This window comes from Phocaeicola dorei (genome assembly GCF_013009555.1).
GTDB lineage: Bacteria > Bacteroidota > Bacteroidia > Bacteroidales > Bacteroidaceae > Phocaeicola > Phocaeicola dorei.
Genome location: NZ_CP046176.1, coordinates 527501 through 585171, shown reverse-complemented (window position 1 = coordinate 585171; position 57671 = coordinate 527501). Strand labels below are relative to the sequence as shown.

At 40.0% G+C, this 57671-nt stretch carries 40 protein-coding genes and 1 other RNA gene (2 of these 41 running past the window's edge); 27 read left to right on the top strand and 14 right to left on the bottom strand.

Features of this window, described 5'->3' with window-relative positions; translation table 11 throughout:
* Together GKD17_RS02405 and GKD17_RS02400 are read left to right on the top strand one after the other, a co-directional pair.
* Positions 1–353: the final stretch of a RagB/SusD family nutrient uptake outer membrane protein gene (locus tag GKD17_RS02405; protein WP_007836590.1), read on the top strand. Its footprint begins 1450 nt before the window's first position; only the last 353 of its 1803 coding nucleotides appear in the window; the start codon falls outside the window, past its left edge; it ends in the stop codon at positions 351–353.
* A 4-nt stretch (positions 354–357) separates the two neighbouring features.
* The gene (locus GKD17_RS02400) at positions 358–1791 is read left to right on the top strand and encodes a sulfatase (RefSeq protein WP_007840500.1); all 1434 of its coding nucleotides are present in this window, start codon (positions 358–360) and stop codon (positions 1789–1791) included.
* Between the two features lie 203 nt (positions 1792–1994).
* Here the strand turns inward: GKD17_RS02400 and GKD17_RS02395 are convergent, their stop codons facing one another.
* Positions 1995–2690 (bottom strand): SGNH/GDSL hydrolase family protein, encoded by a 696-nt coding sequence (locus GKD17_RS02395; RefSeq protein ID WP_007836595.1) that lies wholly within the window; start codon positions 2688–2690, stop codon positions 1995–1997.
* 210 nt (positions 2691–2900) lie between these two features.
* Here GKD17_RS02395 and GKD17_RS02390 point away from each other — a divergent pair, with 210 nt between their 5' ends.
* The 3 genes from GKD17_RS02390 (at position 2901) to GKD17_RS02380 (ending at position 10009) form a co-directional block, all read left to right on the top strand.
* Positions 2901–5660 (top strand): glycosyl hydrolase family 28 protein, encoded by a 2760-nt coding sequence (locus GKD17_RS02390; RefSeq protein WP_007836597.1) that lies wholly within the window; start codon positions 2901–2903, stop codon positions 5658–5660.
* A 121-nt stretch (positions 5661–5781) separates the two neighbouring features.
* Positions 5782–8670: an exo-beta-1,4-galactosidase gene (locus tag GKD17_RS02385; RefSeq protein ID WP_032936407.1), complete on the top strand. Its 2889-nt coding sequence runs from the start codon at positions 5782–5784 to the stop codon at positions 8668–8670.
* A 34-nt stretch (positions 8671–8704) separates the two neighbouring features.
* Complete coding sequence (locus GKD17_RS02380; RefSeq protein WP_007836600.1) at positions 8705–10009, top strand: rhamnogalacturonidase; 1305 nt, start codon at positions 8705–8707, stop codon at positions 10007–10009.
* Between the two features lie 151 nt (positions 10010–10160).
* On the opposite strand, the gene GKD17_RS02375 is transcribed toward GKD17_RS02380, so the two are convergent.
* The 3 genes from GKD17_RS02375 to GKD17_RS02365 form a co-directional block, all read right to left on the bottom strand.
* On the bottom strand, positions 10161–10724 hold the full coding sequence (locus tag GKD17_RS02375) for a DUF4858 domain-containing protein (RefSeq protein ID WP_007851038.1): 564 nt from the start codon (positions 10722–10724) through the stop codon (positions 10161–10163).
* An 89-nt stretch (positions 10725–10813) separates the two neighbouring features.
* Positions 10814–13279: a bifunctional UDP-N-acetylmuramoyl-tripeptide:D-alanyl-D-alanine ligase/alanine racemase gene (locus GKD17_RS02370; RefSeq protein ID WP_007836602.1), complete on the bottom strand. Its 2466-nt coding sequence runs from the start codon at positions 13277–13279 to the stop codon at positions 10814–10816.
* Positions 13255–14241: a GSCFA domain-containing protein gene (locus tag GKD17_RS02365; RefSeq protein ID WP_007836603.1), complete on the bottom strand. Its 987-nt coding sequence runs from the start codon at positions 14239–14241 to the stop codon at positions 13255–13257. The genes GKD17_RS02370 and GKD17_RS02365 overlap by 25 nt, the downstream gene beginning before the upstream one ends.
* A gap of 92 nt (positions 14242–14333) precedes the next feature.
* Between GKD17_RS02365 and dxs the strand changes: the two genes are divergently transcribed.
* The 15 genes from dxs (at position 14334) to GKD17_RS02295 (ending at position 30891) form a co-directional block, all read left to right on the top strand.
* Positions 14334–16232, top strand: a complete 1899-nt coding sequence (gene dxs / locus GKD17_RS02360) for a 1-deoxy-D-xylulose-5-phosphate synthase (protein WP_008655745.1) — start codon at positions 14334–14336, stop codon at positions 16230–16232.
* Between the two features lie 12 nt (positions 16233–16244).
* Positions 16245–17585 (top strand): Trk system potassium transporter TrkA, encoded by a 1341-nt coding sequence (trkA, locus tag GKD17_RS02355; protein ID WP_007836605.1) that lies wholly within the window; start codon positions 16245–16247, stop codon positions 17583–17585.
* Entirely contained in the window at positions 17585–19039 is a 1455-nt protein-coding gene (locus GKD17_RS02350) for a TrkH family potassium uptake protein (protein WP_007836606.1), read from the top strand. Before trkA ends, GKD17_RS02350 begins: the two co-directional genes overlap by 1 nt.
* Before the next feature lie 103 nt (positions 19040–19142).
* Positions 19143–19520, top strand: a complete 378-nt coding sequence (locus GKD17_RS23690; protein ID WP_007836608.1) for a hypothetical protein — start codon at positions 19143–19145, stop codon at positions 19518–19520.
* A gap of 103 nt (positions 19521–19623) precedes the next feature.
* Complete coding sequence (locus tag GKD17_RS02345; RefSeq protein WP_005842860.1) at positions 19624–19974, top strand: NADH-quinone oxidoreductase subunit A; 351 nt, start codon at positions 19624–19626, stop codon at positions 19972–19974.
* Complete coding sequence (locus GKD17_RS02340) at positions 19965–20561, top strand: NADH-quinone oxidoreductase subunit B (protein ID WP_007836610.1); 597 nt, start codon at positions 19965–19967, stop codon at positions 20559–20561. The genes GKD17_RS02345 and GKD17_RS02340 overlap by 10 nt, the downstream gene beginning before the upstream one ends.
* The gene (locus tag GKD17_RS02335; RefSeq protein ID WP_007836612.1) at positions 20558–22117 is read left to right on the top strand and encodes an NADH-quinone oxidoreductase subunit D; all 1560 of its coding nucleotides are present in this window, start codon (positions 20558–20560) and stop codon (positions 22115–22117) included. The genes GKD17_RS02340 and GKD17_RS02335 overlap by 4 nt, the downstream gene beginning before the upstream one ends.
* 123 nt (positions 22118–22240) lie before the next feature.
* Positions 22241–23317: an NADH-quinone oxidoreductase subunit NuoH gene (gene nuoH, locus GKD17_RS02330; protein ID WP_005849254.1), complete on the top strand. Its 1077-nt coding sequence runs from the start codon at positions 22241–22243 to the stop codon at positions 23315–23317.
* Positions 23317–23769, top strand: coding sequence for a NuoI/complex I 23 kDa subunit family protein (locus GKD17_RS02325; RefSeq protein WP_005842869.1), 453 nt, complete (start codon positions 23317–23319; stop codon positions 23767–23769). The genes nuoH and GKD17_RS02325 overlap by 1 nt, the downstream gene beginning before the upstream one ends.
* Before the next feature lie 15 nt (positions 23770–23784).
* A complete protein-coding gene (locus tag GKD17_RS02320; RefSeq protein ID WP_007836614.1) occupies positions 23785–24288 on the top strand; it encodes an NADH-quinone oxidoreductase subunit J family protein in 504 nt (167 codons plus the stop codon).
* A gap of 5 nt (positions 24289–24293) precedes the next feature.
* A complete protein-coding gene (gene nuoK / locus GKD17_RS02315) occupies positions 24294–24602 on the top strand; it encodes an NADH-quinone oxidoreductase subunit NuoK (protein WP_005842874.1) in 309 nt (102 codons plus the stop codon).
* 2 nt (positions 24603–24604) lie between these two features.
* The gene (gene nuoL / locus GKD17_RS02310; RefSeq protein ID WP_007836615.1) at positions 24605–26506 is read left to right on the top strand and encodes an NADH-quinone oxidoreductase subunit L; all 1902 of its coding nucleotides are present in this window, start codon (positions 24605–24607) and stop codon (positions 26504–26506) included.
* A gap of 53 nt (positions 26507–26559) precedes the next feature.
* Positions 26560–28041, top strand: coding sequence for a complex I subunit 4 family protein (locus GKD17_RS02305; RefSeq protein ID WP_007836616.1), 1482 nt, complete (start codon positions 26560–26562; stop codon positions 28039–28041).
* A gap of 30 nt (positions 28042–28071) precedes the next feature.
* The gene (locus GKD17_RS02300) at positions 28072–29493 is read left to right on the top strand and encodes an NADH-quinone oxidoreductase subunit N (protein WP_007836617.1); all 1422 of its coding nucleotides are present in this window, start codon (positions 28072–28074) and stop codon (positions 29491–29493) included.
* Positions 29494–29664: 171 nt separating this feature from the next.
* On the top strand, positions 29665–30891 hold the full coding sequence (locus GKD17_RS02295; protein ID WP_007836618.1) for a glycoside hydrolase family 88 protein: 1227 nt from the start codon (positions 29665–29667) through the stop codon (positions 30889–30891).
* On the opposite strand, the gene GKD17_RS02290 is transcribed toward GKD17_RS02295, so the two are convergent.
* The 4 genes from GKD17_RS02290 to GKD17_RS02275 form a co-directional block, all read right to left on the bottom strand.
* A complete protein-coding gene (locus GKD17_RS02290; protein ID WP_007836622.1) occupies positions 30892–31296 on the bottom strand; it encodes a sensor histidine kinase in 405 nt (134 codons plus the stop codon).
* Between the two features lie 20 nt (positions 31297–31316).
* Positions 31317–31550, bottom strand: coding sequence for a histidine kinase dimerization/phospho-acceptor domain-containing protein (locus GKD17_RS02285; protein WP_007836624.1), 234 nt, complete (start codon positions 31548–31550; stop codon positions 31317–31319).
* On the bottom strand, positions 31535–31936 hold the full coding sequence (locus GKD17_RS02280) for a hypothetical protein (RefSeq protein WP_007836626.1): 402 nt from the start codon (positions 31934–31936) through the stop codon (positions 31535–31537). The genes GKD17_RS02285 and GKD17_RS02280 overlap by 16 nt, the downstream gene beginning before the upstream one ends.
* A gap of 215 nt (positions 31937–32151) precedes the next feature.
* On the bottom strand, positions 32152–32823 hold the full coding sequence (locus GKD17_RS02275; RefSeq protein ID WP_032936411.1) for a hypothetical protein: 672 nt from the start codon (positions 32821–32823) through the stop codon (positions 32152–32154).
* 200 nt (positions 32824–33023) lie between these two features.
* Here GKD17_RS02275 and GKD17_RS02270 point away from each other — a divergent pair, with 200 nt between their 5' ends.
* Positions 33024–34430, top strand: a complete 1407-nt coding sequence (locus GKD17_RS02270; RefSeq protein WP_007836630.1) for a glycoside hydrolase family 28 protein — start codon at positions 33024–33026, stop codon at positions 34428–34430.
* Positions 34431–34507: 77 nt separating this feature from the next.
* Here the strand turns inward: GKD17_RS02270 and GKD17_RS02265 are convergent, their stop codons facing one another.
* Positions 34508–38863, bottom strand: coding sequence for a hybrid sensor histidine kinase/response regulator transcription factor (locus tag GKD17_RS02265; protein ID WP_234237531.1), 4356 nt, complete (start codon positions 38861–38863; stop codon positions 34508–34510).
* A 214-nt stretch (positions 38864–39077) separates the two neighbouring features.
* Between GKD17_RS02265 and GKD17_RS02260 the strand changes: the two genes are divergently transcribed.
* From GKD17_RS02260 to GKD17_RS02250, 3 genes are read left to right on the top strand one after another with little or no spacing between them, the layout of a single operon-like run.
* On the top strand, positions 39078–42326 hold the full coding sequence (locus tag GKD17_RS02260) for a SusC/RagA family TonB-linked outer membrane protein (protein ID WP_032936430.1): 3249 nt from the start codon (positions 39078–39080) through the stop codon (positions 42324–42326).
* A 12-nt stretch (positions 42327–42338) separates the two neighbouring features.
* Positions 42339–44057: a RagB/SusD family nutrient uptake outer membrane protein gene (locus tag GKD17_RS02255; RefSeq protein WP_007840466.1), complete on the top strand. Its 1719-nt coding sequence runs from the start codon at positions 42339–42341 to the stop codon at positions 44055–44057.
* Between the two features lie 16 nt (positions 44058–44073).
* Complete coding sequence (locus tag GKD17_RS02250; RefSeq protein WP_007840465.1) at positions 44074–46941, top strand: family 43 glycosylhydrolase; 2868 nt, start codon at positions 44074–44076, stop codon at positions 46939–46941.
* Between the two features lie 71 nt (positions 46942–47012).
* On the opposite strand, the gene GKD17_RS02245 is transcribed toward GKD17_RS02250, so the two are convergent.
* The gene (locus tag GKD17_RS02245) at positions 47013–48173 is read right to left on the bottom strand and encodes a GTP-binding protein (RefSeq protein WP_008655779.1); all 1161 of its coding nucleotides are present in this window, start codon (positions 48171–48173) and stop codon (positions 47013–47015) included.
* A 212-nt stretch (positions 48174–48385) separates the two neighbouring features.
* Here GKD17_RS02245 and GKD17_RS02240 point away from each other — a divergent pair, with 212 nt between their 5' ends.
* On the top strand, positions 48386–49711 hold the full coding sequence (locus tag GKD17_RS02240; RefSeq protein ID WP_007836642.1) for an alpha-L-fucosidase: 1326 nt from the start codon (positions 48386–48388) through the stop codon (positions 49709–49711).
* Between the two features lie 176 nt (positions 49712–49887).
* Here the strand turns inward: GKD17_RS02240 and ssrA are convergent.
* Positions 49888–50284, bottom strand: a transfer-messenger RNA (tmRNA) gene (gene ssrA / locus GKD17_RS02235).
* A gap of 140 nt (positions 50285–50424) precedes the next feature.
* Between ssrA and GKD17_RS02230 the strand changes: the two genes are divergently transcribed.
* Complete coding sequence (locus GKD17_RS02230; protein ID WP_007836653.1) at positions 50425–51591, top strand: lactonase family protein; 1167 nt, start codon at positions 50425–50427, stop codon at positions 51589–51591.
* A 90-nt stretch (positions 51592–51681) separates the two neighbouring features.
* Here GKD17_RS02230 and GKD17_RS02225 read toward each other — a convergent pair whose 3' ends face one another.
* From GKD17_RS02225 to GKD17_RS02215, 3 genes are all read right to left on the bottom strand, one after another.
* On the bottom strand, positions 51682–52653 hold the full coding sequence (locus GKD17_RS02225) for a type I phosphomannose isomerase catalytic subunit (RefSeq protein ID WP_007836655.1): 972 nt from the start codon (positions 52651–52653) through the stop codon (positions 51682–51684).
* Positions 52654–52768: 115 nt separating this feature from the next.
* Entirely contained in the window at positions 52769–54346 is a 1578-nt protein-coding gene (locus GKD17_RS02220) for a hypothetical protein (protein ID WP_007840446.1), read from the bottom strand.
* Positions 54347–54382: 36 nt separating this feature from the next.
* Positions 54383–57148, bottom strand: coding sequence for a TonB-dependent receptor (locus tag GKD17_RS02215; protein ID WP_007836659.1), 2766 nt, complete (start codon positions 57146–57148; stop codon positions 54383–54385).
* A 165-nt stretch (positions 57149–57313) separates the two neighbouring features.
* On the opposite strand from GKD17_RS02215, the gene GKD17_RS02210 reads away from it, so the two are divergent.
* Positions 57314–57671 carry the 5' portion of a threonine aldolase family protein gene (locus GKD17_RS02210; RefSeq protein WP_007851069.1) on the top strand. Its footprint extends 659 nt past the window's final position, so 358 of the gene's 1017 nt are visible here — the first part of the coding sequence; the start codon lies at positions 57314–57316; its stop codon lies off the right edge, out of view.

Sequence of the window (57671 nt, the reverse complement as noted above, 5' to 3'; positions counted from 1 at the left end):
ATATTACCACAGATTTTGATCCTGACAGAGATCAAGATGTAAATCCGTTACTATGGGAAATCCGCCGTGAACGCCGCGTTGAATTAATGGGTGAAGGAACTCGTCTGGACGATTTACGCCGCTGGAAAAAAGGACATTACGTAGACAAACAACCTACTGGGGTCTATTTAAAAAATGCAAGTGAATTTAATGTAAAAGTTATGAATGGTCCCTCCAACAATGAAGGATATGTATATTATTTTGAGAAACCCCTAGGATGGTTGGAACATTACTATCTAAATCCAATTCCTCTAAATCAATTGGCACTCAATCCTGCTCTAGAACAAAATCCTGGATGGGAAAACAATAAATAAAATTATGCAGTTAAAATATACTTTGTTTTCAAGCATTTCAATGCTTGCCTTCTCTTCTCTGTCTGTATTTTCACAGACAGAGAAAATGAACGTTCTATTCTTGATGGCAGACGATATGCGCCCTGAGTTAGGATGCTATGGAGTAAAAGAAGTAAAGACCCCCAATATCGATCGTTTTGCCGCCAGCGGGTTATTATTTCAGAACGCTTACTGTAATATCCCAGTAAGTGGAGCTTCACGCGCCAGTTTATTGACAGGAGTGTATCCACACTATCCAGATCGCTTTGTCAACTATTCCGCTTATGCCAGCAAAGATTGCCCAACCGCAATTCCGATATCAAGATGGTTTACATCACATGGCTATTACACAATCTCAAACGGCAAGGTTTTCCACCATCTTTCAGATCATGCTAATTCATGGAGTGAACCTCCTTACCGTAAACATCCCGACGGATATGATGTATATTGGGCAGAATACAATAAATGGGAATTATGGATGAATGAAGTCTCCGCACGAACTATCAATCCCAAAACAATGCGAGGGCCTTTTTGTGAGTGGGCTGAAGTACCTGACACCGCTTATGATGACGGAAAACTGGCATTAAAAGCCATTGCAGACTTAAAACGTTTAAAAGAACAAGGAAAACCTTTCTTTATGGCATGTGGATTTTGGAAGCCACATTTACCTTTTAATGCCCCTAAAAAATATTGGGATTTATATGACCGAGAGAAAATTCCAGTTGCCAATAATCGTTTTCGCCCTGCAGGCTTGCCGGATGAAGTTAAAAACTCTGGAGAAATCTATGCTTACGCACGTACTACCACAGCAGATGATATCTATTTTCAGAAAGAAGCCAAACACGGATATTATGCCTGTTTAAGCTATGTTGACGCCCAAATAGGAAAAGTGCTGGATGCCCTGGATGAGCTAGGTTTAGCAAATAATACCATCGTTGTATTACTAGGAGACCATGGCTGGCATCTAGGGGAACACAACTTTCTCGGTAAGCATAATTTAATGGATCGTTCTACTCACGTTCCTTTAATTGTACGTGTTCCCGGATTGAAAAAAGGAAAAACTAAGTCCATGGTAGAATTCGTAGATTTATATCCAACACTATGTGAACTTTGTCATTTGCCCATACCAAAGAATCAATTAAATGGCACTAGTTTTGTTCCTATTTTAACAAATTTAAAAGCAAAAATAAAAGACCAAGTATATATCCAATGGGAAGGGGGAGACAATGCTGTTAGCAATAGATACAACTATGCGGAATGGAAACAAAAAGAAAAGATTCATTCCCGAATGTTGTTTGACCATCACATAGATCCAGAAGAAAATAAGAACAGGGTCAACGAACGAAAGTATAGAAGCGAAATAAATAAGCTCTCTTCATTTTTAAAGGCTAAAAAAGAAACTTTAATGAAATCACAATGAAAAAACTTTCTGGTTTACCTGCTCTAACCACCGAGATTAGATTATAACTGAAAGACATTTGACGATTGTTTTTTGTAAAATAAGAAGTGATAGGCATATTTTAGTGAGAGAATATACTTCAACCAGTATATCTTTCACTAAAATATCATCGGAAACTGTTTATCATTATTCCTCTAAAATAATCACTACATAAACCGTCATACTCAATTATGCCGGGAATTCATATACGCCTTCACCTGCTCACTAATCTGCTTCATCCCTTTCACCGAAGGATGTCCGCTCATTTTATCAAGCCCTTTCAGTTCAATGCAATCTATCTGATAATGTTTGCAAATCGTTCTGACCGATTCACTGATTTCCTCTCCCAAACCATCATTCAATAGAAAATAAATCTCCACATTAGGATAATAATCAATCATTGTATCCAGCATATAAGCCATAGCAGGGCGGAAAGAATATAAATCTTTTTTGGACCAATCCGCATACAGATACTCTCCTAAAGGTGATTTCGCCCAATAATCATTAGTCGCGCCAAAAATAAAAATAATATCAGGACAGCCCAACGCCTTCATCCGGGTGATAAAAGAACGGTCGCTATAATCCTCCGAACGATAACCGGTATGGCAAATAGTAGCACCGGAAAACGAATTATTCACACAAAGACGGTAGTTGTTCTCCTTAATAAACTGATGCCACCAAGTATTACGTACAGAAACCATATCCGTCTTTCTCCCTTCAGGAGGTGTCTTCAGATACCATACAAAATTAGTATCGGGTTGAACATATCCTTCGAAAGTGGAATAAGAATCTCCCAAGATAGAAACTGATTTCAAACCTTGAGCAATGCCTAAATGACAAAATAACGTACAAAACAGCAGAGTTATAATATACTTCTTCATAGGTATTTGATTATTTCGCTTTCAAATATACATCATATTTTGATTTAACACCTATAAAAATAACCTTTTTCTTCTATTTACAGACAAACAAGAAAACATCGATCTGCTTCATAAAAATAAGAACAAATCCGATGGTTACAAATCCTATCTACAAACGTCATTACTTATAAGCCGTAAAATGGAGGCCATTTAACTTTTAAAAGACTAAGTATGACAAGAAACGCTTTTTGGGGACTGTGTATCGGATTATGTCTGGCGGGTACGCAAGCCATCGCTCAAAAGATGGAAAGCAAAAGTACCAAAACGACTGATAAAACAGATAGTATATCATTCCATATCGATGGAATCACCGAAGGAGAAACTTTATTTACTGTTATCGGAGGACCTGAAGCCCCCGTTATCAACGCAGGAATGCCAGGTACAGAAGGGATTCAAGGAGGATTTGAAGGAGGCTCTATCGTAAAAATAAAAGGTACTTATCACATGTTTCCTACCGAACGCGCCGGTGTGAAAGGGATGCCTGCCTATCACGACAGAGTAAAGACACGTATAGGACACTGGACCAGCACTGATGGTGTTCACTGGACACGCCAATCCACTATATTGGAATCAAGCGGTGTCTATGCATTGGTACATGAAGACAATCCCATGAATGACCGCCGTTCCGCCATCTGGTCTTATATGCCTGTATTCAGCGAGGAAAACAACCGATGGTACGGATTTTATCTGGCCTACACCACAGATAAAGAAATTGCACCCAATCATTCTTTCGGCCGCATCTGGAGATGTGAATCCGAAAAGGAAGGTCTAGAAGGAATAGGCGGTCCTTACCGAGATATGGGAATCATTATAGAACCGGGACTGGACTCCCAACTTTGGGAAGGACGGCAAGGGGTCGCTTCTTTCTTCCCATATAAAGTGGATAAAGGCTGGAATGCGTTTATCAGTGGAGCTTATCCTTACGAAACCCGTGCAGATTATCCCTTGAAAGGAGGGGAAAAGCGCAAGGTATGGGCTGTGGGACTGGCCGAATCAGAAACGTTGGAAGGACCATGGAAACGTATGGGTGAGGAAATCAATCCGATAACTTCCATTCACCCACAGTTTGTAGAGAATCCTATCGTATCCAAATTACCCAACGGAACCTACATAGCGATGTTTGACGGCGGGCCGAACTATTTAAACTTACCCAACAGAATGGGATACACTTTATCCATAGACGGAAAAAACTGGAGCAAAGCACGTTATATCGCCATAGATACCAAAGTTAAAAAATGGTGGACTGTCATGAGGACTCCGCTTTGCCTGATACCCGAAGGAGATAATGTATATACCATTGTTTATACAGCTTGGGATGATACGCGCTTCCACCCCATCGGAATGGTAAAAGTAAAATTAAATCCGGAAGTATTGGATAAGCTGACAGCAGAACTGAAACCAGCTATCCCCTATTTAAATGAAGTCGGTGCACAAGCAATGCCCCGGAATATCGTTCCGATCAAGAATGCATATTTCAATATGCCTCAGCCGAAGCGTCCCGTTTTTCCCGATTTCATCGTCAATATGAAAGACAAAGGAATGACAGAAGATGCCCCTATTACAGATTTAGTGAACCGGACGATTGCTGAAGTCAGCAAACAAGGAGGAGGAACAGTCGTCATTCCTGAGGGAAAATGGAAATCGGCCCGTATTGTACTGAAAAGTAATGTTAATCTACATTTAGCCAAAGGAGCCGAAATAGAGTTTTCCGGTCGTGCGGAAGATTATCTACCGGCGGTTTTCACACGCCATGAAGGGGTAGAAATAATGGGGCCGGCCGCCTTTATTTACGCCAATGGGGAAAACAACATCGCCATTACAGGAGAAGGAACCATTTACGGACCATCTATGGATGCTGAAATCAGAAAACGTCCTAACGGTGCTTCAGTGGTAGAAAAAGATGTCCCGTGGGACATGCCTATAGAACAACGTATCTATGACGGTATGGAAGGCAGGACTTTCTATCGTCCTAAAACAATCTCTCCTATCAACTGTACCAATGTATTAATAGAAGGGATCACGATGGAACGAAGCACCTTATGGAATGTGGTACCCATTTATTGCGAGAATGTAATTATAAGAGGCATTACCGTTAATTCCACCAAGGTGCCCAGCGGAGACGGTATTGATATAGAATCTTGTAAAAATGTATTAATTGAATACTGCACGCTGAACTGCGGTGATGATTGCTTTACCCTGAAAGCCGGTAGAGCAGAAGACGGATTACGTGTAGGTAAACCTACAGAAAACGTAATTATCCGCTACTCGCTGGCCCAGCATGGACATGGCGGGATTACTTGTGGTAGTGAAACAGCCGGAGTGATCAAGAATCTGTATGTACACGATTGTGTATTTGACGGCACTCGTACCGGCATCCGTTTCAAAACGCGACGCAACCGTGGAGGAGGCAGTGACAACACTTACTATGAGAGACTGCGCATGATCAATGTAGGAAAAGCCTTTACTTGGGATTTGTTGGGCAGTGCTTATTATATGGGCGAACTGGCCGCACGCTATCCGGCAAGAAAAGTAAACCGGCTGACACCTGATGTAAAGAATATCCTGATCAAAGATTTCATTGTAGAATCAGCCGACCAGTTCTTTACCGCCAATGGTATTCCTGAAATACCTTTCAACCAGGTAGTGATAGAAAATGGAGAGATCAAATGCAAGAAATTAATCGGCGCCCTGAATGATGCCGCCGGATTTACGATGCGGAAGCTGACGATAGAATCGCTGCATAATGACATTCACATATTGGATGGAAAAGACATCCTGTTCGAGGATATACATTTCAAACTCCCTAGTGAAGAAATTAGGGTGAATGTAGAAGGTAAGAAATCCAAAAACATTATTTTCAAGAACATAAATGCCAATCAGGAAAAGGTTGAATATAAAAAGGAATCTCCCATGAGAATAGAAATAAAATAATTCTATCGGCATATTAATTCCCTATAACTGTATCATTTTTCATCATAATGTATGATTTTCCATTGTAAGGCGGGTTATCCCGCCTTATTTTTGTATCATGAAAACAGTATTCAATGGTATTATGAAAAACAAATGGACCAAACTGACAGCTTTAGTAATAGCTGCCCTGTGGAGTGGACCAACTGTGCAGGCACAAGCTCCGCACCCCGAACGTATCTATTTATCGGGAACCGGTATTGACGACACCAGGACTTGGGAGTTCTTTTGTTCGGGAGGACAAAACAGTGGAAAATGGAAAAAGATCGAAGTACCCTGCAACTGGGAACTGCAAGGATTCGGAGAATATACTTACGGTCGTTGGTACACTATAAAAGGTGAAAGGCCAAGCGACGAAACGGGCATTTATCGATATAAATTTGAATCCCCGGCAACAACTTCCGGTGAGCGGATAAAAATATTCTTTAACGGAGTGATGACCGACACGGAAGTTTTCATCAATGGAAAACCCGCAGGCGAGATGCATCAGGGAGGATTCTACCGCTTCAGTTATGATATCACCGATTTATTGAAGCCCGGCAAAAAGAACCTGCTTGAAGTAAAGATAGCTAAAGAATCAGCCAACAAATCCATCAATGCAGCCGAACGTAAAGCCGACTGGTGGCTGTATGGTGGTATTTACAGACCTGTATGGCTGGAAGTTGTCCCGGCAGTCCACATGCGACATTTTATTCTGAACGCCGATCAGCATGGAAAATTGCAAGCGGCAATAGAAATGGAAGGAGATGCCAAAGGATATGAATTGTCTGTTTCCGTCCGTTCATTAAAGGATGGAAAAGACATATACACTCAAGAAAACAAATCTAGCATTTCTCATCAGATTAAGGATTCGAACAAGGAACAGTTGGTGGAAGGGAACTGGATGAACATCCAACCTTGGTCTACAGAGGACCCCAATCTGTACGTAGCCAGATTGGAACTGAAAGACCCCGAAGGGAAAACGGTGCAAAGCCGTGAAACGCGGATAGGTTTCCGCACCATTGAATTCTTTCCACAAGACGGAGTTTATCTGAATGGCACCAAACTCGTGGTGAAAGGTGTCAACCGCCATTCTTTTTCCGTAGATGGAGGTCGTGCTACCAGTGCAGCTATGAGCCGTCAGGATGCCTTGCTGGTAAAAGAGATGAATATGAATGCAGTCCGTTCACATTATCCGCCTGATGAACATTTCCTGGATATGTGTGATTCATTAGGAATTGTCTATATGGATGAACTGGCAGGATGGCAAAACGGATACGATTCAAAAGTAGGTCCTAAATTAGTCAAAGAAATGATAGAACGCGATGTGAATCATCCTTCCATCATTATTTGGAGTAATGGCAACGAAGGAGGATGGAATTATAATCTTGATCCTTTATTCGCCAAATACGATAAATTACAGAAACGCCACATGGTACATCCTTGGGCCGATTTCAATGATCTGGACACCCACCATTATCCCACTTATCTGACCGGAGTGGCACGTTTTACCAACGGCTATAAAGTATTTATGCCTACCGAATTCATGCATGCCATGTATGATCAGGGAGGTGGTGCCGGACTACGTGACTTTTGGGATCGTTGGTGCACGAACCCCATGTTTGCCGGAGGCTTTATCTGGGTATTCTGTGACGAAGCTCCCAAACGTTCTGATAAAGGAGGCATATTGGATTCAGATAAATCCAATGCTCCTGACGGGGTAGTAGGTCCGCGTAGAGAAAAAGAAGGAAGTTACTATGCTATCCGCGCACAATGGTCGCCCATCCAGTTAAAACCGCTGCTGATTACTGACCACTTTGACGGCAGCTTCCTGGTTACTAATGAATATACTTATACTAACTTGGACAAATGTCGCATGACTTACAAAATACGTACTTGCGAAACACCTTTGAAAGATGCAATGGAAAGCGGTAAAGTTATCGCAGAAGGCCATGTACAACTGCCTGCCATCACACCGGGTGAAACTGGAAAAGCCCGCTTCACTCTTCCTGCTTCTTTCCGGGAAGGTGATGTACTGGAGTTAGAGGCTTTTGACAAAGAGGGGAAAAGTATCTGTAACTGGACCTATCCTATCCGACTGGCAAAACAATACTTTGATCATAAAATGGCACAGACTCCGATGACCCTGGAAATGGTACAGCCGGCAACCGCCACTCAAACCGCTACCACCATCGAACTGAAAAGCGACCGTGTAACCGTCACTTTTAACCCGGCTACCGGCATGATCAGCCGTATCACATCAGGAGGAACAGAAGTTCCATTCAAAGACGGTCCTGTGGCAGTGGGCATGAAAATGCGCTACGAACCAACATTGAGCTATGTCCGCAACAGCAACGAGGGGGCTGTTTACTGTGCCAAATACAAAGGTGCCGCCGACTCCATCGTATGGCGTCTTACGGACAAAGGACTACTCTATATGGATGCCATTCTGCTGAACCGGGCTTCCGGCGGAGGTGGATTTGATGATGCTTTCATGGACTCCAAAGTATTCAATCTCGGTCTGACTTTCTCTTATCCTGAAAAGAATTGCTCCGGCATGAAATGGATGGGCCGCGGTCCATACCGTGTCTGGAAAAACCGGATTCCGGGAACGAATTATGGAGTATGGCACAAAGAGTATAACAATACCATTACCGGAGAAAGTTTTGAAAATCTGGTTTATCCGGAATTTAAAGGATATCATGCCAATATGTATTGGGCCACTTTGGAAAGTGACACAACACCGTTCACCATTTATTCCCGGAATGACGGTATCTTCTTCCATGTGTTCACTCCCGAAGAACCGAAAGGACGCGTAAAAGACACCATGCCCAAATTCCCTGAAGGGGATATATCCTTCCTGCTGGACATCCCGGCTATTTGCTCCTTTAAACCAATTGAGCAACAAGGGCCGAACAGCCAGCCGGGTAATATCCGTATCAAATCGGGGGATGAAGGACTACACCTTAATTTGATGTTTGATTTCCGACAATAAACAAGTGAATAGTGATTAATTTAATAACAGAATCATGAAATTAATAACTTTTGTATGTGCCGTCTTTCTATGCCTTCCGTCTTTGGCACAAGAAAAATTTCCGGACGGCACACCTGTATCCGATTGGTTTAAGGACAGTAAAATAGTAGATATAAACACATTAGGTAAAAAATACATTCTGACAGATTACGGCGTCATCAATGACAGTACCCTGTTACAAACAGAGAAAATACAATCTGCCATCGATGCTGCCGCACAAAATGGTGGCGGAGTTATCGTTATTCCCAAAGGAACCTATTTAAGCGGAGCGCTGTTCTTCAAACCCAAAACACACCTGCATCTGGAGGAAGGAGCTGTGTTGAAGGGAAGTGATGATATCAGCAACTTCCCCATCATAGACACCCGCATGGAAGGGCAAAGCTTGAAATATTTCGCGGCGTTGGTCAATGCCGACAAAGTGGATGGCTTTACGTTATCTGGAAAAGGAACTATTGATGGTAACGGATTAAGATATTGGAAATCATTTTGGCTTCGTCGAAAAGTCAATCCCCAATGTACCAATATGGATGAATTACGTCCCCGGCTGGTTCATATTTCCCATAGCAATAACGTCCAACTCTCAGGAGTACGCCTCATTAACTCTCCCTTTTGGACTACCCATCTTTATAAATGTAATCACATAAAAATATTGAACCTCTATATTTTCTCACCGGAGAGACCGGTAAAGGCTCCAAGTACGGATGCCATTGATATTGATGTATGCAGCAATGTACTGGTAAAGAACTGCTATATGTCTGTCAATGATGACGCCATAGCTTTAAAAGGCGGCAAAGGCCCTTGGGCAGACCAAGACCCGAATAATGGAGGAAATTCCAACATCATCATAGAAGATTGTACATACGGTTTCTGCCACGGCGCCCTCACTTGTGGAAGCGAATCCATCCACAATCGCAATATTATCTTGCGACGCATTCACATCACCAATGCCAATCGTTTGTTATGGTTAAAGATGCGGCCGGACACACCTCAACAATATGAATATATTCTGGTAGAAGATATCACCGGAGATGCAGATCATTTTCTGTATATCAAACCTTGGACGCAATTCTTTGACCTGAAAGATCGAAAAGACATTCCCATTTCTTACTCAAACCATGTGACAATGAGAAACATTGATTTTAAATGCGATAATTTCTTCAGTGTAGAAAAGTCTGATCAATATCAACTTACTAACTTTACATTCGAAAACCTAAACATTAAAGCTAAAAACGGGAAATGCGACAAAGAAATGATTGACAATTTCATTTGGAAAAAGGTAAGTATAAATAATATAAAATAAAATCAGCAGTTGAATAAATCAAATTCAACAAGATCTAATCACAAGCCACGTCTGGCACTATCCAAACGTGGCTCCTATTTTTTCAACATGAAATTCACAAAATTCCGGTGTATTCCACATATATCCGGCATTCGTTTCTTTACTCAATAGTTCAATAACTCTTCCAAGCATCAGCCTCTTTGGCATTACGGGCTTTTGCACGCATTTTCTTACTGAAAATGATTCCGAGCAGCTTATCGGCATCAAACGTAGCACTGATACCCGCCCCCACCATCAAAGCACTAGGAGTAAATTTGCCTGCCGGCGCAGGTTCCAAACGAGAATCATAGCCTGCCAGCAACTCTTTGTTGATAGGAATCTCTACATAAATTTGTTCCTCTTCCGGAGTTTCAAACGGTCCATACGGCAATAGTCTGATATACCCTCTACCATCTATTGTATCCACTTGAGAGATATAATAACGAGGAAGTTCCGTTTCAAACTTCATGTTTTTTTTAGGGAAGGGAGTTGATTTCATTTTCCACTTTTCAGGATTGAACAATCTGTCAATTTCTTTCTGTGTTTCATCATCTATCACAATTTCGACTTGACCGCTCAATAGTTGCTGCAAACGCAAAGAGTCCTGTTTGGTCAACTGCTTAGCCTCATTCGTTCTCTGGGCAAATGACAACACCGAGAAACAAAAACATAACAAAAGGAAGAATATACGTTTCATAGCTATCTATTTTTAGTAACTTCCTAAAGATACGCAAAAGTAACGTATGTTCATCCTTTTCATGTCTTTTTCTTTCGTTCTTTTTTTCGTTAATTCTGGTAATAAACTCGTTTTACCCTATTAGACACACTGGTCAAGATCTCGTATGGAATAGTTTCCAGAATCTCTGACAGAACAGTGACCGGTAAATCATCTCCGAAGATGATAGCTTTATCCCCTTCCTTACAATCAATATCCGTCACATCAATCATGCACACATCCATACAGATATTACCCACGTATGACGCTTTCTGCCCATTCACCAAACAATAGGCATGTCCATTTCCCAAACGTCGGTTCAGTCCGTCGGCATAGCCGATAGGAATAGCGGCAATACGGGAATCCCTTTCCAAATGTCCTTTACGACTATACCCCACTGTTTCTTCCTTAGGAACCTCATGAATCTGAAGAATAGTGGTTTTTAATGTACTTACATTATTGATAATCTGATTGGTAAACGGATCAATTCCATAAAGACCGATTCCCAAACGCACCATATCGAACTGAGCACCCGGATAGCGTTCTATCCCGGCTGTATTACAGATATGACGCAATATCTTATGCTGAAAAGCCTCCTGCAAACATTCAGAAGCAGCTTCAAACATTTCTATCTGTCTGCGCGTAAACGAATCAAACTGAGCCCCGTCACTGCCTACCAAATGAGAGAATACAGAACGTGGAATAACAGCTGTCTGCTTCTTCAGACGGTCTATCAGTTCTGGAATCTCTTCGGGTGCAAAACCCAAACGGTGCATCCCCGTATCCAATTTAATATGAATGGGGAAATTCGTTACGCCTTCTTTCTCAGCAGCTTTAATCAGTTCATTCAATAAATGAAAACTGTAAACCTCGGGTTCCAATTTATAATCAAACATGGTCTTGAATGCTGTCAACTCAGGATTCATAATCATAATGGAACAGGTGATTCCCGCTTTCCGCAAATCCGAACCTTCATCAGCCACAGCTACCGCCAAGTAATCCACACGGTGATCTTGCAGTGTTTTAGCTATCTCGTATGAACCGGCACCGTATGCAGAAGCCTTCACCATACATACCATTTTTGTTTCCGGTTTCAGTTTGCTGCGATAATAATTCAAGTTATCAACCAAAGCATTCAAATTGATCTCCAAAATGGTTTCATGCACTTTCAGTTCCAAACGATCTGAAATCCGGTCAAAATGAAAAGCACGCGAACCTTTTACCAAAATCACCTCATTACGCAGCCCGGCCAGCAAATCCGATTCCAATAATTCTTCTGTAGTACGAAAAAAATACTTTTCTATCTCAAAACGGGCAGCAGCAGTCCGAATTTCCTCTCCTACCCCGACAATCTTCTCTACTCCCCGGCTATGTACCAATTCAGCAACCTGACGATAAAGTAGTTTGCTGCTCTGTCCTGTTTCAAGCATATCCGAGAGGATAAGTGTCCGTTTTTTCCCTTTATCATCAGAACGACGCGACATAAAGTCAAGAGCAATATCCAAAGAAGCCAAATCTGAATTATAACTATCATTGATCAACACACAGCCATTCTTGCCTTCTTTTACCTCCAGACGCATAGCAATCTGTTCCAAACGCGCCATGCGCTCGGTTATTTGTTCAGGGGGAACCATCATATACAAAGCCACAGCCAGACAATGCAACGAATTCTCAATAGAAGCGTCATCTATAAAAGGAATACTAAATTCATTCGGCATCCCCAAATAACGGTATTTAATAGTGGTAGCATGTTCTCCTTTTTGAATGGACTCAATAAACAACGGACGTTCATTGTCCTTTTTCGACCAAGCAATCTCACGCGAGGCAAAAAGAGATTTTGCCACACACGAACTTATCAATTCGTTATCGCCATCATAAACAATAACGTCACAGTCTTTGAACAAAGTAAGTTTCTCCATACATTTATCCTGTAAAGAGAAAAAATTCTCTTGATGCGCACCACCAATATTAGTCAAAATACCCACAGTAGGTTTAATGATAGTCTGCAACGCCTCCATTTCACCCATTTCGGAAATACCCGCTTCAAAAATAGCCAACTCAGTGTGCTCATTCATCAACCACACCGAAAGTGGCACACCTATCTGTGAGTTATAGCTACGTGGCGAACGGGTTACCACACGATCTGGACTAAGCAATTGATATAACCATTCCTTCACAATGGTTTTTCCATTACTTCCCGTAATTCCTATAACCGGAATCTGAAACTGCTCCCGATGTTTTTCCGCCAATTTCTGTAATCCTTTCAGAGGATTGGTCAACTGCAGGAAATTCGCATCTTGAAAAGATTGCATATCAGCCGGCAATTCACCCACTACAAAGTTACGGACTCCACGTTCATACAATTCCGAAAGATATTTATGCCCGTCATTCCGTTTGGTTTTTAAAGCAAAAAATAATGTTTCTTCCGGAAAACACAATGAACGGCTATCAGTTAAAATCCAATCAATCTGTGCACTACGGTTTCCAAACCGCTTTGCTCCCAGAACTTTTTCTATATTTTCAATCGAGCTTGACATTGTTCTAATTCTTTTTGAAGGTCAAAATACGGGAACTTTTCTTTAAGTCGCTCTATCTTTAACACTATTTGAGTTAAAAATTTACGATATGTTTCAGATTGGGCATTAAACGGTTTGTGAGCTAAAGCCTTCCGGATATCCTCCCACTCTTTCATTATTCTATCCGTTTCTTTACTAAAATAACATTCTGTAAAACATTCCCATAGATAAGATACAGCTACAGGAGAGGGATGCAACATGTCATCTGCATAAAAACGATAATCACGAAGTTCATCCATCATGATTTCATAAGAAGGGAAATAGTAACAATCAGACCAGCGGCGGCACAATTCATCCGCTGCGAGGAGCAAAGTGGACTTACTTATCTGATTACCATGCATACCATCTTTGCTATGCCGTATGGGGCTGACAGTGAAAAGTATCTTCAAGGACGGATTTACTTTTCTCAATTCCACCAACACACATTCCCATTCAGTGACAATTTCCTCTACTGTAAGAAGTTGTCGGGTAAAAAGGCTGTCGGGCTGTTTATGGCAATTTCCTACCACCATGGTCCTTTCTTTCAGCCAATAAGCAAAAGCAGTCCCCCAAGTAATAACCAGCCAATCAAGCTGAGGAAGTCCGGCTGAAGCCTGTGCCAGCCGAGTATTTATAGAAGATAAACAAGATGCTGCCGTAGAGGCTGAAAAAACACTATGATGCATCCAACTGTGCCAACAGCCTCCGGCATAGAACAAATCCTCTTCCATATATGTTTGATGGGATAGAATTTGCCAAAGAGCTTCCACAACAGATAAAGGATTATAGAGAATTCCAAAAGGATTTACATCACAACGGAACTTATTTGTTAACAACAAATTTCCGATATTTTCCGCAAAACAAGAACCAAATAGCATGATTCGATCCGAATGTCGGATTTCTGCTTCCCTTTTAGGTAATTCTACTTGCGTTCTGAAATTCATACGATAAGAAAAGCTTTTAAAATTTAAGGGCAAATGTAATCATAATACACATATTTATGCTATTTTTGCACGATATTTATCATATCATAAGAATGGAACAGGATAATTTATATAACTTGCTGCAAAGCATAGATACTCCGGACGATTTGCGTCATTTAAGCGCAGACAAACTGCCCGAAGTGTGTAAAGAGCTAAGGCAAAAGATTATAGATGAGCTCTCATGTAATCCGGGGCATTTCGGTTCCAGTTTGGGCGTAATAGAACTGACCGTCGCCTTACATTATGTATTCAACACGCCCTATGACCGCATTGTATGGGATGTAGGGCATCAAGCTTACGGGCATAAAATTTTAACCGGACGCCGGGATGCGTTCTGCACCAACCGTAAACTAAATGGCATACGTCCTTTCCCTTCTCCATCCGAAAGTGAATATGACACATTTACTTGCGGGCATGCGTCAAATTCTATTTCCGCAGCTTTGGGTATGGCTGTAGCAGCCAAAAAACACGGAGAGAACAACCGGCATGTCGTTGCCGTAATTGGTGACGGTTCCATGAGTGGCGGACTAGCTTTCGAAGGACTGAACAATGCCTCGTCAACTCCTAATAACCTGCTGATTATCCTGAATGACAACAATATGGCTATAGACCGTAGTGTAGGAGGTATGAAACAATATCTGTTGAACCTGCAAATGTCTGAAGGATACAACCGGATACGCTATAAAATATCACAAATGTTCCATCGATGGGGTATCCTGAATGAAGAACGCCGGAAAAGCCTGATACGATTTAACAACAGCCTGAAATCCATGCTGGTACAACAGCAAAATGTATTTGAGGGCATGAATATCCGTTATTTCGGACCTATTGATGGACACGATGTCAACAATTTGGCACGTGTATTAAAAGAGATTAAAGATATGCAAGGACCTAAACTACTCCATATACATACCACCAAAGGAAAAGGTTTCGGTCCGGCAGAAAAAGCTGCCACCATCTGGCATGCTCCAGGCATATTCGACAAAGAAACCGGAGAGCGTATCGTTGTCGATACCAAAGGAATGCCCCCTTTGTTTCAGGATGTTTTTGGAAATACCCTATTGGAACTAGCCCAAACAAACGATAAAATCGTAGGAGTTACTCCCGCAATGCCTTCAGGATGCTCCATGAACATATTAATGAAAGCCATGCCCGAAAGAGGTTTTGATGTGGGAATTGCCGAAGGACATGCCGTTACTTTTTCAGGAGGAATGGCAAAAGATGGCCTATTACCTTTCTGCAATATCTATTCGTCCTTCATGCAACGTGCCTATGACAATGTGATTCACGATATAGCGATACAAAAACTCAATGTAGTATTATGCCTAGACCGCGCTGGATTAGTAGGGGAAGACGGTCCTACTCATCACGGAGCATTCGATCTGGCTTATATGAGACCGATACCCAATCTCATTGTAGCCTCCCCTTACAACGAACATGAACTACGTTGTTTGATGTATACCGCCCAGTTACCCAATAAAGGTCCTTTTGTCATCCGTTATCCACGCGGAAGAGGGTCATTGGTAGACTGGAAATGCCCAATGCAAGAGATTGAAATAGGAAAAGGAAGAAAATTAAAAGAAGGAAAAGACATAGCGGTCATTACACTGGGTCCCATTGGTGTTCAAGCAGAAAAGGCTATCACACATGCCGAACAGGAAACAGGAAAAAGCATTGCCCATTATGATTTGCGTTTCTTGAAGCCGTTAGATGAAAGTATGTTACACGAAATAGGCAAGAGATTCAAGCAAGTGGTCACTATTGAAGATGGTGTGCTAAAAGGTGGAATGGGCAGTGCCATACTGGAATTTATGGCAGATAATGAGTACAATCCACAAGTAAAACGTGTCGGATTACCGGATCTATTTGTCCAGCATGGTTCAGTAAAAGAACTATATCATATTTGCGGCATGGACGAAGAAGGTATTTACAAAATTTTGATATCATTCTAAGAGAAACGAACAATGAAAATCATTATTGCAGGAGCAGGAGCAGTAGGCACCCATTTGGCGAAATTATTATCGGATGAAAAGCAAGACATCATTTTGATGGATGAAAACGAAGAAAAGTTGAGCAAACTTGATTCCAACTTCGACTTAATGACTGTCAATGCATCCCCCACTTCCATTTCCGGCCTTAAAAATGCAGGAGTGGCAGGCGCAGATTTATTTATCGGGGTCATGCCAGAAGAAAGCCGCAATATGACGGCCTGCATGTTGGCTACTAATATGGGAGCTAAAAAGACTGTAGCCCGGATTGACAATTACGAATATCTACTTCCCAAACATAAAGAATTCTTTTCCCAACTAGGAGTACACTCACTGATTTATCCGGAAATGCTGGCTGCTAAAGATATAGTAGATGCCATCAAAATGAGCTGGATACGTCAGTGGTGGGAGTTTTGCGGCGGTGCACTAGTCCTGATAGGTACCAAAACGCGAGAAACGGCAGAAATTCTGAACGTTCCCCTTCATGAACTGGGAGGACGTAATATTCCATTCCATATTGTAGCTATTAAGCGGGGAAATGAAACAATCATCCCCCGTGGAGACGATGCTATCAAATTGCATGATATTGTTTATTTCACCACAACAAAGAAATACATTCCTTATATCCGTAAAATCGCAGGAAAAGAAACTTATCCCGATGTACGCAATGTAATGATTATGGGCGGCAGCCGAATCGCTGTACGCACCACACAATACGTACCAGATTATATGCAGGTCAAGATTATTGAGAATGACATCAACAGATGCAACCGACTTACTGAAGCTGTGGACGAAAAAGTAATGATTATCAACGGAGATGGGCGGGATATGGATTTACTCATGGAAGAAGGATTAAGGAACACCGAGGCTTTTGTCGCTTTGACAGACAATTCTGAGACCAATATTCTGGCCTGTCTTGCCGCTAAACGCATGGGAGTAACCAAGACTGTGGCGGAAGTAGAAAATATTGATTATATCAGTATGGCAGAAAGCTTGGATATCGGTACGGTTATCAATAAAAAGATGATTGCCGCCAGCCATATTTACCAAATGATGCTGGACGCCGATGTTTCTAATGTAAAATGTCTGACCTTCGCTAATGCTGATGTGGCTGAATTCACAGTCAAAAATGGTTCCCGTATTACCAAATGCGCTGTCAAAGACGCCGGATTACCCAAAGGGGCAACCATCGGCGGACTCATCCGCAATGGCGAAGGTATATTGGTAACAGGTAATACTGTTATTCAGCCCAATGACCATGTTGTGGTATTCTGTTTAGGGATGATGATTAAGAAAATAGAAAAATTCTTCAATTGATGATAAACACAAAAATGATAGCCCGGATTATGGGTTCTCTATTCTTCATAGAAGCAGGCTTCCTTATTCTATGCTCCTTTCTTGCTGTTTATTATAATGAATCGGATCTTTCCGCTTTCCTAACTTCTACAGCAATTACAGTAGGGGCAGGCATCATAGCCTCTCTGACCGGCAAAAATGCAGAAAAGAAGATCAGTCGCCGTGACGGATATGTTATTGTAACTTTCGCATGGGTCTTTTTTTCTTTATTCGGTATGCTTCCATTCTATCTGAGCGGATATATTCCCTGTATAACGGACGCTTTCTTTGAAACCATGTCGGGGTTCACCACTACGGGAGCAAGTATTTTGAACAATATAGAGTCATTGCCACACGGGCTTTTGTTCTGGCGAAGTATGACACAATGGATCGGCGGATTAGGAATTGTATTTTTCACTATTGCCGTATTACCGATCTTCGGAGTGGGCAGTGTACAATTATTTGCTGCTGAAGCCACCGGCCCCACCCATGATAAAGTACATCCGCGTATTGGTGTTACAGCCAAATGGATCTGGACTATCTATCTAGGACTGACCATTGCCGAGATTATTCTGTTGATTGCCGGAGGTATGGACTTTTTCGACAGTGTATGTCATTCTCTGACCACTGCCGCCACAGGAGGGTATTCAACCAAACAAAACAGTATTGCATTCTTTAATTCTCCTTATATAGAATATGTTATTACCTTGTTCATGTTCTTGTCGGGCATTAATTTCACCTTGTTATATTTATTATTCTTAAAAGGAAATTTTAAACGCTTATTCCAAAACACAGAACTCCACTGGTATTTGGGAACAGTGGGATTTTTTACACTTTTCACTACCGTCACTCTTATTTTCACCAGTCCGTTCAGTATTGAGGAATCTTTCCGTAAAGCCATATTTCAGGTTGTTTCCTTACAAACCACTACCGGATTCATTTCTGCAGATTATATGACCTGGGTACCTGTACTTTGGACATTAATGTGCATCATCATGTTGTTCGGAGCTTGTGCCGGATCCACTACAGGAGGAATAAAATGTATACGTATAGCCATTATGAGCCGTATTTCTAAAAATGAATTCAAACATATCATTCATCCCAATGCTATACTTCCTGTACGTATCAACCACCAAGTTGTTTCATCAACAACCAAGTCAGCAGTACTTGCATTCATTTTTCTATATATGGCAATTATTTTTATTGGATGGCTGGTTCTTATGCTGTTTGGAGTAGGATTTGAAGAAGCTTACAGCGTAGTCATTTCCAGTTTGGGCAATGTAGGCCCAGGTATTGGAAAATGCGGTCCGTCCTATTCATGGAGCGGATTGCCGGATGCAGCAAAATGGACAAGCGCAATACTGATGCTAATAGGGCGTTTGGAGTTATTTACCGTACTTCTGCTCTTTATGCCGAGTTTTTGGAAAAAGCACTGACATTCACTTCCTATAACCATTTTTATACATAAATAATTCAAAAAATCTCAATGAAGCTTCAAATAATTGGCTATCTTTGCACCCTCATTAAAAGGGTAACAAGATGAATAATATGTTGAGATACGTTGTATATATCCTATTATTTCTACTGTTTACGATAACAGTAGATCAGGATCATTATACGGTTGAACCGACAGATCTACACCCACAGACATCTTGTTACCAGCAACAACAAGACCCTTGCAAAAGAACAGTGGATTTCCTGTTTACCAACAATTTTGCAGATATGCCACAAATAGCCATATCACTTGACAACCCTTCCACATCAAAGTTTAAATGTATAGTCCGCATTTTAACAGCATTGAGCGAACTTAAAAAGCAAGAGCTACAAACAAACCATATAGTTTGCCACACCTTTCATTCGCTTTACACTGATGCCGTAGATTATTATATCTATGCACTCCGGCGGATCATCATTTAATTTTTAATTTTTTTTCAGCATTTCGCTGAGTAAAAATCCTTATAACAAACGTCTTATAAGGACTATTTTTCTATCCGTTTGTCTAATCAAAAAAAGTTTAGATATGTATTTTACATTATTAGTTGTCGTTATCTTGACGGCAATCGCATTAGTTGCCGTAGCATTGGGGATTGCCCGTGCCATTTCTCCCCGTTCATACAACTCACAAAAGGGAGAAGCCTACGAATGTGGTATTCCTACACGGGGACGGTCGTGGATGCAATTCAAAGTAGGTTACTATCTATTTGCTATCCTCTTCCTGATGTTCGATGTGGAAACAGTATTTTTATTCCCTTGGGCTGTAGTGGTACAAGACCTAGGAGTGTACGGTCTGTTTAGCATCCTTTTCTTTTTAGTTATATTAGTTTTAGGTCTGGCGTATGCCTGGAAGAAAGGAGCGTTGGAATGGAAGTAAAGAAACCAACCATAAAGTCTATTCCTTATGAAGACTTCAAAAACAATGAGTATTTGGAAAACATGGTCAAGCAGCTCAATGAAAGCGGTACAAAAGTATTGGTGGGCTGTTTGGACGACCTCATCAACTGGGGACGCAGCAATTCGTTGTGGCCGCTTACATTTGCAACCAGTTGTTGTGGAATTGAGTTTATGGCAGTGGGGGCTGCCCGGTATGATTTCGCCCGCTTCGGGTTTGAAGTAGCCCGTGCCAGTCCGCGCCAGGCAGATATGATCATGGTAGCAGGAACTATCACACACAAGATGGCTCCGGTACTAAAACGTTTGTATGACCAGATGGCGGATCCTAAATACGTTATTGCGGTAGGCGGATGCGCCATTAGCGGCGGTCCTTTTAAAAAATCATATCACGTATTGAACGGAGTAGATAAAATTCTTCCCGTTGACGTATATATTCCCGGATGTCCGCCACGGCCTGAAGCCTTGTTATACGGCATGATACAATTGCAACGTAAAGTAAAACTGGAAAAATTCTTTGGCGGAGTGAACCGCAAAGAAAATGAACCACAAAATCCCGAACAAGCATGAGTGAAAAAATAGAAATACCTGCCGAAAAGCTACATGAAGAAATGCTGAAATTGCGGCAGGGTAAACATATGGATTTTCTACGCAGCCTTACCGGAATGGACTGGGGCGAAGAAGGACTAGGTGTAGTCTATCATCTGGAAGATACGAAGACAAGAGAAAACATAGTGGTCAGCACTCGCACAACCAACCGAGAAAAACCGGAGCTTCCTAGTGTAAGTGATATTTGGAAAGGTGCTGAATTCAATGAACGCGAAGTATACGACTATTATGGTATCCGCTTTATAGGACATCCTGATATGCGCCGTTTGTTCCTGCGTGATGACTGGGTAGGCTATCCATTGCGTAAGGACTACGATGAAAACCTCAACCCACTCCGTATGACCAATGAGGAGGCTGTAGATACAACACAATATATAGAGGTGCAACATGATGGCAGTGTAATAGAAAAACGAGAAACCATTTTTGATGAGGACGAATATATCATTAACATAGGTCCTCAACATCCGGCAACCCACGGTGTACTTCGTTTTCGCGTTTCACTGGAAGGCGAAATTATCAAGAAACTAGATGTACACTGCGGATACATACATCGAGGTATCGAAAAGATGTGCGAAAGTCTTACCTATCCCCAGACCTTGGCCCTGACCGACCGTTTGGATTATTTAGGTGCGCACCAGAACCGCCATGCTCTTTGTATGTGCATTGAACAGGCAATGGGCGTAGAAGTAAGCGAACGGGTACAATACATCCGTACCATTATGGACGAATTGCAACGTATAGACTCTCACTTGCTTTTCTTCTCCTGTCTCTGTATGGATATGGGTGCCTTGACCGCATTCTTCTATGGATTCCGTGATCGTGAAAAGATACTGGATATCTTCGAAGCAACTACCGGAGGACGTCTGATACAGAACTATAACACCATTGGAGGAGTACAAGCTGATATCGCTCCGGATTTTGTACAGAAAGTAAAAGAATTCATTGCTTATCTGCGTCCGATGCTAAAAGAATACCATGAAGTATTCACTGGAAATGTCATTGCCCAAGAACGTTTGAAAGGTGTGGGAGTTCTTTCACGGGAAGACGCTATCTCTTTCGGAGCAACAGGAGGTACAGGACGTGCCAGCGGTTGGGCATGTGATGTCCGCAAGCGTCATCCCTATGCGATGTATGGCAAGATAAATTTTAGAGAAATTGTCCACACCGAAGGCGACTGTTTTGCACGTTACATGGTCCGTATGGAAGAAATACTGGAAAGTATGAACATCATCGAGCAACTGATAGACAATATTCCTGAAGGGAACTATCAGGAAAAGATGAAACCGATTATACGCGTGCCCGAAGGAAATTATTATGCCGCCGTGGAAGGTTCTCGCGGAGAATTCGGGGTTTATCTGGAAAGTCATGGAGACAAATTTCCTTACCGCATGAAATTCCGCGCTACCGGTTTACCTTTAGTATCAGCAATGGAAACTATGTGCCGCAATGCAAAAATTGCCGACTTAATTGCTATTGGTGGAACGGTGGATTATGTAGTACCGGATATTGACCGATAATAATGTGCCAATTCTTCAATATACTACTTGAAGAATGCATTATTTATCAGACTGAGAATTAACAAATTAAATAATTACAAGTTTGCCTATTGGCAAATTAGCAAATTGACACATTATTAAATTATGTTCGATTTTAGTATAGTCACCCAATGGGTACACTCACTGCTCACGTCATTTATGCCTGAAGAACTGGCAGTGCTCATAGAATGTATAGTAATTGGCGTATGTATCATGTTGGCATACGCAGTTATTGCTATCATTATGATTTTCATGGAACGTAAAGTGTGCGCCGCTTTCCAATGCCGCTTGGGTCCAATGCGTGTAGGTCCCCAAGGTACCATACAGGTATTTGCCGATGTATTCAAGATGTTGATTAAGGAAATTATCACCATCCGACATGCTGACAAGTTCCTGTACAATTTGGCACCTTACATTGTTATCCTCGCCTCTATCATGGCTTTCAGTTGCCTACCCATCAACAAGGGCATGGAGGTCCTTGATTTCAATGTAGGTATTTTCTTCTTATTGGCAGCATCCAGTATCGGCGTAGTAGGTATTTTGCTGGCAGGTTGGAGTTCCAATAACAAATATTCATTAATCGGAGCCATGAGAAGTGGCGCTCAAATGATTAGTTATGAATTATCTGTAGGATTAAGCATCCTTACTATTGTAATCTTAACAGATACCATGCAACTAAGCGAAATTGTAGAACGCCAAGCTGACGGCTGGTTCCTTTTTAAAGGACATATACCTGCATTGATCGCTTTTATCATTTATCTGATAGCCGGAAATGCAGAAGTCAACCGCGGACCGTTTGACTTGCCTGAAGCGGAAAGTGAACTGACCGCCGGATATCATACCGAATATTCCGGTATGCACTTCGGCTTGTTCTATGTGGCAGAATTTGTAAACTTGTTTATCATCGCCGCAGTAGCCACAACCATCTTTCTAGGAGGATGGATGCCGCTACATATTCCTGGACTAGACGGATTCAATGCCATTATGGATTATATTCCCGGATTTATTTGGTTCTTTGGCAAGTCATTCTTTGTAGTATGGTTATTAATGTGGATCAAATGGACATTTCCCCGTCTGCGTATTGACCAAATTCTAACACTGGAATGGAAATACTTGGTCCCAATAGGTTTGTGCAACCTGCTGTTGATGGTAATTATTGTTGTATTTAAATTACATTTCTGATGAAAGAAGAAAAACATTCCTATATAAAAGGACTACTTCATGGCATCGGTACATTACTTACCGGTATGAAAGTGACAGGACGAGAGTTTTTCACTCCTAAAGTCACTGAACAATATCCCGAAAACCGTGCCACATTAAAAATATCGCCCCGTTTCCGAGGACGGCTTATCATGCCGGTTGATGAGAATGGTAATAACAAATGTATTGCTTGCGGACTTTGCCAAATGGCTTGCCCCAATGATACAATCACCATTACCAGCGAATCTGTGACCAACGAAGAAACAGGCAAGAAAAAGAAAATATTGGTAAAGTATGAGTACGATCTGGGAGCCTGTATGTTCTGTCAACTTTGTGTGAACGCTTGTCCACATGATGCCATTCGGTTCGATACAGAATTCGAGAATGCTGTGTTCGACCGCAGCAAACTAGTTCTCACCCTGAACAAAAAATAAAAAACAAACGATATTATGACACTACAACTAATTGTATTCATTGTACTGGCGTTGTTTATCGCTATCTGTTCGGTATTGGCAGTCACGACCTCACGTATCTTGCGTGCAGCAACTTATCTGCTGTTCGTTTTATTTGGTACAGCAGGTATTTACTTCCAGCTCAACTACTCATTCTTGGGAGCTGTACAATTACTGATTTACGCCGGTGGTATAACAGTGCTTTATGTATTTAGTATCTTATTGACCTCTTCACAAGGAGACAAAGCAGAGAGATTGAAAAATGGGAAGATGGTGGCCGGAGCTATTTCTACGATAGCAGGACTGGCTATCTGTCTGTTCGTCATGCTGAAAAACGAATTCTTGCCCTCTCATTTTGTGCATGGTGAACTGGATGTACGCACTATCGGTCATGCACTGATGGGCATGGAAAAATATCAATATATTCTTCCTTTCGAAGTAATCAGCGTGTTATTACTCGCTTGCATCGTAGGAGGAATCCTAATCGCTAGAAAAAGATAAAATTTATGGTACACATGGAATATTATCTGGTGGTTTCCACCTTTATGATGTTTGCGGGAATCTATGGTTTCTTCACCCGCCGCAATTTATTGGCCATGCTCATCAGTGTAGAACTGATACTGAATTCGGTAGACATCAACTTCGCCGTATTCAACCGATACCTCTTTCCCGAAGAACTGGAAGGCTTTTTTTTCGCCTTGTTCGCTATCGGCGTGAGTGCGGCTGAAACAGCAGTAGCTATTGCTATCATTATCAATATCTACCGCAATGTACGCAATATCCAAGTGAAGAACTTAAATGAAATGAAAAACTAATTATGGAACATACAATACTAATCCTTATCCTACCTTTCCTCAGTTTCCTGATACTGGGGCTGGCAGGTATGCGTATGAAGAACGGGCTGGCAGGGGCCATCGGCACCGTTTCACTGGCAGGGGTGGCGTTGCTTTCCTACCTCACTGCCTTCAATTATTTTGCAGGAGGCCGTACGGCAGAAGGCGTCTATCCTACTCTCACACCTTATAACTTCGAATGGTTACCTTTCACAACGAACTTGCATATTGACATGGGAATTATGCTTGACCCTATTTCCGTTATGATGCTAGTCGTTATTTCCACCGTCAGTCTGATGGTACATATCTATTCATTCGGATATATGAAAGGTGAAAAAGGCTTTCAACGTTACTACGCATTTCTTAGCCTGTTTACCATGTCCATGTTGGGACTCGTAGTAGCAACCAATATTTTCCAGATGTATGTCTTTTGGGAACTGGTAGGTGTTTCTTCTTATTTACTTATCGGCTTTTATTACACCAAGAAAGAAGCGATTGCCGCCAGTAAAAAAGCATTTATTGTTACCCGTTTTGCTGATTTAGGCTTTCTGATCGGTATCTTGATTTACGGCTATTATGCCGAAACATTCTCGTTCACACCCCAACTTCAGGTACTTGCAGTTGCCGGAAGTATGATACCACTGGCCTTGGGGCTAATGTTTATCGGTGGTGCCGGTAAAAGTGCAATGTTTCCATTGCACATCTGGTTACCAGATGCTATGGAAGGCCCTACTCCTGTCAGTGCATTAATCCATGCTGCTACCATGGTGGTAGCCGGTGTATATCTGGTAGCCCGTATGTTCCCGTTGTTTATAGGATATGCGCCCGAAGTACTGCACTGGATAGCTTATATCGGTGCGTTCACTGCATTCTACGCCGCTAGTGTGGCGTGTGCACAAAGCGATATCAAACGTGTGCTCGCCTTCTCCACTATATCTCAGATTGGATTTATGATTGTCGCATTAGGCGTTTGTACTTCCATGAATCCTCATGAAGGAGGACTAGGCTACATGGCATCCATGTTCCACCTGTTCACACATGCCATGTTCAAGGCATTGTTGTTCTTAGGAGCCGGATGTATCATTCATGCCGTACACAGTAATGAGATGAGCGCCATGGGGGGACTTCATAAATACATGCCCGTCACTCACTGGACATTCCTGATTGCTTGTTTGGCTATCTCAGGTATCTGGCCATTCTCAGGTTTTTTCTCTAAAGACGAAATTCTGACCGCCTGCTTCCAATTCAGTCCTGTTATAGGATGGATAATGACAGGCATTGCCGCCATGACTGCATTTTATATGTTCCGCCTTTATTATTGTATTTTCTGGAATGGAGAATGGAAAGGACACTCCCACGAATCCGGACTAGGTGCACATACTCCGCATGAGGCTCCACTTACCATGACATTCCCGCTGATGTTTTTAGCCGCTATCACCTGTGTTGCCGGATTCATACCTTTCGGCAATCTGATCAGTAGTAACGGAGAAGCCTATACCATTCATCTGGATATGCAGATAGCTGCTACAAGTATCATTATTGCTATAGCATCCATCGCTTTAGCTACATGGATGTATGCAGGTAAGAAACAACCCGTAGCCAACTATCTGGCACACACATTCCCACGTTTGCACACAGCCGCTTACCATCGTTTCTATATGGATGAGATATGGTTATTCGTAACCAAGAAAATCATCTTCCGGTGCATTAGTACTCCGATAGCTTGGTGGGACCGGCACGTTATCGATCAATTCTTTAACTTCACTGCGTGGAGTACTCATGCTACCGCCGATGAAATACGTGACATGCAAAGTGGAAACGTACAGCAATACAGTATTTGGTTCCTTGCAGGTGCATTGATATTGACGCTGATACTATTAATTTAATGAATAATAAAAAATCCGCCGCATGGCCATTTTTTAATTTTTAATTTAAAAAGATGAACATACTAAGTTTTTTCATTATAGTTCCCTTGTTGATGCTCGCGAGCCTTTGGGCTTCGCGCAGCATCAATCAAGTTCGCAGAGTGATGGTTGTCGGATCTTCCATTTTATTGGCATTATCCGTTTACCTCACCATTGATTATATCGAACTACGCCAAGCCGGTGCTACAGGAGAGATGCTGTTCACAGCCAGCACAGTTTGGTATGCACCGCTCCATATATGCTACTCAGTAGGAGTAGACGGTATATCAGTAGCAATGTTGCTACTTAGTTCCATTATTGTATTCACCGGTACTTTCGCATCGTGGAAGTTACAACCATTGACAAAAGAATATTTCATGTGGTTCACTCTATTGAGTGTAGGGGTATTCGGATTCTTCGTTTCAACAGACCTGTTCACCATGTTCATGTTTTATGAAGTAGCCCTGATTCCAATGTATCTGCTCATCGGTGTGTGGGGAAGCGGACGTAAAGAATACGCCGCCATGAAACTTACATTAATGTTAATGGGTGGTTCTGCATTTCTACTGATCGGAATTCTCGGTATTTTCTATGGTGCAGGTGGTGAAACAATGAATTTGCTGGAAATCGCCAAACTACATATTCCTCATGAAATGCAACGCATCTTCTTCCCGCTTATCTTCTTGGGGTTCGGAGTCTTAGGAGCTTTGTTCCCTTTCCATACATGGAGTCCCGATGGTCACGCTTCCGCACCGACTGCTGTTTCTATGCTTCACGCTGGGGTATTGATGAAACTAGGAGGTTACGGATGTTTCCGTGTTGCTATGTACCTGATGCCTGAAGGTGCGGCCATGTGGGGAGATGTATTCCTGATATTGACCACTATTTCTGTAGTTTACGGTGCATTCAGTGCTGTGGTACAAACCGACTTAAAATATATCAATGCCTATTCATCCGTATCCCACTGCGGATTGGTACTCTTTGCCCTGCTGATGATGACACGCACCAGTTGTACGGGTGCTATTCTCCAAATGTTGAGTCACGGATTAATGACCGCTTTGTTCTTCGCCCTTATTGGTATGATATACGGACGTACCCACACCCGTGATGTCCGATTAATGGGAGGTTTGATGAAGATTATGCCTTTCCTGGCTGTAGGTTATGTTATTGCCGGTCTTGCTAATCTGGGACTTCCAGGACTAAGTGGTTTTGTTGCTGAAATGACGGTCTTTGTAGGTTCTTTCCAAAATGATGATACATTCCATCGCGTATGTACCCTAGTGGCAACAACAAGTATCGTCATTACCGCAGTTTATATCCTGCGTGTAGTAGGTAAAATCCTTTACGGCAAAGTTTTGAATCCCGAACATCTGAAACTCACAGACGCAACTTGGGATGAAAGAGTAGCCGTTATCTGCCTCATCGCCTGTGTAGCAGGTTTAGGATTGGCTCCATTCTGGATAAGCGATCTGATCAGTAACAGTGTAGAACCAATCATAAGTCAATTATTAAATTAAAATTTGAGAATTAAAAATTAAAAAATAGCAATGATGGACATAACTGCAATACTCCATATGCATGCCGAACTGAGTCTGACAGCCGTTTTTATTCTGATGTTTCTGTTAGATTTATTTTTACCGGCTCCACAACGTCACTGGTTACGCCCCATGGCATGTATCCTGCTGACCATTCAACTCTTAGCAAACCTATGGCCGGAAGAGGTGACTTTATTCGGCGGCATGTACCATTCAACCCCTATGGCGTCTGTTCTGAAAAGCATCCTGACCATAGGTACCATACTGGTTTTTCTACAAGCAGACCCTTGGCTAAAACGTGAAGACACCCGCCATAAACAAGGCGAATTCTACATCCTTACCCTCAGTACCTTGCTGGGTATGTATTTCATGGTAAGTGCAGGGCACTTCCTGCTATTCTTCCTTGGATTGGAATTGGCAACCATTCCTATGGCTTGCCTCGTAGCTTTCGATAAATATAAAGGACATAGTGCCGAAGCCGGAGCCAAATTCATTCTTTCAGCTTTATTCTCCAGCGGTATTTTCCTCTATGGTATTTCCATGATTTATGGGACAACAGGTACTTTATATTTTGAAGATATCCCTGCCGAACTGACAGGAACTCCATTACAAGTTCTTGCGCTAGTATTCTTCTTCTCCGGACTAGCCTTTAAATTAAGCTTGGTACCTTTTCATCTGTGGACGGCAGATACGTATCAAGGTGCACCGACTACAGTGAGCGCTTACCTGTCCGTTATTTCAAAAGGCGCAGCTGCTTTTGCTTTAATGATTATTTTAATGAAAGTATTTGGGCCAATGACTGAACAATGGAGTGAAATACTATGTATTATCATTGTAGCCACCATCACTATAGCCAATCTGTTCGCCATCCGCCAAAACAATCTGAAACGCTTTATGGCCTTCAGTAGTATTTCACAAGCCGGCTACATAATGTTGGCTGTACTGGCTGGAACTCCGCAGGGCATGGCATCCCTAGTATATTATATAGTAGTATACATTGCTGCCAATCTCGCCGTATTCGGTGTCATCAATACCATTGAACAACATACCCACGGTAAAATAGAGCGCGAAGATTATAACGGACTTTATAAGACCAACCCCAAACTAACTATGGTCATGACACTTGCTCTTTTCTCATTGGCAGGTATCCCGCCATTTGCCGGATTCTTCAGTAAGTTCTTTGTATTCATGGCAGCATTCCATAGTGGATATTATCTTATTGTATTTATCGCATTGGTCAATACAATCATTTCATTGTATTATTATTTGTTAATTGTAAAAGCCATGTTCATCACACCTAATGAAGATCCTATCGGCAATTTTCGTACAGCAACTCCGATGCGCATCAGTCTGTTGGTATGTGTAGCCGGCATATTCGCTTTAGGAATTATAAGTGGGGTATATCAACTATTAAGTGATACATCAATACTATAAAATTTTAGTTACAAGAAGAATCACAACTGAAATGATTATTGTATTTCTATGATCAATATTCTTTTACTTTAGAGGCAGAATCAATCTGTTTCCAAAGTAAAAGAATATCTTAAAGTTTCTATTCAACAAATTTATCATTATCTTCGTAGCAAATTATAAAAAATAAGCACTATGAAGAAAGTCCTCTATATTACAATACTCGCCTGCTCTACTTTATGGGTATCTTGCACAGAGAAAAATAAACAATCCGTCAGAACAGATTCCTTTATAGAAAAGAATGTAGCATTTGCACGTGCACAAATCGGGAATGAAATACGAATCATAGAAAAATCAGAAAAATTTACAAGCCCCGTTACACTGAAAACTGACAGTACCATTTATTATTGTGACTACGCCGACTGGCGAAGTGGTTTTTTCCCTGGGTCAGTGTGGTATCTATATGAACTGAGTGGCGACACTACTCTCTTATCATTAGCTGATAAATACACTTCGGCCATAGAAGAAGCCAAAAAACTGACTTGGCACCATGATGTAGGTTTCATGATAAATTGTAGTTTCGGCAATGGATGGCGAACAACTAAAGTACCCAGATACAAAGAAGTCATGATAGAAGCTGCCCGTTCATTGGCTACTCGTTTCCGTGAAAAGCCGGGAATTATCCAATCATGGGATGTGACCCGAGGCTGGCAATCGGAACGCGGTTGGGAATGTCCGGTCATAATAGACAATATGATGAATTTGGAGTTACTATTTGAAGCAACTAAATTATCTGGTGATTCCACTTTTTATCACATAGCAGTGAACCATGCAGACCGCACTTTGAAAGAGCATTTCCGTACAAACGGAAGTTGTTATCATGTAATAGATTATAGTTTGGCAGACGGCATGGTACGGCATAGACAAACAGCCCAAGGATATGCAGACGAATCGACTTGGAGTCGTGGACAAGCATGGGCTATTTATGGTTACACTGTGTGTTACCGGGAAACTCATGATAAAAAGTATCTAAATCAGGCATTGAAGACTTTCCAATTCATGAAAACACATCCCCGGCTTCCCAAAGACTTGATTCCTTATTGGGATATGGATGCTCCCAATATTCCCAATGAACCACGAGACGCTTCAAGTGCTTCTTGTATAGCTTCTGCACTTTATGAAATTAGTACAATGGATGTGCCTGATGCAAACAGTTATAAGATCTATGCAGACAGTATTATGGCTTCTCTAGCCTCACCAAACTATCTGGCATCTCTTGGAAAAAATGGTAACTTTTTATTAATGCATTCAGTGGGCAGTATTCCTCATGGCACAGAAATAGATGTACCTTTAAATTATGCAGACTATTATTTCCTGGAAGCACTGAAACGAAAGCGGGACATTGAAGAAGGCACACGCTAATTATACAGACAAACAGATAACCATCCGAGTACCTTCAGTATAACTCGAGTCAACAAATATGTTACCAGACAAACGTTTAATAATTAAACGGCTTAAATATAACCCCAATCCGTTACCTTGTGCAAACTCATCCAGTTTGATAAAACACAGAAATATTTCCTCCCGTTTTTCGGGAGGAATGCCACAGCCGGTATCGGTTACTTCAATTCGTAACTTACTTTGTGCCTTATCCAACCTCATCTTAAGAGTTATAGATCCAGAATCTGTAAATTTATTAGCATTATCCAACAGGTTCTCTATCACTAACGACAAATACAATTCATTGGTGGAAACAAAAATTTCCCCTTCTGGTAATTCCAAATGATAAATTATTCCCACCCTGCTCCATCGTTCTACTTTATCCATTTCTTGTCTGCAGATATGAGTTATCTGGTTTGTTCACAAAGAAGAGGCGCATCAGATGAATCTAAATTAGCCACTACCAGCAAGTGATCTATCAACGAAGTGAGAATTTCCGCATTAGCAGTAATAATACCTGAAAAGCCAACAATAGCGTTTAATGGAGTCCGTATTTCATGACACATAGAATTAATGAATGCTGTTTTCATTTTCTCACTTTCCCCAGCTTTTTGATTCAGTTCACCTAAAACTTTTTCCATCTGTCTTTCTTCAAATCATAGTACAAGTAAAAACAAATACTCATCACCAATACAAGTACCATAAAAAGTGTAATTACTAAAATACGCCTGTTCTTAGTTTCCAAACGGTAATTCTCATGGTTCAATTGATCTACTTCATACTTTACCTGTAGTTCACTAAGTTGTTTTTTCAGATTGGAAGATTTAATGGAATCCTGCACTTGTATATAGAGTTTATGATACTTAAAAGCATTTTTATTATCTTCCATAGCCTCATAAATTTGTGAATTGATATCCAATAATCCCGGGACATTAGACTGACTTGTCATCCAAGCATATTTTATCAAGCTGTCATTAGTTATCAATGCATTATGGAAACTATGCTTATATAAGTAATAATTATTCATGCCAAAAAACAATTATACTTATCAATAGGCTCCGTAACCCAAGCACTCATCTTGATCATCAGATTATAATACTTCTCTAATTTATCATCGGATAATTTATCCGCACGCATCAACAAAGAAGTATAACATTGGAGATATCGTATATTAATATTATAGAAAGGACGTTGACGAGCATAGTACAACTCATAATATTTTCTATATTGCTGAAGCTATTTTTAAACATATTCAATATATAGATCTCCTTTATCTATAAAGTTCAAGGTCGAAAGAAAATTCCATACAGTACAAATACGAAACTTGAATCCTTCCTCATATGGTAACTGACAAGCCAGCTTATAAGCAGTTTCCAAATAGGGATCAGCCTCTTCATATTTACCTTCACTACACAAAGCATAGCCTGTAATAAAAGTCGGTTCCATCTGTATGTAAATATCATTCCCACCTATATTTTCTTTACCCATAAAAGCCAATTCCTCTGTTATAGCAGTTTCAACCTCATTATTCCTGACTCTGCCTGCAAACAATCTCATTCGTAAAAAGAATAAATATGGATGAGATTCTTCCAGTGTCCCAACATCCTTTAAAAGAGACATATAATACCAAACAGAATCGGCATGATAAACTTTAATATACGAGAAAACCAAATCAGAAAGAGTCTCAAACATATGAGTCTTATCATTTACTGCTTTTGCGGTGAAATACATTTTATTAAGATAATCCACTTCTTCAGGTTTCTCAAAATAAAAATCAGCCAAACCTCTGTAAATCTCAATTTGTAGAGAAAACTCTACAGGACTTCCTATAATATTCAGAAGACTATCTTTGGTAGTAGAAATACTACTTCCTATAACAACAAAAATCCCCAAACAGATATCAGTATATAACAAGTGATATATTTCATAATATCAGATTATTAAGGTACGAATATACAAATAATATAGCAATGTAGCAGCAATTATTCTTTCATTATTAGAATTTACACAATAATGGGCAATTAATCCACTTATTTTTTAATTATATGCTTTAATATTGCATCGTGGATATTTTCTGGCAACTATGAAATTATTAATTATTAAACATCAAATATATGGTAAAAAAGTTAGTTAGTGTATTTTGTATATGTGCATATTTTGGACTTGCTCATGCACAAATACCACAAGAGATTTGGAAAGAAAGTGAGCAAATAGAAAAACAAATCAAAAAGACCTCTTTTCCCGATCGTGTGTACAACATTAAAGATTTCGGTGCCAAAGAAGGAAATAATGGTGAAATATTCTGCCATGAAGCAATCAATCTGGCTATCCTCACATGCAGTCAAGCAGGTGGAGGAACTGTATTAGTTCCACCCGGAGAATTTCTAACAGGTCCTATCACACTGAAAAGCAATGTAAATCTGCATTTGGAAGAAGGCGCCTATCTAAAATTTTCTTCAGAGAAATATCTATATACTCCAACCGTACTCACCCGCTGGGAAGGAGTAGACTGTTACAATTTGCATCCATTAATTTATGCTTATGGAGAAAGTAACATAGCTATCACCGGTAAAGGTATTATAGACGGACAGGCCAGTAATGATAACTGGTGGAGTATGTGTGGTGCTCCACACTATGGCTGGAAGGAAGGTATGACAGCTCAAAAAAATGGCGGCAGAAACAAATTACTGATGTACGCCGAAACATTTGCCCCGATAGATAAACGCCAAATGACTTTTGAAGACGGTTTACGTCCCCAGCTTATCAATCTATATCGTTGTAACACTATTTTAATAGAAAATGTAACATTGAAAAATTCTCCATTTTGGGTTATCCATCCTTTATTTTGTGAAAGTCTGACAGTACGTGGGGTTAAAGTATCCAGTCACGGTCCCAATAGCGATGGCTGCGATCCGGAATCAAGTAAGAACGTATTAATTGAAAACTGTATATTCGATACTGGAGACGACTGCATCGCTATTAAAAGCGGACGGAATGCGGACGGACGGAAATGGAACGTACCAAGTGAAAATATCATTGTACGCAATTGCGAAATGAAAGACGGACACGGTGGTGTAGTTGTAGGTAGTGAGATCTCGGGAGGATATAAGAACCTGTTTGTTGAAAACTGCAAAATGGACAGTCCGAACCTAGAACGTGTCATCCGCATCAAAACCAACAACTGCCGCGGTGGGGTCATTGAAAATATTTATGTGCGTAATATAGAAGTAGGCGAATGTCGCGAAGCCGTTTTGAAAATCAACCTGCAATATGAAAACCGTGAAAAATGTGACAGAAGTTTCCCACCTGTAGTACGCCATGTATATCTGGATAATGTTACTAGTGAAAAAAGTAAGTACGGAGTCTTAATTACCGGATATGACGACCGTGTCAATATTGAAGATATCCATGTAACAAACAGCCGTTTCAATAATGTAGAGAAAAAAGGGAATTTAATTACCGGAGCTAAAGATGTAGTACTGAATGAAGTATATATCAATGGAAATAAGGTGAGAAAATAAGATCCCCCTTATTATATCGGGTGAACAATGAGTTCACCCGATATAATGATAAAACATAACTTTACTATCATTTATCTTCATCGTCCAATCTGATTTTTTGCATATTCTGTAGAAGTCATTCCCCAATAAGACTTAAAACTTTTACTAAAATAATGAGGATCACTAAAACCTACCATATAAGCTATTTCCGCCATTGTATATTGGTTTTCCTTAATCAGTTCAGCAGCTTTCCTCATGCGTATTTCTTTTATATACATTATAGGAGCCATACCAGTTAAAGATTTCAACTTATGAAAAAAATTGGTCCGACTCAGACTGAAATAACTGACCAATTGATCTACATTCAATTCCGGATTACCAAGTTGCTCTTCCATAATTTTAGCTAACTTATTAAGAAAAGCAGCGTCTCTTGCCGACAATTGAACCGATCTGTCTTTTTCTTTATTTTCGTTCCCCTCTTCATATCCTACTTTACAATAATATGCTTGTAACATTTTACGCCGAGCTAGGATATTTTCTACTTTAGCTTGCAGATAATTAACACTGAACGGCTTCGTTATGTAATCATCAGCTCCTGTATGAATACCAGTCAGAATGCTATCCATATCTGTCTTGGCAGTCAATACTATGGCAGGAATATGCGAAGTTCGTTCATCGTTCCTTAGTTCCTGCAACATCTGTAGACCACTTTTTACAGGCATCATGATATCAGTAATTATCATATCAGGCAGATCAGAAAAAGCCTTTTTTAATCCAACCTCGCCATTATTAGCCTCAACAAACCGATATGCTTCCTGAAATATTTGTTTGATAAATACTCTTAATTCATAATTGTCTTCAACAATAAGCATGAGCGGCTTCTCCGATTCATTCAATTCTTGTAGTTCGTTTTGAGAATTGAAATCTAAATTTGTATCTTCATTCCAATCTGATAATATATATTCCGTGTCAGACGGATAATGTTTTTTACCTTTTAATAGCCTTACAGTAAATAGACTCCCTTTTCCGAACTCACTTTCCACATTTATACTACCATAATGCATTTCCACAAGTTCTTTAGCCACTGAAAGTCCGATACCAGAACTTAAAGGAGCATAAATGCTATCCGGAACCACATTCTCGTAACGATTGAAAATCACTTTCTGCTTTTCTCTCTTTATCCCTACTCCTTCATCTTGGATTTGAAGAAGGACTGCATTCCCATCATCTTTCATACTAACCCAAATGTTCTTGCCATCAGAAGTGTATTTGAAGGCATTAGACAGCAAATTAAAAATAACTTTCTCTAATTTATCTTTGTCCACCCAAAGATTTACTTTAGACAATTGAGTGTTAAAATTCAAACTAATATGCCGCTCTTGAGATAAAGTTGTAAAATAGTTGATTATTTCTTTCGTGAAACTGATAATATCCACATACTGAACTCTCAGTTTCATCTTGCTATTCTGGATTTTACTAAAATCCAAGATCTGCCCTACCAACCTCTGCATACGGTCACTATTCTTTTTAATAATCTTCAAAGTATCTCTCACCTTCCCAGAAAGACTTTCGTCTCTGAGTATATATTCCAAAGGTCCGGTAATCAATGTTAATGGAGTTCTTAATTCGTGAGACACGTCAGTAAAGAAGCTGAGTTTTAATTGAGTAATCAATTCTTCATTTTTAGCCTTATTTTTTATCCGATAAAAAACGGTATATACATAAATGGCAACTGCAATAAATAATACAATCAAAAAGAAATAGAGCATAGTAGCACAAGGTGTCTCAGAGAAAGTAGGAAGCACTTCAAAAGAAAGTGTTCGTTCATTTTCAACCCATACACCTTCATTATTGGTAGACTTTACACGAAATACATATTTTCCCGGAGGAAGATTAGTATAGTTAGCCTCATGCCCGTTATCCGTCAAACGAAAGTTTTTATCAAAACCGTCTAACTTGTAAGCATATTGAATATACTCCGTATTGGTCATGTCTAGAGCAGAGAATACCAACCTGAGGGTGTGATTATTAGGAGGTAACTGCATATCCTTGCTATTATCAGGATTAACAGACAAAATAGAAGGAGTTTTTCTGGGAGTCAGTTCCTGATTGTTTACCCAAATAGAAGAGAAAAATATTTGTGGTATAAAATCTGTTTTATGAATATTCTCAGGGGTAAAATAGAACAAACCTCGGTTAGTACCAAAAAAAATCTGCTTGCCATCTGTTGCCCCTACACCTTCACTAAAATGCATATTAAACGCGATATGCTCACTAGAATACTGAATCTGTTCGGCCGAAGCTACAAATTTCACTAATCCACCACCCGTCACCAACCATAAATTTCCTTGTTTATCCTCGTGCATGGAATAAATAATATCTGAAATAAGTCCATTCTTCTGTGTGAAGGATTTACATTGATAAGAATGGAGCCCCATGGGAGAAAGCTCATTTAACCCTCCGCCATAAGTAATGGCAAAAATGTTCCCATTATCCATACATTGAATCATTTGTACGTCATTATTACTAAGACTATTCACATTTCCCTGTTCACGGCATATAGAATGAAAATCTATTTCTTCAGGACAATGAAAAGAAACCTTAAATTGTAAAATTCCCGCTGTTGTAGACACCCAGATACGCCCTTGATTATCTTCAGTAATATGTCTGACTTTATAAAAATGACTAATCGGATATCTCTTTAACAAATTGCGATGATTGATAAATCTTAAAGTACCATCAGGCATAGTTTCAATCAAATTCAATCCACCTCCGTAAGTAGCTACCCAAAGTCTCTGCCTACTATCCTGAAAAGTAAAATAGATATTATCATTACTCAATGAATAGGGGTCGTCAGCTTTATGTTTAAAATGCTGTAGCTTAAAATTGCCTTGTGAAGTTTCTATTGCTTTTATCAATCCCTGGCCTTTAGTCGAAATCCAATAAACACCAGCCGAATCTTGCATGATGGCATATACTTTGCCCCATTTCATCCTTTTCAATAATCGAAGCCGGGCATCATATATGGAAACATTCATATCTCTGCTTCCCGTCCAAATACGTTGTTTTTTGTCTATATACAGTGCCCTGATCTCATTATCAGGTAACTCTACATCCTGAGGAGCAGGTGTATAGATATGAAATTTATCAGGGATAAAAGTGATGCGCTTAAGTCGGTTGAGCTGGGTACTCATCCATAAATTTCCTTGTTTATCAACAAAAGCAGCAAAACAGCGGTCATTTGATTTCCACTTGACAGGCTGCTCCGTAGTATTAAAAGGTATTAACCGCCTATTTTGAGAATCAAAATAAGAAAATCCTCCGCCCTTAGGGTGTACCCATAAAATATCATTCCGATCCTCAAAAGCAAAAAAATCACTTTCAGTATTTAGTGGTCTTCTCTGTTCATCCTTTCCTTCAATAAAGCTTAAACGCTGTGTTTTCAGATCAAACAAAGTGACTCCCGGAACAGGATGTACAAGCCACAATAAATCTCCACAAGTAATTTTAGCAGACTCTATGTTTTTGTCTTTCAACAGAGAAAGAGAATCAAGCATCACATGTCTTATCTCACCGAGAGAGTCATGAATAAAAAAGCCATCCGAATCAGTAACATATATCAGTCCAGCCACAGAAGGCAAAATAGAAATCACAGAAGCCGATGTTGGCAATTGAGTATGGATAGAAAGTTCTCCTGTCAACAAGTATTTATAGACTTTGCCTTGATGTGCACCTAAATATATATATTCTTCCAACTCTGTTGCAAAATAAAAAGGTATTTTCTCACTTTTTCGACAATCAGACAAAGAAATAATAGAAAGTTCTGAATCATATAATCGATATACCCCCTCATCCGTAAGAAGCCATTCCTGTAATTTCGAATCCATAAATACAGACCGGATTTTACCAGTAGCCAAAGTATTTTCTCTTGATGAATAGAATTGAAATGTCATAGATAAATCTTCAGGAGCCGTAACGACCCGTACTGCACTCCCATCTTCACATAATAACCATACTATTCCATTCGGAAGGACAGATATTGACCGAAAGTTATTGACTGTTTTTTGAATGACAGGTTCAAAGACTTCCTTGTCAGGATTAAAACGATAACAAGTGGAATCATAACACAATACCCATATACATCCGAATTTATCCTCGACTATATCCAATAAACGATCATTGGTCAATCCTCCCAGATCTTCCATATTCGATTTATAATTCTTAAAATTATAACCATCAAAACGATAAAGCCCATTCCAAGTAGCAAACCATAACAAACCTTTATGATCTTGGATAATATCATTGACAAGCCCATCCTCCACTCCATTCTGACTGGAAAAGTACGTAACTGAATATTTTTGAGATATAGCTCCTTTTGCCAGTACATCGGCTGTAAAAAAGCATAGTATTACTACACAGAAAAAGGTAAGAATATCAACCCAGTATGTTTTCATATCAAAGTAATGTGTTTCCTTTGCGAAATTAGCAGAAAATGGGTATTCATCAAAGTACTTTCTATTTTTAATCCACCGCAATATATGTTGTTTAGCTACCTTTGATAGATATTCCAACTAAATTATCAGTTTTTCCACTTATAAAAAGATAACATCCGTCTATATTTGACATCAAAACAAAAACAACTCTAATACTAAATTAATAATGAAAGACATGAGAAAAAAAGAGTATTTAAAATCCCGCTCTGTTATAGTACAGGGTATTCATTCTCCAAAAAGATTTTGGTTTGCTTGCGGACTTTCCTTAGGACTAGTTTCCTTACCATTATCCACTTTTGCAAACAATTGGTCAAACCAACTAGGTTCATCAATTCAAAAATCAATTCAACAAAACCGAATCATTACAGGTAGTGTCATAGACGAAAGCGGAGAAGCATTAATCGGCGTTTCCGTATTGGTAAAAGGAACTACTTTAGGAACGGTAACCGATTTAGATGGTAATTTCACACTGGAAGTTCCAACAGGTGCAATCTTAGTTGTTTCATATGTAGGGTATAAAACACAGGAAATAAAAGTAGGAGAGCAGCAAAAACTAGCTATCACGGTCGAAGCAGACAACAAATTGTTAGATGAAGTGGTAGTAGTGGGCTATGGTGTAGTAAAGAAATCAGACCTTACAGGTTCTGTAGGTAGTGTAAAATCCGAAACAATTTCTGCCAAAGGTGCAACATCAGTTGTCGAAAGTCTACAAGGGCAAGTTGCCGGAGTGAATATCTCACAGTCTTCTAGCCGTGCCGGTGACGGATTCAATATTCAGATTCGAGGTAAAAGTTCATTAAATGGCGGCAATCCATTATATGTAATCGATGGAGTAGTTTGTGAAAATATGGATTTTCTAAATCCGATGGATATTGAAAAAGTAGACATTTTGAAAGATGCTTCATCTACCGCTATCTATGGTTCACGGGCCACAAATGGTGTAGTGATGATTACCACCAAAAAAGGAGACAAAGATATAGCCAAGACTACAGTCAGTTATGATGGATATTATGGTATAAAAACCAAAGCCAATATGCCGGACTTTATGGAAGGAGATGATTTCATGAAATTCCGTTTCTCCCGTTATCTAGTTTCATCTATGGATGCCTCTTCAGGAATGACTAACTGGGAAATGACTGATGCCAATTTCCTGAACTTCTGGGGAAATGGCAGTCAAATAGTGAAAAATATGTATCTCAATAAAAATTACACCGATTGGGTAGATATCGTAACCCGTAACGGCTCACAACAGAATCATTTCATCAATATTTCCGGAAATACAAAAAATATAACCTACCGCGTAGGACTAGGGTATCAAAATGAGGAAGGAATCATGTATGACGGTTATGAACGCTGGAATATAAAAGGAGCCGTAGATCATAAGATTTCAGATAAAATCTCAGCCGGATTCTCCACAAATATGGCAACAGCATCCAAAGAGAGTGGTAGCAACTACTCTATTTTGGAAGGGTTCCGTATGACCCCTAATATGCCATGCTATTATTGGGAAGGAGAAAAGGCAGGACAGTTAATTTCACAACCAGGTAAAGATACCGCCATCTATCCCAATGGTGGTGGTCCGACTTCCTCCATCAATCCAGTGGTGGACCGTTTGAACTCAAAAGACGATACACGTTCTTATGATGTGATGGCAAATATTTATTTGCAATACAGCCCCGTTAAAGAAATAATTCTTAAAACTACTTTCTCCCCCATGTATACCAAAACCCATCGTGGTACATTCTATAACGGAGAAACCCAACTTCGTTCTGGAAAAACAAACATGGCCGAAAACTATAATGATGAAATATTCTCGTATACTTGGGATACGCAAGCCAATTACATCAAGAATTTTGGAGATCATAGTCTGAATGCCTTGGCCTTATTCAGTGTCTATGAACAAAAGTTACAAGGCGACTATATCAATGTAGTGGATATGCCATTTGATGTAGACTGGCATAATCTTGGTTCAGGCACTGTACAAAGTCAGTCTAGCTATTATAAAAAAATCTCCATGTTATCTTATGTAGCCCGTATCAACTATGCCTACAAAGGCAAATACATGCTGACTGTATCTTCACGTTGGGACGGCAGTTCCAAATTCCAAAAAGACAATCGTTGGGGGATGTTCCCCTCAGCTGCCATGGCATGGCGCATTTCCGATGAAGATTTTATGGGATTTGCCAGCAAATGGTTAAGCAATTTAAAACTCCGTGCCAGCTTTGGCATTACCGGTAATAATGCCGGTGTAGGGCCTTATGACACACAAGCTTTGGCAAATATTAAATATTACTATAATTACGGATCGTCTGTTGCCAACGGTTATGGTTATACCATGACAAACGCCGACCTGACTTGGGAGAAGACAACCGAAATCAACCTCGGTCTTGACTTCGGTTTCTTGAATAATCGTATCAATGGATCTATCGATATCTACAACAAAGATTCCAAAGATCTCTTGATGGAGATGGAAACCCCATTTGAACTAGGTTCCTATACAGGCTCCATTGTAAGTAATGTGGGTAAGGTGAACAATAAAGGTATAGAAATCCAACTGAATACCATCAACGTAAAGAATAAAGATTGGAACTGGGAAACAACCTTCTCTTTTGCGCGTAACATTAACTCTATCAAAGAATTGAATGGTACCAAAGAAGATTTGGTGGGTAACAAATGGTTTATCAATCACCCTATAGACGTAGTATACGGCTATAAATATACCGGAATCTGTACTCGAGAGGAAGCCCAAGCTTATGCCCAAGACCCGAAAATGAAAACCAAATTCTATGAAGGCGAGATGAAAATCTATGATAAGGATGGCAATGGTACTATCGATGCCAATGACAAAATGATCCTCGGACATTGTGCTCCGACCTGGACCGGTAACTTCACCTCCAACTTGTCCTATAAGAACATTGACTTCTCTTTCAGCATTTACACCAGTCAGGGAGGAATGGTATACTCTCCCTTCATGGCCGAGTTCGTAGACTATGGACAGCGTGGCATGAATCGCCTAAACATGGATTACTATATACCTCAAGGTGCTCCGATACTAGGTGCTGATGGCTCTATAGCCTACCAAGAAGTCACTCATTACGGTAGTTACCCCTTCCCAACCAATGGTGGAAACGGTAAAGGAGGCGGTGCATACTGGCAAAGTGGTGCCAATGAGGACCGAGCACAAAATTTCGTTGACAACTCATATGTTCGAATCAAGAATATTACCCTCGGCTATACTTTTCCACAGAAATGGATTTCAAAACTTCATATTTCCAATTTAAGAATCTATGCTAATATATTAAATCCTTTCACTTTCACAAATTATGAAGGGTTCGACCCCGAATGGGCCGACGCACAAGTAGGTGATGGTACCGGTGGTGTCAGTTCAAGAACTTATCAAGTTGGTGTAAATTTAAAATTCTAAAATTAAATGATTATGAAAAAAATATATTTCATTATGGCATTAGGATTGGCAACTCTCTCAGGATGTTCGGATTTTCTTGACCAAAACAACAAATCTAATGTTCCATCAGCTGAATTTTATCAGACTTCGGCAGGATTCGCCAGTTTAACTAACAGCGCTTACTCCACACTGCGGGAGCTTTATAATGCCCAACCGCAATTATTCGTAGCGGGAACAGACCTGTATGCAGACGGAAAGTCACAGGGAGTAGTCATGAGCCAATATACCTTCACTGCAGATGAAGGCATTATAAAAAATTTCTATGTAAGTTGTTTTAAAGGTATTCAGCTAGCCAATAGCGTTATATCTTATGGAGACATAACGGAAGATTCCAGTGTACGACTGCAATATGTGGACGAAGCACGTTTTATCCGTGCATGGTATTATTTCCAACTAGTGCAACAGTTCGGGCCTGTAGCTTTGAACAAACAAATGTTTGACCATGCCGAAATGAGTCATGAACGTGCCAGTCTTGCAGATGTTTATAAGTTCATCATTGAAGAGTTTGAGTATCTAGCCTCTTCCGAATCCCATTTAATGGAACGTGCCAACTCCGGTGTAGGACGTGCCAATAAACGCGCAGCAACCTTTTACTTAGCCAAAACCTATCTGACTCGTGGATGGCTAGATGGCACTGATTACGAAGCCCAAGAAGAAAATATAGCTCAAAATTCAGACTTCGCAAATGCAGCTAAGTATGCCTTGGAAGCAATTAATGGCGAAATTCCTTTCCTCTCCATAGAAGAAGCTTTTGACGTAGAAAATGAAGAAAACAATGAAATATTCTGGAGCATACAGTTTAATTCGGCTGCTGTAGAAGATCCCGTAAAAGACGGTTCCTACCAACAAGCCCAATTCGGAGCTTATTTAGGTGGTTCCGAAAAACCAAGAAATAAGGCAATTGACGGTTGCTTTGCTCCTTCACTACGTCTACAGCAAATGTATAGTCGGGGTGATGCACGGTTGGAACAAACTTTTATGTTAGAATTCCATACCAGTTATTTCGACTATTACTCAGCACCGACTAGTTCTTCTATCATTTATTATTATGCTCCAGCATGGGCTACAGATGAAGATATCGCTGCCTGGAAAGCAGACGATCCTTATGGAATTAAAAAGAATACACTGGTAAGCAAAACAATAGCAGACGGTGGTATTGCTCCATCCAACGGTGCCCCAGCCACATACAAAGACCGTCGTTCACAAGACTACGGCAATGCTTGTATCAAGAAATTTGATGATTATTCAGAAACTTCTATTGCTAACCGTAATTCTACTTGCAGCATGCATGATGTGGTAGTAGCGCGCTTAGGAGAAACCTATCTGATTGCCGCCGAAGCCTATTTAAAAATGGGTAAAACAGAAGAGGCTGCACAAATGATCAATAAACTTCGTCAACGTCCAGGAACTATTCGTAAAGGATACACAACAGAAATGACTGTCACCAGCAACGATATTAATATTGATTTTATTCTTGATGAACGTGCTCGTGAATTAGCTGGAGAATATGTCCGTTGGACAGATTTGAAGCGTACTCACACTTTAGTGGAATATGCCACAAAATATAATGAAGACGGCATAAAAGAATCTGCTATGATAGGCCCTGATGGTAAATACAAGATTCTTCGTCCTATTCCACAAGCTGCCATTGATTTGAATCAAGCTAAAGTGACACAAAACCCTGGTTATTAAGTTAAAAAACATGCTGATGAAAAATTTTTTACTTATTCTTCTATACTTTATAAATAATGTATTAGTCTTGTCAGCTCAAGGTACTCCCGGTAAATGGGGAGATCAGGGCAATGGAACATACATAAATCCGATTTTAAATGCTGACTACTCTGACCCGGACGTTATCCGGGTCAGAGATAAATATTACATGATAGCTTCCGACTTTCATTTTCTAGGAATGCAAGTATTGGAATCTTCAGATATGATCAATTGGAAACTGATTTCCCAAATCTATCACCATTTTGATTTTCCCGGCTGGGATAACAACCAACAATATGCAGGAGGTTCATGGGCACCCTCAATTCGTTACCATGATAACAAATTCTGGGTCTTTTTCTGTACTCCCAAAGAAGGATTATTCATGTCAAATGCTGTCAATCCTTCAGGTCCTTGGAGCCCTTTACATTTAGTTAAGAAAGTAGAAAAATGGGAAGACCCTTGCCCCTTTTGGGATGAAGATGGTCAAGCATACCTAGGCCGGAGCCGTCATGGAGCCGGGCCTATCATTATTCATAAAATGAGTGCAGACGGTACACGTCTACTTGATGAAGGAATGACCGTATACACCGGACCTGTAGCCGAAGGAACAAAAATTTTCAAAAAAGATGGTTACTATTATCTCTCTATTCCGGAAGGAGGAGTAGGTACGGGATGGCAGACTATCCTCCGCTCAAAAAATATATATGGTCCTTATGAAAAGAAAGTAGTATTGGAACAAGGAAGTACTACGATAAACGGCCCTCATCAAGGAGCCATTGTCGATACTCCGGATGGTCAATGGGCTTTTTTTCATTTCCAACATCATCATGCCTTAGGCCGTGTAGTTCATCTTCAGCCCATGCATTGGGAAAACGATTGGCCCGTTATCGGAGTAGACTTTGATAGAAATGGAATAGGAGAACCTGTATATGTATGCCAGAAACCCATTGAAAGCAAAACCATATTCGCTCCGCAAACAGATGATGATTTCTCTACCCCCAACCTATCACTACAATGGCAGTTTAATCATAATCCGACAGACCACGCATGGTCCTTATCGGCACATCCAGGTTCACTCACTCTGAAAGCATTGAAATCTTCAACCTTCAGACTGGCACGCAACACCTTGACACAAAAGATTATGGGGAATATAAGTGAAGCTACAATAGCTATGGATTTTACAGAAATAGCTGATGGGCAACGATGCGGATTAGCTTGCATGGGAAAAGAAAATAAAGTTCTAGGTATCAAGATGGAGAAAGGACAAAAATATCTATACATATCCAATGACACAACAGAAATAAGTACAACTTTCCTAAACGGAAACCAGATTTATCTACGTGTATCCATCGACATGCTCAATCAAAAGTTCCAATATTTCTACAGTACAGATAATATACGTTTTATTCCTTATGGAACTTCCTTTTTTATTCCATTCGGTTTTTGGAAAGGTGCCCGCATTGCACTATATTGTTATAACAAAGAACAGGAAGCAGGAGCAACTTCATTTCAATGGTTCAAATACAAACATGACGGACCTCAAAATAAAATAGAAAATACAGCCGAACAGATTATTGCCAATATAGCGCGCACTTCATTTCCGCATAAGAAAATAAAAGTGATCTGCCCTGATTCCGCTTCCAACCAAAAAGGTCATTCACGCCAGTTAATACAGCGAGCAATAGACTCTTGTTCTTTGGCAGGCGGAGGACACGTTATAATTTCGAAAGGAATCTATTATTTAAAGGGAAATCTAGTACTGAAAAGTGATGTCAATTTACATTTAGAGAAAGACGCCTATCTACTTTTCAGCGGTAAGGCTGATGACTTTCTTCCTGAAGTATGGACACGTTGGGAAGGTACGGAACTATATGGACATTCTCCCATGATTTATGCCAAACATGCCACTAATATAGCCATTACAGGACAAGGTACCATAGACGCCCAAGGAGGACGGGAATTTGCTTCATGGTCTCAGATAGAGGTATCAGACAGAAATCGTCTGCGTAAAATGGGAGAAAAACTAATCCCTGTCACAGAAAGGATCTTTGGGAAAGGTACTATACTACGTCCCTCTTGCATACAATTCATGGGATGTTCTCGCATTTTAGTAGAAGGTATCACCATTAAGAATTCTCCTTTCTGGACTATTCATCCTGTATACTGTGACAATGTAATAGTACGAAGCATCACCATTGACAGTCACTATCCTAATAATGATGGATGTGATCCTGAATCAACTTCCAATGTATTAATAGAAGAATGTATTTTCCGCACAGGAGATGATGCCATAGCTATCAAAGCAGGCCGTGACGCCGACGGCCGTGAAATAGGACGCCCTTCAAAAAACATCGTCATTCGTAATTGTCTGTTCCAGTCTGAATGCAATGGATTATGTATCGGCAGTGAAATGTCAGGCGGTGTAGAAAACATATATATGGATAATATACAAATAGGAACGGTCAAGAATGCCCTTTATTTTAAATCCAACCGTGACAGAGGAGGATATATTCGTAATATACAAGTCAGCAATATTACTATAGAACGCTCAAAAGGGGCAGTGCTCCGTTTTGAAACCAATTATTTTGGTTTCCAAGGTGGCAGACATACCTCTCAATACGAGAATTTCCGCATCAACAATGTAAAGGCTGGCTGTTCCGACCATTATGCAATTTTTATAGATGGATATGAAGAAAAGCCTATCAAAAATATTGAGATAGAGCATTTCCATGTACAAAAGGCCCCTCATCCTTATTACTTAAGGTGTGTAGAAAACATCTGCCTCAAAGCTACTTTTGTAAATGGACAAAACTTACCGGAATATCCGAAAAAACAAAAAGAACGTGTAATACTAGATGTTTACTGATTCTTCACAAAATCTGTATAATAGAATAAAAGTTCTGCAAACAGAACTTTTATTCTATCTATATGCATATCTTATTCCAAACACTCATCAAGTTCACCTATCAACTCTTCTTTATCAAGATGCCGCCCGATAAAAACTATTTTCTGCATACGGTCTCCATATTTATCATCCCAATCCCGCAACAAGCCGGGCTCCTGACGCATTACCTCCATCAGTTCTTCTTCAGGTGCCGTAGCATACCATAAACCAGCTTCCTTCAACTTTTTCTGCACACCAGCCTGCTCAAAAAGAAAAGACATATCACGATTATTGCTGAAATAACAGACTCCTTTTGCACGAATGATATTACGACTCCATCTGGTTGATACAAAACGATCGAATTTATGGATATCAAAAGCCGGACGACGATAATACACAAAAGTACTGATACCATATTCATCCACTTCACTACCCTCATGATGATGATGGTGCGCGTGTTCCTCCGCTTCTTTTTTCTGCTCTTCCGTAAGGGCGCTCTCTATTCCACGTATCCAACCGGCAGAAGTGGCAGTACGTTCAAAGTCAAATACTTCAGTATAGATTATCTTATTCAAATCCACATCAGCATAATCACATTCTATTATTTCAGCTGCAGGTTGCAATGTACGGATAATCTGTTTGATACGTTCCAATTCGTCATGTTTCACTTCTGAGACCTTATTCAATAATACAACATTACAAAATTCAATCTGTTGGATAATCAGATTTTCAATATCCTCTTCGTCAATACCTTTACGGGTCAAATCGTTGCCACAAGAAAACTCACTTTGCAGACGTAAGGCATCTACCACAGTCACAATACAATCCAAACGACATCCCCCGTACGTATTCTCCATACTTGAAATAGAACAAATAGTCTGTGCGATAGGAGCTGGTTCACAAACACCACTTGCCTCAATCACAATGTAATCAAAACGCTCCAACTTCATAATATCATCTATCTGCTCCACCAAATCCATCTTCAGAGTACAACAGATACAACCGTTCTGAAGTGCTACCAAGCTTTCGTCTTTCTTTCCTACAATCCCTCCTTTCTGTATGAGATCAGCATCAATATTCACCTCACCGATATCATTGACAATAACCGCAAACTTAATACCACGTTTATTAGAAAGAATATGGTTCACTAATGTCGTTTTTCCACTGCCTAGATAACCGGTCAAAAGCAGTATAGGAATTTCTTTTACTCTCATATAAAATTCAATATTACTTTCACAAAGGTATAGAATGATTAATTTCCAAACAATAGAAAACATCTTTTTATACCTTATAAACAAAAAATACTCTTCACATACCACCCAGTTAGAATCTATTAAAATTTAATTCGCAGTGCAATATTTTTCAAAAAATGCTTTAAATATTCCAAGAGTATAACTATATTTCGCAAAACAAATTTATAATAACAATGAGAAACAAATTAGCACAAAAAATCAAATTAGGCGCAGCCTTGTTATTGATGGCGGGAACTTCAGCCCTCGCACAAATCTCCAATCAAATTTATATCCCTACTCCTGAAAATATAAAAGCACGGCAGGAATTTCAAGATAATAAATTCGGCATATTTCTTCATTGGGGCATTTACAGTATGACCGCTCAAGGAGAATGGTATATGAACACTCACAACATCAACCGTGATGAATACGCCAAACTGGCATCCGGATTCTATCCTTCGCGCTTCAATGCTGCCGAATGGGTTTCTGCCATCAAAACCTCCGGAGCCAAATATATCTGTATCACCAGTCGACACCATGACAGTTTCTCAATGTTTGATACAAAAGAATCCGATTTTAATATCGTAGACGCTACTCCTTTCAAACGAGACGTACTAAAAGAACTGGCAGAAGAATGTCAAAAACAGGGCATCAAACTCCATTTTTATTATTCGCATTTGGACTGGTTTCGTGACGACTATCCGGAAGGAAACACCGGACATGGGACAGGACGTCCCAAAGGACATGGAAACTGGGAAAGTTACTACAAGTTTATGAATAAACAGCTGACCGAGCTTTTGACTAACTATGGCCCCGTCGGCGCCATTTGGTTTGACGGTATTTGGGATCAACCTACCAACTTCAATTGGCAACTGGAAGAACAATATGCATTAATTCATAAACTGCAACCATCCTGTCTAATAGGCAACAATCATCATCGAACTCCTTATGCAGGAGAAGATTTCCAAATGTTCGAACGTGATTTGCCCGGTGAAAACAAAGCCGGTTTTTCAGCAGGACAAGGAATAAGTGAACTCCCTTTAGAAACTTGTGAAACAATGAACGGAATGTGGGGCTACAGAATTGAAGACCAAAATTACAAATCCCCCAAAGAGTTGATACACTATTTGGTTAAGGCAGCCGGAAAAAATGCAAATTTGCTAATGAATATTGGACCTCAACCCAACGGAGAATTACCCGCTACAGCTATAGAGCATCTGAAACAAGTGGGTAAATGGATGAATCAATATGGAGAGACGATTTATGGAACCCGTGGTGGTGATGTAGCTCCTCACACATGGGGAGTATCAACCCGCAAAGGTGATCGTTTATTCATCCATATACTAGATTTGCAGGATAATGCACTTTATATACCTCTAAAGGCAAAAGTAAAGAAAGCAATACAGTTCATTTCCAGAACTCCACTTTCTTTCAAACAGGAAAAAAACGGCATATTAATAAAACTGCCTCAAGTACCTGATGACATAGATTATGTAATAGAATTAGTCATTAAACAATAAAATAACATTCATCTTTAAACAAGCATCTTTACGTAAAAAACAAGAATTTCCGATGCAAAAGAGAGAAATGTATTCTACACACATCAGAAAAGAAACATGAGTAACCGCATACATTACTCTTCTAAAAAAGAATTCGTCCTTGGATTATTGAAGCCCAAGGACGAATCACTCTTAGTTTGTGGAGCTGGAGGGAGTCGAACCCTCGTCCAAACGAGGAAGCCATACGCTTTCTACATGCTTATCTTCGCCTAAATTTTCGAGTATAAGCAGGACCGAAGCCACCAACTTATACCTTATCCTCTAAATTTTCGTAAGAGACATGAAGCGGATCTCTAACTATTCCCGATTTTACTGCACCACTTGATCAAACGCTTCGGAACAAGAGCTTTTGAGTGATGTCTCGTTTCCACCACTTTGGCAGAAATAAAGCTAATCTACTATGATTCGATTAAGCAGCAAGAGCATAATTTTCGTTGCCAGATAAAATTTTGAAAACTGGGATTATAGTGCCAATCAACCACGCACTGCATGCTTACATACCACTTAGCCACGCTGTCAAATCCAGTCAACCCCGTACTGGTAACTCATAAAGAGGTTACAAATATACACACACTTCTGTTAATATCCAATTATTTATTCGTTTATTTAGCGCATTTTAATAAGAACAACGTATCTTTGAAAATAATTTTTCTAATACTAACAGATCAGACAATATGAACAAAAAATTAATGGTATTGTGTATGAACAGTATGATACTGGGAGGCTGTATACCCTCTCCCAAGAAACAAACAGAACCAATTACAGTTGAAAAAAATCCGAATATGATGTATATGTTGGTAGGTAGTTATGCAACTCCAGATGAAGAAGGTATCAAGGTTTATAACTTTGATGAGCAAACTGGCAACTCCCAATATATCAGCGGAATAAAAGGAATATCCAACCCTTCTTTCCTCATTCCGTCGGCTGATGGAAAAAGAATATATACTGTAGGGGAGGATGCCGGAAAAAGTTCTACCGCCAATGCCATCAAATTTAATAAAGAACAAAAGAAACTAACCTTGCTTAATTCTCAACCCACTGACGGCGGCGCACCTTGTTATATAACTCTCAGCCCATCGGAAAAATTTGTCTTGACAGCAAATTATATGGGAGGTAGCATTACCGTTTTCCCACTAGATAAAGACGGAAAATTAAAATCCGAGACACGCCTTATTTCCTTTACCGGAAACAGTCTTGACAAAGAGAGGCAAACACAACCACATCTACATTGTATAAAATTCACTCCAGACCATAAATATCTACTTGCCAGTGATTTAGGGACAGACCAGATTCATGTATTTCCTGTTAGTGAGAATGTAACTGATGGCGTATCCCATTCCTTACTGAACGAATCTGAAGAATTTAATATAAAAGTAGAATCAGGATCAGGGCCACGCCACATTTGTTTCCATCCGAACCAAAAATTCGCTTATCTGATTAACGAAATCTCAGGAAAAGTTATAGCTTTCTCTTACGACAAAGGAAAATTAAACGCCATACAATATATAGAAGCTGACACAGTGGGTGCCAAAGGTAGCGGAGATATCCACATTTCACCCGATGGAAAATTTCTGTATGCATCCAACCGCTTAAAAGCAGACGGTATCGCTATCTTTTCCATAAATCAGGAAGAAGGGACATTAACAAAGACAGGTTATCAGCTGACTGGTATCCATCCACGTAATTTTATTATCAGCCGGAACGGGCGATACCTGTTGGTGGCCTGCAGAGACAGTAACTCTATACAAGTATTTGAAAGAGATTCCCAAACAGGATTACTGAAAGACACAGGCAAGACAATAAAAACCAATAAACCTGTATGCCTGAAGTTTACCTTTTAAACAGGAAACATAGTCTTTAATAAAATAAACTGCTGCCTTCATTGTATGTATTGGAGACAGCAGTTATTTTATTAAAGACAAAACGAATCTTTATACATAAGTTTCCAAGAACTTAACATGACCTTCCACGGTTACTTTCACTTCTTTTGTTGTGGCAGGGAAAAGGATAGATTCACCGGCTTGCAATTCCAATGAGTTACCATCCCCATCAGTTACCGTACATATACCTTCCATACAAATATAAATTACAAATGAATCCAGTTCACTATAATCTATCGTCATATTTTCAGTCAAATCATAAACAGAAGTAGTGAAATACGGACAGGTAACCAACTCGACAGACTCATTCTGTTTCGGAGTATAATGAGTACGATAATCCTCTTCTACAGAATAATCTATGGCATCTTTTGACAATTCTGTATGCAGTTCACGAGTATTACCATTCTTATCCTTACGATTGAAATCATAAATTCGGTAAGTCACATTCGAGGTCTGCTGAATCTCAGCAATAAAGCATCCGGCTCCAATACTATGGATACGTCCTGCAGGCAAGAAAAACACATCACCCGATTGTACGGCATAATCAGCCAATGCATCACAAATCGTATTATCAGCAATCATTGCAGCATATTCATCGGGAGTAATCTTTTTACTTAGTCCCGAACGCAGATGTGCTTTCCCCCCGGCATTGTCAATAACATACCACATTTCAGTCTTGCCCATCGAATTATGACGCTTCTTTGCCAGTTCATCATCCGGATGCACTTGTATAGAGAGGTCGTCACAAGCATCAATGAATTTGATCAACAAAGGAAAATTATCTCCAAAACGCTGATAATTACTTTCTCCTACCAGAGATCCTTTATATTCTTTTACCAACTGGCTCAAATTTTTGCCGGCTTCAGTTCCATTAGCAACAACAGACTCATCGCCCGGAACATTAGAGATTTCCCAACTTTCACCAACCTGAGGCTGTTCAATATTCAGATGCTTGAACGGGATAATCTTTTCTCCACCCCAAATGGTGGATTTCAGAATGGGGTTAAATTTAAATGGATACATAGGTGTATTAATTAATAGTTTCTAGGTTTGGATACAAAAATAAGGGAATTCTATGACTTTACCGCATAGAATCCCCTAAAATTAACAGCTATGTGTGTGTATATTCAAAGGTGTATTAGTAGTCTGTATTATTAGGATCGAAGTTAGTCCAGCTATCCAACCAATTATCATCTGTTCCAAACGCTCCGATATATTCTACTTTCTCAAAACCACTGCTCAACAGTGCGTCATTAAATGAAGCGGCTGTCAACACAGGACTACCTGCATCCGGCATATAATTAACACCGATATTACGCCCGTCCTTGAATTTCAACTCATTGACATCAGTCAATACTTTATTTCCTTTCTGAGCCTTAAAAAAAGTAGAAGAGTAAGACTCTTGTCCAGCATCAATGATTTGCTTGTTCACGGCATCATAAAGCACATCATCATATATTTTGTTGGCATCAGAACCGACCGCCGTCATACCTGCAAACCAAATATTCTCCAACTTTATGTTTCCTGCCTTGGTCATCTCAACTGTATTACCTTTCTCACCATCAATAATTAAACCGACAGGATATCCCACAGCTACTGAATTAAAGCAATTCAAACGACTGGAACGTCGGATCTGCATAGCAGACTGGAACTTACCTAAAGCTGAACCGTTATTAGGATTGAAGCTACCACCGGTAATATAGCTCTCATTATTAACAAAGTTGGCATCACGCCCCAACGGTCCGATAAAAGTGACATTACTAAATACGGCTGTCGTATAGGGTTCTATCAATGAGGCGTCTCCACAATTATCCGACTCAAAACCATTAGACTGAGAAGTATCTGCGATTCTCGGGTCACGGATTGAAAGACAATACTGGACTTTACCGGAGAAGCCATTATCTGTATCAAATTCATCGTCCCATCCATTATAAGCCACTAGATATTTACAATTTACATTACCTCCAAACCATTCGTAAGAGTCGTCATTGGAATATGATACCTGTAAATGATCAATGGTAGTCCCACTACCTACAGATCCAAAAGTTATACCATTAATTTCCTTATCTTTTTGAAAAGGATAACCAGCAAATTCCACACGTACATATCTTAATATACCTGAATTGTCAGCATCATCATTTCCTCCATGTTTAGTACGCGGACCTCCTTCAATCTGCTGATTCAACACTCCCTGATTGTTCTTGGCATTACCACAAATAATCAATCCCCCCCAATCTCCCGGTTTACGCTGGCCTTTAGGCTGTTCAGAGGTAAAGACAATCGGAGCATCTTTAGTACCCTCGGCTATTAGTTTGCCACCCGGTTCTACAATCAAGGCAGCCTGTGTATCTTTATCCCCTTTGATAACAGTTCCCGGTTCGATGGTCAATACCGACCCAGTCCCCACATAAATCCATCCTTTCATCAGGTAAGTTCCTTTAGACAAAGTCTGTGTACCTTTAAAAATAAACTCCTGATCTCCATTTCCTATCACGGTACCTTTGGCATTCTCAGTTTTATCATCATTAAATAACAAGTGGTCACATGTTTTAATAGCTCCCTCAGTCCCCCATACATAAGGAGCTTCGGCATTTCCACCGTTGCCATTACCGTTTCCTGTATCAGTTTCCGGATCATCACTGCTACAAGCAACCATTCCCCCCAGCATTATTGCTGAGAATACGTAAATCATAAACTTGTTAGTTCTCATTTCCATTTGTTTATTGGTTAATAATGAAAGATTCATTCTATTTTAAAACGTATAGTTAATGTTCAAATTGAAATTACGCCCTGATTTGTATTGACGGGTAATTTGCTCCACTTTTCCATGTCTAGTTTCTTCAAATTGCTTAAAAGAAACTTTCTCCGCCAACAAATCGCGTACAGCAACCTTTATTTCCAGATTACCGATTTTTTTCGAGACACTTAAATCTACTGCATTACGGGGCATTTCATAAGAATCGGGTACTCTTACTTCATTGCCTGCAGTTCCCAAACTACGGCCTACACCAATAATACGCTTACCGATACGGTTATAAAGCAATGCAGCATTCCATCCGCTATCGGCATGTTGATAGAAAAAACCGGCATTAATCAAATATGGAGATTGACCTTGCATCGGACGGTCCTCCTCTTTGGCTCCCGGCTCAAATTTCACTTTACTTTTAATTAAGGCCCCGTTCAGACTAAGACTAAAATTACGCATACCTATAAAATCCAGATTTTTGCGGATATCCACCTCTACCCCATAATTATCCGCTCCTTTGGCATTGACATACGAATAGATAAGGTCTGTGCCTCCGGATACAGTATAAGTCCATTCAATAGGATTTTTAAACCTTTTATAGAAAAGAGAAACAGAAATCAGCTCTCCACTGCTGGGATAAAGTTCATAACCAAAATCTAAATTATCAATATAAGCAGGCTTTAAATTATAATTACCTTGTACATTACTGGCAAGATCAAAATCATAATATACAGAAGAAGAAACCTCCCGAAATTCCGGACGATTCACAGTACGTCCATAAGATAAACGGAACTGCTGCTTATCATTCAGACGATAAGCCACATTTACAGACGGGAAAAAGTCATTATACGTGTAAAACACGCTAGTGGGGCTTTCCTCGTTTTTCTGTGTATGGCTAACCAGCTCCATTCTATTATGTTCAAAACGAACTCCTGCGTATACATTCAATTTGCCCAATGGAAGATTGGTCCCTACATAACCGGCACTCAAGAGATTATTGCCTTCGTAATTATTGCGCCAATCCACTTGTTCCAATAAATAAAGTCCATTCTCCCCATAATTCTTCTCTTGTAATAATTCATTAGGGACATTCATTACTTTATAAGCACTCGGCAAACCATTTTTCCAACTATAAATAAAAAAACGGGTATTATATTCACGAGCACGATACTCCGTGTAAGCTCCAGCCTTCAGGCTAGGAGTAAAAATCCCGAAAGAAAAATCGTGCTGATAATTGATGTTAGCCGACAAAATATGTTCATCCAATCGGGAAAACTCCCGATTAATCTCATTCAAGTTCTCTACTTCCAACTGATTGGTCTCTTCATTGAGTACGGTAGTATATCGACGGCGGTCTGGCATATTCCGATTGGCATAAGAATATCCAGTACTCCAATCCAACTTATCGGCATCACCCAATGTATGTTTCCCCGTAAATTGACCATTATAAGTGGTACGACTCTGATAATAATATTCCGCGCTCTCTTCATAATCACTTTGTGCATCTGTCCCCTTACGATAAGTATAGCGGTCTTTCCCTAATTGATTAAAAATATTCTTAAACTCATAGCGGCTGTTACCACTGGCAGGTACATAAGTAAAATTCAGCATAGTTCCTATACGAACATTATGATTATATTGGTCATCTATACTTTTACGTAAATAATTAGAACAGTCGTGGGTCGTATCATAAGCACCAAACAAATTGTTATCCATATCCAGATATGTCTTATAGCTATTACTATAGTTCACTGTTCCTAACATAGCCAAAGTACGTCCGCTACTATCCACCCAGCGACGGCTGAAATTCATATTCATGCTAAGATCTGCCAAGGGCCTACGATCTTTAACGGTCCAGTCATTGTTCAACCCATTATTTAATAAATCATAGCCGTTATTTATCGGATTAAGCACAGCATTGATTCCACCTTTCAAGCTACGAAAGCCATTATCGAAACCTAGAAAATCTGTGCCACTTCCTTTATTATACAGAAACTTTTTAAAATGAGTCTGATCATTTAAACTAGTTCCAACCGAAATAGTAAACAGATTACTGCTAGGAACATCTTTGGTATTCACTAAAATAAAACCACCACTGAAATCAGCTGGATATTCCGGTGCAGGTGATTTCACTACCAACATATTATCCAACTGCGACGATGGAATAATATCGAAAGAGAAAGCACGCGCATCGGCTTCTGAACTAGGCACGGCACTATTATTAATCCACACATTATTATACCGTTGTGAAAGCCCACGTACCATAACGAATTTCTCCTCAATTATACTGATACCCGACACACGGCGAATCACTTCCGAAGCATCTTTATCTTGCGTCTTGGTAATCTGCTGGGCAGAAACTCCCGTTTGCATAACCAAGCTGGTACGTTGTTGGGTAATTATAGCATTCTCCGTATTCTTTTTAGCATCCGCTACAACCACAACTTCTCCTAATTGTTGATTATCCTGTTCTAGTTCTACTTTTATTTCGAACATACCATTTATTGTAACCTCAACAATCTGTGTACAATAAGACACATAAGATATAATAAGCTTGTACGTTCCATTTCTTAATCCCGCAAGTTCAAAATTACCATCCACATCAGTAATAGTTCCTATATTTGTACCACTTAACTGTACGGCAGCACCAATAAGTGGCTCTTTAGTCGCTTTATCTGTTATAGTTCCTCGCAAAACGGCCGCCTGTACGGTCAATGCCAGCATCAAAAGAATTATCATAAGGCTAATGCCTTTCATCTGAATTTTCATCATACTTTTACCTTGTTATTTTTCCGATGGCAAAGATCAGATAAAAGCATTACATATATAATACATCTGCATGATGCTCCTTTTGCATATTTATTTCAATGACATTTCATTGCATTTTGTTGAAAAAGCTCCTACCTTTACAAATAAATTGTAAAATAGAGAAAGAATATGAGAAGTTTTGCATCTGACAATAATTCAAGTGTACATCCCCGTATCATGGAAGCATTAATGAAGACCAATAACGGACATGCACTTGGCTATGGAGATGACCCGTGGACAGAAGAAGCCACCCACAAAGTGAAAGAACAATTTTCACGTCCATGTGAAGCACTGTTTGTTTTTAATGGCACAGGCAGTAATACTATGGCGTTGCAAATGATGACCCGTCCTTACCATATTATCTTCTGTGCCGACACAGCTCACATTGCTGTAGATGAATGTGGTGCCCCCAGTAAAGCGACTGGCTGTTTCATGCGCACAATTCCTACTCTGGATGGCAAACTGACTCCGGAATTACTAAAACCAT

Coding starts and splice junctions, on each gene's coding strand:
- GKD17_RS02400 (WP_007840500.1), top strand. CDS start 358: ATGCAGTTAAAATATACTTTGTTTTCAAGCATTTCAATGCTTGCCTTC.
- GKD17_RS02395 (WP_007836595.1), bottom strand. CDS start 2,690: ATGAAGAAGTATATTATAACTCTGCTGTTTTGTACGTTATTTTGTCAT.
- GKD17_RS02390 (WP_007836597.1), top strand. CDS start 2,901: ATGACAAGAAACGCTTTTTGGGGACTGTGTATCGGATTATGTCTGGCG.
- GKD17_RS02385 (WP_032936407.1), top strand. CDS start 5,782: ATGAAAAACAAATGGACCAAACTGACAGCTTTAGTAATAGCTGCCCTG.
- GKD17_RS02380 (WP_007836600.1), top strand. CDS start 8,705: ATGAAATTAATAACTTTTGTATGTGCCGTCTTTCTATGCCTTCCGTCT.
- GKD17_RS02375 (WP_007851038.1), bottom strand. CDS start 10,724: ATGAAACGTATATTCTTCCTTTTGTTATGTTTTTGTTTCTCGGTGTTG.
- GKD17_RS02370 (WP_007836602.1), bottom strand. CDS start 13,279: ATGTCAAGCTCGATTGAAAATATAGAAAAAGTTCTGGGAGCAAAGCGG.
- GKD17_RS02365 (WP_007836603.1), bottom strand. CDS start 14,241: ATGAATTTCAGAACGCAAGTAGAATTACCTAAAAGGGAAGCAGAAATC.
- dxs (WP_008655745.1), top strand. CDS start 14,334: ATGGAACAGGATAATTTATATAACTTGCTGCAAAGCATAGATACTCCG.
- trkA (WP_007836605.1), top strand. CDS start 16,245: ATGAAAATCATTATTGCAGGAGCAGGAGCAGTAGGCACCCATTTGGCG.
- GKD17_RS02350 (WP_007836606.1), top strand. CDS start 17,585: ATGATAAACACAAAAATGATAGCCCGGATTATGGGTTCTCTATTCTTC.
- GKD17_RS23690 (WP_007836608.1), top strand. CDS start 19,143: ATGAATAATATGTTGAGATACGTTGTATATATCCTATTATTTCTACTG.
- GKD17_RS02345 (WP_005842860.1), top strand. CDS start 19,624: ATGTATTTTACATTATTAGTTGTCGTTATCTTGACGGCAATCGCATTA.
- GKD17_RS02340 (WP_007836610.1), top strand. CDS start 19,965: ATGGAAGTAAAGAAACCAACCATAAAGTCTATTCCTTATGAAGACTTC.
- GKD17_RS02335 (WP_007836612.1), top strand. CDS start 20,558: ATGAGTGAAAAAATAGAAATACCTGCCGAAAAGCTACATGAAGAAATG.
- nuoH (WP_005849254.1), top strand. CDS start 22,241: ATGTTCGATTTTAGTATAGTCACCCAATGGGTACACTCACTGCTCACG.
- GKD17_RS02325 (WP_005842869.1), top strand. CDS start 23,317: ATGAAAGAAGAAAAACATTCCTATATAAAAGGACTACTTCATGGCATC.
- GKD17_RS02320 (WP_007836614.1), top strand. CDS start 23,785: ATGACACTACAACTAATTGTATTCATTGTACTGGCGTTGTTTATCGCT.
- nuoK (WP_005842874.1), top strand. CDS start 24,294: ATGGTACACATGGAATATTATCTGGTGGTTTCCACCTTTATGATGTTT.
- nuoL (WP_007836615.1), top strand. CDS start 24,605: ATGGAACATACAATACTAATCCTTATCCTACCTTTCCTCAGTTTCCTG.
- GKD17_RS02305 (WP_007836616.1), top strand. CDS start 26,560: ATGAACATACTAAGTTTTTTCATTATAGTTCCCTTGTTGATGCTCGCG.
- GKD17_RS02300 (WP_007836617.1), top strand. CDS start 28,072: ATGATGGACATAACTGCAATACTCCATATGCATGCCGAACTGAGTCTG.
- GKD17_RS02295 (WP_007836618.1), top strand. CDS start 29,665: ATGAAGAAAGTCCTCTATATTACAATACTCGCCTGCTCTACTTTATGG.
- GKD17_RS02290 (WP_007836622.1), bottom strand. CDS start 31,296: ATGGATAAAGTAGAACGATGGAGCAGGGTGGGAATAATTTATCATTTG.
- GKD17_RS02285 (WP_007836624.1), bottom strand. CDS start 31,550: ATGGAAAAAGTTTTAGGTGAACTGAATCAAAAAGCTGGGGAAAGTGAG.
- GKD17_RS02280 (WP_007836626.1), bottom strand. CDS start 31,936: ATGAATAATTATTACTTATATAAGCATAGTTTCCATAATGCATTGATA.
- GKD17_RS02270 (WP_007836630.1), top strand. CDS start 33,024: ATGGTAAAAAAGTTAGTTAGTGTATTTTGTATATGTGCATATTTTGGA.
- GKD17_RS02265 (WP_234237531.1), bottom strand. CDS start 38,863: ATGAAAACATACTGGGTTGATATTCTTACCTTTTTCTGTGTAGTAATA.
- GKD17_RS02260 (WP_032936430.1), top strand. CDS start 39,078: ATGAGAAAAAAAGAGTATTTAAAATCCCGCTCTGTTATAGTACAGGGT.
- GKD17_RS02255 (WP_007840466.1), top strand. CDS start 42,339: ATGAAAAAAATATATTTCATTATGGCATTAGGATTGGCAACTCTCTCA.
- GKD17_RS02250 (WP_007840465.1), top strand. CDS start 44,074: ATGAAAAATTTTTTACTTATTCTTCTATACTTTATAAATAATGTATTA.
- GKD17_RS02245 (WP_008655779.1), bottom strand. CDS start 48,173: ATGAGAGTAAAAGAAATTCCTATACTGCTTTTGACCGGTTATCTAGGC.
- GKD17_RS02240 (WP_007836642.1), top strand. CDS start 48,386: ATGAGAAACAAATTAGCACAAAAAATCAAATTAGGCGCAGCCTTGTTA.
- GKD17_RS02230 (WP_007836653.1), top strand. CDS start 50,425: ATGAACAAAAAATTAATGGTATTGTGTATGAACAGTATGATACTGGGA.
- GKD17_RS02225 (WP_007836655.1), bottom strand. CDS start 52,653: ATGTATCCATTTAAATTTAACCCCATTCTGAAATCCACCATTTGGGGT.
- GKD17_RS02220 (WP_007840446.1), bottom strand. CDS start 54,346: ATGGAAATGAGAACTAACAAGTTTATGATTTACGTATTCTCAGCAATA.
- GKD17_RS02215 (WP_007836659.1), bottom strand. CDS start 57,148: ATGATGAAAATTCAGATGAAAGGCATTAGCCTTATGATAATTCTTTTG.